This is a genomic window from Cryobacterium soli (assembly GCF_003611035.1).
GTDB classification, from domain to species: domain Bacteria; phylum Actinomycetota; class Actinomycetes; order Actinomycetales; family Microbacteriaceae; genus Cryobacterium; species Cryobacterium soli.
Genome location: NZ_CP030033.1, coordinates 3,986,090 through 4,042,288 on the forward strand (window position 1 = coordinate 3,986,090; position 56,199 = coordinate 4,042,288).

Genomic DNA, 56,199 nt, shown 5'->3' on the forward strand with positions numbered 1-56,199 from the left:
GAGACGGTCCTGGTGGACGGCACCCTGGGCCTCTACCTCGGCTGGGTGTGCGTGGCCACGGCCGCGAACATCACCGCGGTACTTGTGGCGGCCGGATTCACCGGGTTCGGCCTGTCGCCGGATGTCTGGGGCGTTGTGGTGATCGCCGTCGCCGGTCTGGTCGGCGTGCTGCTGGCCGTCGTCGGGCGGGGCCGGCTCACCCCCACCCTCGCCCTCTGCTGGGGCCTGGCCTGGGTGGCCGTGGCTCGATTGACCGGAGACCTGCTCTCCACCCCCACAGCCGTGGCCGCCATCGTCGCGGTGGTCGCCGTCGTGGCCGTCACCGTGGTGCTGCGGGTTCCCGCTCCCCGCCGCCTCAACGCAGCCGAGCCGGTGCGCGCATGACCGGCGCACGCCGTCGCTGGTTCGGCCTGGTCTTCATCAGCATCGCCGTTGCCCTGATCATCGTCGACTCCACCATCGTCAACGTCGCCATCCCGTCGATCGTCGATGACCTGGGCATCACCTCCACCCAGGTGCAGTGGGTGCAGGAGAGCTACACCCTGGTCTTCGCGGCGCTCCTGCTGGTCTTCGGGTCGCTGGCCGACCGTTACGGCCGTCGGCGCATCCTGCTCACCGGCGTGGTGATCTTCGCGGCCGCCTCGGTGCTCGCCGCCCTCGCCCAGACGGGCGACCTGCTCATCGCCTCCCGGCTCGTGCAGGGCGTCGGCGGGGCCATGGTGCTGCCGACCACCCTGTCGCTGATCAACGCCACCTTCCGAGGCCGCGACCGCGGCATCGCCTTCGCCATCTGGGGCTCCACCATCGGCGGCATGGTCGCTGTCGGCCCGCTCCTGGGCGGTTGGCTCACCACATACTTCTCCTGGCGCTGGGCGTTCGGCATCAATGTGCCGCTGGGGCTGGTCATCGTCGTCGGCGTGCTCATCTTCGTGACCGAGTCCAAGGACGCCGGCGAACCCCGCCGCATCGACGTGGTCGGTGCCGTGCTGTCGGTGGTCACGAGCGCGTCCCTGGTCTTCGGCCTCATCGAGGGCCGCACCTACGGCTGGTGGCTCACCAAGACCGCGCCCACCATCGGCGACTGGACCTGGCCGTTCGAGCTGTCCATCATCCCGATCGCCTTCCTGATCACCCTCGTGTCCGGCGTCCTGTTCGTCTGGTGGGGCATCCGCCGCCAGCGCTTGGGCAAGAGCACCCTGCTGGCCTTCTCGCTGTTCCGGATCGCCTCGTTCCGCAACGGCAACATCGCCGCCCTGATCGTGTCGCTCGGCGAGTTCGGCATCATCCTCTCGCTGCCGCTCTGGCTGCAGAACGTGCTCGGCTACGACGCCCTGCAGACCGGCTTCGTGCTGCTGGCCCTGGCGATCGGCTCGTTCGTAGCCAGCGGCCTGGCCGGAGCCTTCGGCAACAAGGTCACCCCGTTGACCATCGTGCGCGTGGGCATCATCGCCGAGATCATCGGCGTCGCGGGCCTGGGCACCGTCATCACGGCGGATGCGACGTGGCTCGTGATCGTGCCGTTCCTGTTCGTCTACGGACTGGGCGTGGGCCTGGCCACCGCGCAGCTCACCGGCGTGGTGCTCGGCGACGTGCCCGTTGAGCAGAGCGGGCAGGGTTCCGGCACCTCCAGCACGGCTAGGCAGATCGGTTCGGCCCTCGGCATCGCCGTTCTGGGCACCGTGCTGTTCACCTCGGTGGGCCTGTCGCTCGACGCCAAGCTGGCCGACCTCGATGTGCCCGCTGCCACGAGCACCCAGATCGTGGATGCCGTCGTCGATAGTGCCGGCGCGGCCATCCCGGCCCTGGAGGCCCAGAGTCCGGCCGTGGCCGAGGCCGCCAAGGAAGCCTTCAGCGAAGGTACCCGGTACTCCGCGTACGCGGCTGCCGGATTCCTGGTCATCGGCCTGGTCGCCACGCTGCGGCTCACGGCCCGGCGCCCGGAGGAGACCGAACAGCCCGCGGTGCCGGCTGCGTCGGGCAGCTAGGTCAACGCGGCTGCGACCGGCGGTCCGGCTGGGGCTTCTGCACCGAGAGTTCCCCGCCGAGCCGGCCGCCGTAGGGTCGGCCATGGTCGGCGTATTCCTCCCGGAAGAAGCCCATGCGCCAGCGCCCCATCTCGATGCGGGCGCCGGTGCGCAGGATCAGCCCCTTCTCCGGTCTCATCGTGCTCGAGCCACCGCCGACGCTGCCGTAGGCGTAGAGAACGTACTCGTCGTTCGCGTCGTGCCGGATCTCAGCGTGCTGGAGGTCGAGCCCGTCCAGGCGCAGGTCGGCGTTGGTACCACTGCCGATGCGGGTGACGCCGGGCAGCAGGTTGAACTCGCGGGGAGGACGGCCATCCCAATTCTCCGACCCCACGACGAAGATCAGGCGGGGGCGCCCGGCTCCCGGGGTGTAGTGGGTGGTCGTGACGCGTTTCCTGATCCGGCGGGAGACCGTGGGCACCAGTGGGAACGGCGTGGTCGGCGGCAGCTGCACCCGTTGCTCGGGTGCAGGAGGTTGACGCCAGTGCTTGAGCAGTGAGCTCACCGCCGCTGCGGTTCCCAGCATCAGATGCGGCGATCGGGTCACCATCCGCTGAGCGAGCGGGGCCTGCACGGCACCCATCCGTGCGATCACACCGTCGGGTCCTGACACCGACAGCACCAGGGACTTTTCGGCCAGGCCCGCCGCCACGGTGCGCAGATCGCTCAGCGACGTCAGATGGGTGTGCAGGAAGCGCTCGGGGTTGCTCAGGAACAGCCCGATCTCCAGGCCGGACGCGGTGACGGTGCCGACGAGCGGCTCGCGGTCGTCTCCCGGCTCGTCCAGCGAGAAGCGCAGATCGATGTCGAGGCGCGTTCTGGTGTCGGCCACGAGGCTAGTCAGTGCGGGAGGAGGAGGGGGCTGCGGCCCCGCCGGGAGCCTCGCTCGTGGTCACCCGTACCGTTCCGTTGAGTTTCCAGGTGGCCCGCGGCGCATCCGGGCCGATGTCCCGCGGAACCTCGACGGTCATGTCGATGAAGCTGTAGTCGATCACCGCGCTCTTGCCGGTGAGATAGGACCACATCTCCTTACCCAGATCGGTCCAGTCCTGGATACTGCGGGACGGCGGGCCTGAAAAGTCGGGTTCGGCGCTGGTCGGGGTGACATTGGAAATCTGGTCGGTCATGGTGTTCCTTACTCTCGCCATTGAGGGGTAGTCGTCACCCTAGCTGCGGGGAGAGCGTCATAACTGAAGATCACCTGAGGCTTGTGGAACTCGACGGGAGACACAGAACAGCTCGCCCGTGGATCACGGGCGAGCTGTTCGGTGTGGAGCGGGTGGCGCTGAGTCTATTCGGCGTCGAGGTCCGTCTCGAGGATCTTGACGAGGCCTTCGAGAGCCTCGTCCGCTCCATCACCCTCGGCGCGCAGCACGACGACCTGGCCGTTTGCGGCACCCAGGCTCATCAGGCTGAGGATGCTCGAGGCATCCATGGCGTCGTCGGCCGAGTCACCCTCCAGGGCGATGGTGACCTCCAGCGGCAGTGCGCCGACGGCCTCGGCGAAGATCGCCGCGGGGCGGGCGTGCAGGCCGACGCGGCTGGCGATGGTGGCGTTACGTTCTGACATGGTTCCTCCTGAAACGGTACGGATTACAACTGTATTGCCCGCCGGATGTGCTGTGGCCGTGAGCGGCAGCACATCCGGCAGTTCGGCTAGAGGCCGAGTTCGGCCAGGGCGGGCAGTTCCGCGCGCACGAGGTCGCGGGCCGCGGTGGCGGTGGGGGCGGCCAGGGCGATGCCGGCCAGGCGCTGGGCCTCGTCGACGGTGACGGTCTTGAGCACCGCGGCGACGGCCGACAGGGCCCGCGCGGTCATCGAGAGGGTGTTCACGCCCAGGCCCACGAGGACCACGGCGAGGGCCGGGTCGGCCGCGGCCTCGCCGCAGACGCCGACGGGCTTGTTGTTGCCCTCGGCGACGGACCCGGCGACGGTGAGCTGGATCAGCCGGAGCACGGCGGGCTGCCACGGTGTGTTCAGCGCCGCGAGCGGGCCGAGCTGTCGGTCGGCGGCCATGGCGTACTGGGTGAGGTCGTTGGTGCCCAGGCTGGCGAACTGCACCTGGCCCAGGATGGTCTCGGCCGTCAACGCGGCGGAGGGAACCTCCACCATCACCCCGGGGGTCTTCAGCCCGGCGTCGCCGCACATGCGGGCGAAGTCGCCGGCTTCTTCGGCGGTGGAGATCATCGGCGCCATCACCCAGACATCCGCTTCGGTGCCCTCGGCAGCGGTCGCGATCGCGGCCAGCTGACGCTTGAGCACGCCGGGGGAGGTGAAGTCGGTGCGGTAGCCGCGCACGCCGAGCGCCGGGTTGGGCTCGGATGCGTCGGTGAGGAACGGGAGGGGTTTGTCGGCGCCGGCGTCGAGGGTGCGCACGACGACCTTCTTGCCCGGGAACGCGTCGAACACACCGCGGTACGCGGTGACCTGCTCGTCCAGGGTGGGTTCTTCGTCGCGGTCGAGGAAGCAGAACTCGGTGCGGAGCAAGCCCACACCCTGCGCGCCGGCCGCGGCGGCCTTGACGGCATCCGCGGCGCCGCCCACGTTCGCCAGCAACGGCACGAGGTGGCCGTCGGCGGTGACGCCCTCGCCGGAGAACACGGCGAGGGTCGCCGCGGTCGTGGCCCACGCTTCGGCGGCGGCGACCTGGTCGGCGTCGGGGTCGACGGAGATGCTGCCGGCCGCGCCGTCCACGTACACGCTGGTGCCGTCGGCGATGGTTTCGACGCCGGCCGCGGCGACCACGGCGGGCAGGCCCAGCGCACGGGCGATGATCGCCGTGTGTGACTGCGGGCCGCCACCGGAGGTGACCAGCGCGAGCACCAGGGCCGGGTTCAACGTGGCCGTGTCGGCCGGGGCCAGGTCATCGGCCACGAGGATGAACGGGGTGTCCGACGCCGGGATGCCCGGGGCCGGCACGCCGCGCAGCTCGGCGACGATACGGGACCGCACGTCGAGCACATCCGTGGACCGCTCGGCCATGTAGCCGCCGAGGTTGTGCAGCATCTCGGCCACGGACGCCGCCGACTCCCAGATCGCACGTTCGGCGGAGGTGCCGTTGTTGGTCATCAGCTTCACGGCGCCCTTGATGAGCATCGGGTCAGCCGCCATCAGCGCAGTGGCCTCGAGGACCGACTTACCCGCGCCGGTGGCGCTGACCGAGCGCTCTTTGAGCTCGGCCTGCACCACCTTCGCGGCCGTGCGAAGCGTGACGGCGGCATCCTCTGCCGTCGTCGACGAGGCCAGCTTTTCTCCTGCTGGCGGCTCGCTCACGGCCTTGGGCATCTGCCGGACGGATCCTACGATCCTGCCGGGGCTGACCCCTACTCCTGTGAAACTCTGCACGGAACTTCCTCAATTCTTCGGCTTTTAGGCGTTAATGGTGCCCCCTAATATTAGGCGTTCACCAGGGTGTTGTTCTGCTGGATGGACTCCGCAGTCGGGGCCTTTCGGACGTAGCGCTTGAGCGCGATTACCGCTAGGGCGGAGATGATCGTGCCGATCACGATGGCCAGAATGAAGCCCAGAACGTTCTCGATGGCGAAGAACACGAAGATTCCTCCGTGCGGCGCCTTCGACGTGACGCCCCAGGCCATGGTCAGCGCACCGGTGGTGGCCGCGCCGAGCATGCTCGCCGGGATCACGCGCAGCGGGTCAGCCGCGGCGAACGGGATGGCGCCTTCGGAGATGAACGACGCTCCGAGCAGCCAGGCCGCCTTGCCGTTCTCGCGTTCGACCGGGGTGAACAGCTTGCGGTCGAGCACGGTGGCGAGGGCCATGGCGAGCGGCGGAACCATGCCGGCGGCCATGACCGCGGCCATGATCTGCCACGGCGCCTGGTTGGCAAGGGTGGCCGCTCCGAGGCCGGCGACGGCGAAGGAGTAGGCGACCTTGTTGACCGGACCACCGAGGTCGAACGCCATCATGAGACCGAGGATCAGGCCGAGGATGACCACGGACGCGCCGGTCATGCCGTTCAGCCAGTCGCTCAGTGCGACGGTGAGCCAGGCGATCGGTCCGCCGAGCACCAGGAACATCAGCCCGGAGGCGAAGATCGAGGCGAGGAGCGGGATGATCACGACGGGCATCAGGCTGCGCAGCCAGCGCGGCACGGTGAACGAGCCGATCCAGGCCGCGGCGACACCGGCGAGCAGGCCACCGACGATGCCGCCGAGGAAGCCGGCACCCATGAAGCCGGAAACCGCACCGGCGACGAAGCCGGGAGCGATGCCGGGGCGGTCGGCGATGCCGTAGGCGATGTAGCCCGCGAGCGCCGGAACCAGGAAGCCCATCGACAGGGCGCCGATCTTGAACAGTACTGCGCCCAGGTAGATGAGCATGCCACCCTCTGGCAGGTTCCAGAGGCTGTTCTGCAGCACGACGGTGTCGGCGACCTCGGTGATCTTGTAGCCACCGAGCAGGAAGCCCAGCGCGATCAGGAGGCCTCCACCGGCGACAAACGGGATCATGTAGCTGACACCGGTGAGCAGGGCCCGCTTGACCTTCTGGCCCAGGTGCTCGTTCTCGCTGACCGAGTCGGATGCCGCGGCGCCGGCACCGCTGACGCGGCGGGCGTTGGGGTTGTCGACGGCCGCGAGGGCCTCTTCGATCATCTTCTTCGGCTCGTCGATGCCGCGCTTGACGGGCGACTGGATGACGGGCTTGCCGGCGAACCGGGCCTTGTCGCGAACATCCACGTCGACAGCGAAGATCACGGCGTCGGCGGCGTCGATGACCGAGGCGGCCAGCGGGGTCGCTCCGGCGGAACCCTGGGTCTCGACCTGCAGGTCGATGCCCATGTCCTTGGCGGCCGCGACGAGCGCATCCGCTGCCATGTAGGTGTGCGCGATGCCGGTGGGGCAGGCGGTGACGGCCACGAGGCGGCGGGTGCCGGCGGTTGCGGCGCCGGTCGTGCCGGCTCCGGTCGGTGCCTGGGTGGGCACGGCTGCGGTGGCGCGCGGGGCTGCCGGGGCGGAGTGCGCTCCGGCTGCGGCCGCGGTGACCGGCGCGACGATGTCGGTGACCAGGGTGACGATCTCCTCGGGGCTCTTCGCGGCGCGCAGGGCGGCGGTGAAGTCCGACTTCATCAGCGAGCGGGCCAGCTTGGAGAGGATCTTGAGGTGGTCCTGGTCGGCGCCCTCGGGGGCGGCGATCATGAAGATCAGGTCGGCGGGACCGTCGGCGGAGCCGAAGTCGACCGGCTGCGACAGACGGGCGACGGCGAGCGTCGGCTCGGTGACCGCGGCGGACCGGCAGTGGGGGATCGCGAGACCACCGGGGATGCCGGTGGAGGTCTTCGCCTCGCGGGCGAGGGCGTCTGCGTACAGGCCCTCGATCTCGGTGGCCCGTCCTGCGCCGGCCACGAGCTCGGCAAGGTGCCGGATCACTGTGGCCGGTGCGTCACCGAGGTTCTTGTCCAAAGCGACGAGCTCTGGGGTAATCAGTGCACTCACTGGTCATCCTCCTTTGGATGTGTAGCAAATGCCGTCACGGTGACGGCTGTGGGGTCGGTCTGGTTGAGCGCCGGCACGGTTGAGCCGGGCAGGGATGCGGCGGCGGCGCCGTGGGCGGCGGCCTGTCGCAGGCAGTCCGGGGCGGATGCCCCGGCCAGATCGCTGAGCAGGAAACCTGCCAGCGAAGAATCTCCGGCGCCGACGGTGGAGACCGCGACGATCGGGGGACGGGTGGCAAGCCAGTAGCCCTTGGCGGTGACCAGCAGCGCGCCTTTGGCGCCGAGGGTGGCCAGAACGGCCCCGACTCCGGCGTCGATCAGGGTGTGCGCGGCACGGGCGGCCAGGTGCGGATCGGCCTCGAGGCTGTCCGGGTCGGAGATGCCGGTGAGCTCGGCGAGTTCGTCGGCGTTGGGCTTGAGCAGGTCGGGGCCGGCGGCGACGGCCGCGGCCAGGGGAGCGCCGGAGGAGTCGATGGCGACCTTGGGCGCGTTGGCGCCGAAGCGCGCCTTGAGCTCACGGGTGAGGTCGGCGTAGAACCCGTCGGGTACCCCGGGCGGCAGCGATCCGGCCAGGACCAGCCAGGAAGCGCCCTCGGCCTTCTCGAGGACCAGTTCGATCAGCGCTTTCTGCTGGTCGAGGGTGAGCGCAGGGCCCGGCTCGTTGACCTTGGTCGTGGTGCCGTCGGGTTCGGTGATGGCGATGTTGCTGCGCAGGGTGGCGCCGATCGGCAGGCCGATGTGGGGGATGCCCTGGGCAGCCAGCGCGAGCAGCACCGGGTCTTCGGGGTCGCCGGGCAGGATCGCCAGGCTGTCGATGCCGGAGGCCTCGAGGGCCCGGCAGATGTTGACGCCCTTTCCACCGGGTTCCTGGTGCGCGTCCACGGCCCGCTGCACATCGCCGCGGGCGAGGGGACCGGCAAGCTCGATGGTGCGATCCAGGCTGGGGTTGGGGGTGAGTGTGACGATCATGCGATTACGACCTCGACATCCGCCGCGGCCAGGGCTGCGGCAAGTTTGGGGGAAGGGGGAGCATCGGTGATGAGCGCGTCGATGTCGCTCAGAGCAGCGAACCTGACCAGGGTCTCCTGATCGAGTTTTGAGGAGTCGGCGAGGGCGACGACGCGGCGGGCGGAACGCACGATGGCCGTCTTCACGGCGGCCTCGACCGAGTCGGGGGTGCTGAAGCCGAAGTCGGCGGCCACACCGTTGGCGCCGACGAAGGCGATGTCGGGGCGCATAGCGTCGAGCTGCTGGGTGGTGCGGGTGCCCACTATGGCGCGGGTGAGGCCGCGCACCCGGCCGCCGAGGATCTGCAGCGAGATCGCCTCGTTGGCGGCGAGCTTGTAGGCGATGGGGAGGGCGTTGGTGATGACCAGGAGCTGGTCGCCGCCGTTGGCCGGCGTCCAGTCGAGCAGCCGGTCGGCCAGCAGCTCGGTCGTGGTGCCCGAGTCGAGGATGATCGACCCGGTGGTGCTCGCGGGGATCATGTCGAGGGCGGCGGCGGCGATGCGGGCCTTCTCGTCGTGGCGCTGGGTCTGGCGCTCTTCGAAGCTGGGCTCCGACATGCTCAGCCGGTCGATAGCGACGGCACCGCCGTGCACCCGGCGCAGGTGCCGGCTGAGCTCGAGCACCGAGAGGTCGCGGCGCACGGTCTCCGGCGTGATGTCGAAGCGGGCGGCGAGTTCGTTGACGGTGACCCGGCTCAAGTCGGACACCATCTCGGCGATCATCGACTGACGCTCTTCGGCGAACATCGGGCCTCCTCGACGGTGAGAACTCAGGTGAGCGTGGCCGGGGGGACGACGCCAAAAGTTGTTATGCCTGACTTTAGACCCGTTTGTTTTTGAAAGTCAACCAAAACACAGACAAACAAAGATCCCTGGATGCGGGTCGACAGTTTCCGGGGCCTTTCCTGCGCCATTTCGGTGCGCTTCAGCTCGCATCTGGCCCTGACTTCGGAACGACGGGTGACCGAACGCACACCACTCCCGAACGGCTGGGCGGACCGTGCCTTTCGGGTTGGTGACGCCCGCGAGGCCGGAGTGAGTCGTTCCCGATTGCGCAGCGGCGACCTCGACCGCCCCTTCTGGGGCATCCGTACCCCGGCGCTGCCCTCGCCGGACGAACCGGGCGGTCAGGTTGGCGGTGTCACGCAGTTGGAGAGGCTCTGCACGGCGCTCCTGGTGCGGATGCCTCCCGACGCTTTCTTCACCCACGGCACGGCCGCTCTCCTGCTCCGCCTGCCCGTGCCATCCCGGTTTGCGCGAGTGCGTCCGGTTCATGTCGGTGTCCCTGCCCCGGCTCCGGCCATGGACAGGCGCGATGTCGTCGGCCACAGTCTGCGCATCGATCCGGACGATCTCGTCGACCGCGGTCCACTGCGTCTCACCGGTCCGGCGCGCACCTGGCTGGATCTCGCGGCGCTGCTCACCCTGGCGGAACTGGTGGCCGTCGGTGACCACCTGTTGTACTGGGAGTCTCCGATTCTCACCCGGGGTGAGCTCGCCGATGCGCTGGCGCGTTACCCCGGCCGCAGGGGCCTGGCCCGGGCCCGGGCCGCCCTGCCGCTGCTGCGCACCCGCTCGGAGTCGCCGCGCGAGTCGGTGCTCCGCGTCATCATCGTGCTCGCCGGCCTGCCCGAACCCGAGTGCAACTACCGGGCGTTCGACCCCCAGGGCCGGTTCCTGGCCCGCGGCGACCTCGTCTACCCCGACTACAAGCTGTTCCTCGAGTACCAGGGCGACCACCACCGCACCGATCGGGCGCAGTGGCGCTCCGACATCCGCCGCATCGGCCGCCTCGAAGACAACGGCTGGCAGGTGCTGCAGTTCACCGACGACGACCTGCACGACCCGGCGGCCCTGGTGGCGCGCATCGCCCGTCGGTTGCGGGACCGCGGGTGGGCCCCATGACGGCTCTACTCGTGACGCTTCTACTCGTAGTGCGAGAGTCCGCTCAGCTCGCCACCGTCGGTGAGGAACTCGGCACCGGTGGAGAAGCTCGACTCGTCGCTGGCCAGGAACAGCACCAGGTTCGCCACCTCCACGGGCTCGCCCACCCGGTGCAGCGCCACATGCTTCTGCGGGAGGTCGAGTCCCTCGGTCATAGGCGTGGCGATGGCGCCAGGGTGCACCGAGTTCACCCGTACGTTGTACCTGCCCAGATCCAGCGCCACGGCCTTGGTCAGCCCGCGCACCCCGAACTTGGCCGCGACGTAGCCGGGCAGGGCCTCGTAGCCCTGCAGCCCGGCGGTCGACGAGACGTTGATGATCGACCCCGCCGACGAGCGGATGATCGCGGGAACGGCGGCCTTGATGCCGAGGAACACTCCGGTGAGGTTGACCGCGATGATGCTGTTCCAAGCCTCGAGGGTGTACTCCTCGATCGAGCCGAAGTTCACGATGCCGGCGTTGTTGACCAACACGTCGAGGCCGCCGAATTCGGACACGGCCGCCGCGACGGCGTTGTCCCAGTGCTGCGCGCGCGTGACGTCCAGGTGTACGAACCGGCAGGCGTCGCCGAGGTCGGCCACGAGGGCCGCGCCGTCCTCGTCGAGCACATCGCCCACAACCACCCGCGCGCCCTCCTCCACGAGGCGCCGGGTCATGGCGGCGCCGAGCCCCCGTGCTCCGCCACTGATGAGTGCGACCTTTCCGCTGACACGTGCCATGGCGCATCCTCCCTGTTCTCTCGGTACTGTTCTGTCGGTACCGTCCTGTTGCCGGGCAATGTACACGCGTCATGGGCCACCCCGCCGTGCCGGACGGGCCGTGTCGGTGGCCGACGGTAGCGTGGAAGACATGAAGATCCTGCACACGAGTGACTGGCACATCGGGCGCACCTTCCACACACACCAGACGCTCGACCACCTGCGCGTCGTGCTCGACGCCCTCGTCGACATCGTGCGCGACCGACACGTCGATGTGGTCGCGGTCGCCGGCGACATCTTCGACTCGGCGATGCCCTCGGCCGACAGCTACGCCCTGCTGGGCGGCACCCTGGCCAAGCTGCACGCCACCGGGGCCCGCGTCGTGATGACCAGCGGCAACCACGACTCCGCCACGCGCCTGGGCTTCCAGTCGGAGTGGACCGCGCTGGCCGGCATCCACGTGGTCACCCGTTTCGACCAATACCGCACACCCGTCAGCATCGACGACGAACACGGTCCGGTGCACTTCTACGGCATTCCGTTCCTCGAGCCGGCGCTGGTGCGCCACCACTACCCCGACGAACTCCTCAAGACCCACGAGCAGGTGCTGGGGCTGGCCATGCGGCAGGTTCGCGCCGACCTGGCCGAGCGGGGCGGCCGCTCCGTGGTGCTCTCGCACTGCTTCGCCGCCGGTGTGTCGGCGAGCGACGTGGAGCGCGACATCAGCGCCGGCGGCCTCGACCTGGTGCCGGCCGCGGTCTTCGACGGCCCCGACTATGTGGCTCTCGGCCACATCCATGGCCGCGCCCGCATCACCGACCGGGTGCGGTATTCGGGCGCCCCGCTGCACTACTCCTTCGCCGAGGCCGACAAGCCCCGCGGCGGCTGGCTCGTCGACCTCGACGAGACCGGCCTGGCCGAGGTGGAATGGGTGGACCTGCCGGTGCCCCGCCGCCTGACCGTGCTCACCGGCGACCTCGAGGACCTTGTCACCGACGACACCTTCGCAGCCGCCGAGCAGGACTGGGTCGCCGCGGTGCTCACCGACCGGGTGCGTCCCCTCGACGGCATGCGCACACTGCAGAAGCGGTTCCCCTACTGCGTCACGCTCGAGCACCGGCCCACGGTGCAGGTGGCGGCGGATGCGTCGAGCTACGCCGCGCGCGTGCACCGGAAGAGCGACCGGGACATCGTGGACGGGTTCCTGGAGTTCGTGCGGAACGGGGTGGGCCTGACCGAGTTCGAGCACGACCTCGTCGCCGACGTGCTGGCCGAGACCGCGCGCACCGAGACGGCGCGCGCGGACATGGCGTCCTCGTGAAGATCACCGGGCTGCGCCTGGCCGGGTTCGGCCCGTACAAGAACGAGCAACACGTGGACTTCACCACGTTCGACGCCGACGGCATCTTCCTCATCACCGGCAAGACCGGAGCGGGCAAGTCGAGCATCCTCGACGCCATCTGCTTCGCCCTCTACGGGTCGGTTCCCCGCTTCGACGGCAGCGAACTGCGCCTGCGCAGCGACCACTGCGACCCCGACGACCCCAGCTTCGTGGAGGTCGAGTTCACCCTCGGCGCCCAGACCTATCGGCTCTACCGCACCCCGGCCTACGACAAGCCCAAGAAGCGCGGCACGGGCACCACGCCGGCCAAACCAGAGGCCCGTCTCGAGCGGCTCGGCGCCGACGGCTGGGAGGGCCTGGCGGCCAAGCCCGTGGACGTCGCCCAGGAGCTCGACCTGATCCTGCCGCTTCGGAAGGATCAGTTCCTGCAGGTGATCCTGCTCGCGCAGAACCGGTTCCAGCGGTTCCTGCTGGCCAAGACCGACGACCGGCTGACGGTGCTCCGCACCCTGTTCGGCACGCTGCGGTTCCAACAGCTCGAGGCCGTGCTCATCTCGCGCCGCAAGGTGCTCGACGACGACCTGGCCGCCGTGAACCGCGACATCGCCGCCCTCGTGGAGTCCGCGCTGCGCCAGCTCCACCGGGCGGACGACGCTGAGGTTGACGCCGATGACGCCGATGACGCCGATGACGCCGCTGATCTGTCCGGCCCCGATCGGCCCGACCTGGACTGGTTCCTGGCCGGACTGCATTCTGTGGAGACCCGCCTCGCAGCGGCGACCCGGCGCGCCGAGACCGCCGCCGCCGCGCTGGCGACAGCCACGCTCGACTGCGCGGACGCCGAGGACCGCCGCCGCCGCCAGGACCGCCGGGACACGGCCGAGCGCACCCTGGCTGCCCTCGAGGAACGCGCCGGCGAGATCGCCGCCGTGCGCGAGACCCTGCGCCTGGCCGAGCGGGCCGCCCGCGTCTGGCCGCAGGTGCGCGCCCTGGCGGATACGCGGGAGCAGGTCACCGCGGCCGACGGTATCGAGGCCACAGCACGGGCGGCGTGGCGGCGACTGCTCGCGGAAGCTGATGGCGATGGCGATGGGGATGCCGATGCAGCAGCCCTGACTCTGGTGATCGACGACAGGCTCCGCCAGCTCGGCGGCCTGGCCGACGTACTCGCCGACGAGGTTCGGCTGCCGCAGCTCGAAGCGCAGATCAGCGCCCTCGAGCAGCAGGCGGCCGAGCAGTCCGAAGCCCTCGAGCAGGCCCGGTTGTCACTCCTGGCCCTGCCGGAACGCATCGTGGCCGCCACCGACGCCCTCGCCGTGGCCAGCCTCGGCGGCGCCCAGGCCGCCACCGCGGAGGCCGCCGTGGCGCGCGCGAAGGAGGCACTCGCCGCGGCCGAGGACATGCAAAGGCTCGACACCGAGCTCGTGGGCGTGCACCGGGCCGAGCGTGAAGCCGTGGCGGCGAACACGGCCGCCGCCCAGGCCTACCAGGACCTCGTCGACCGCCGGCTGGGCGGCTTCGCCGTCGAGCTGGCCGCCGGACTCGTCGACGGCGAACCGTGCACGGTCTGCGGATCGACGGAACACCCCGCGCCGAAGCCGCAAGAGACCGAGCCGGTCACCGAGGCCGACCTGGCCGCCGCCCGGCGCCTGATGACCCAGCGCCAGGCCGCCGTCGACGACGCCCGCACAGCCTCCCAGACCGTGGCGACCCTGCTCACCGAGGCGCAGACGCGCGCCGGAACCCGCGACTCCGACGACCTCGACGGTGCGCTCCGCACCGCGCAGGAGGCCTTGGCCACGGCCGCCGGCCACCGCGACCGTATCCGGGGACTCGAGGCCGAACTCGCCCGGCTCCGTGCCGACCAGGACGAGGCCCAGTCCGCCCTGGCCCCGCTGCAGCTGGCGCGGGACGAGACCACGGTGCACCTGGCCGGGCAGCGCAGCGAGCGGGACGGCCTGGCCGCCCGGGTGCGCCTGCACCGGGCCGGCTTCGACAGCGTCACCGACAGGTCCGATCGGCTGCAGGCCGAACTCGACGCCGCCCGGGCGCTGGCCGACGCCCTGGCCGCCGCCGCCACGGCCCGCGGCGCCGAACGAGCCGCCACCGACGCCCTGGGCCGCCAGCTCGGCGAGGAGGGCTTCACCGATGAGGCCGAGGCCCTGGCCGCGCGCCTGGCACCCGCAGCCATCGAGCGGCACGAGCGCAGCATCCGGGCCTACGACGACGAGCTCGCCGCCACCCGCGGTGTGCTCGCCGAACCCGATCTCGCCGGGCTGCCCGACGACCCCATCGACCTGGAGCCGTTGCGGAACGTCCGGGACGCAGCCGCCGTCGCGCGCGACGAGGCCCTGACCCGGCGCGAGTCGCTGCGGGAGCGCCGCACGGCGCTCACCGTTCTGGTGGCGGATGCGCGCGCCCGCCTAAAGAGGGCCGCCGACCTGCTGGCCACGCAGGCGCAGGTGCGCCAGCTCGCGGCCGTGGTGCACGGCGACGACCCCAACACCAAGCGCATGAAGCTCGAGACCTACGTGCTCGCGGCCCAGCTCGAAGAGATCATCGCGGCAGCCAATAACCGGCTACGCACCATGACCGGCGGCCGCTACGCCCTCGAGCACGACGACGCCCTGCAGTACCGCGGCAGCCAGGCCGGGCTGGGCCTGGCGATCCGCGACGAACACACCGGACGCGCGCGGGCCACGCACTCCCTGTCCGGCGGCGAGACCTTCCTGGCCTCGCTCGCCTTGGCCCTCGGACTGGCCGAGGTGGTCTCCAACCAGGCCGGCGGCATCACCCTGGACACCCTCTTCGTGGACGAAGGATTCGGCTCCCTCGACGCCGAAACGCTCGAGACGGCCATGAGCACCCTCGACAGCCTGCGGGCCGGCGGGCGCACGATCGGCCTGATCAGCCACGTCGAGTCGATGAAGGAGCAGATCCCGGCGAAGCTGCAGATCCGGGTGACACCCCAGGGCTACAGCGAGATCGACAGGACCTCCGTGGCTCTGTCATAGCTCCTCCATAGCTTCGACGGCTTGTCTGATTCCAGACGCGAACGGTTCCCGGTCGCCCCAGGAAAGGACACAGTCATGAGCGAGCCCGGCACGGCACCCGAGAACCACGCGGCAACCGAGACCCACCCGGCACCCGAGACCCACCACCGTCCGCGGTGGCGCACCGGCGACATCGTCGCCATGGGGCTGGCCGCGGCCCTCGTCGTGGGCGCCACGGGAACCGGCCTCTACTCTGCCGCGCGCGCGATCGAGCGCACCGCGGCCGCAGCCGAGACGACCACCCGGTCGGAGACCACCGCCACCACCCAGGACCCCACCGCTCAGGTCTACGGAGGCCAGGGGTACGGAGGTCAGGGTTACGAGGGCCAGGGCTACGGCGCCCCGTCGGGACGCTCCGGCGGGGGAGGATCCGCCACTCTCGACACCACCACGGCCACGGCCGCGCAGTCCGTGGGCGTCGTCGTCATCGACACGGTACTCGGCTACGAGAGCTCCGAGGCCGCCGGCACGGGGCTCATCCTCACCTCCGACGGCCGCATCCTCACCAACAACCACGTCGTGGAGGGCGCCACCAGCATCACCGTCACCGTGGTCTCCACGGGCACCGACTACACCGCGGAGGTGGTCGGCACCGACGCCACCGAAGACATCGCCGTGCTCGAACTCGTCGGCGCAAGCGGCCTCGCCACGGCCGACCTCGACACCACCGGCGAGGTCGCCGTCGGCGACGCGGTCACGGGAGTGGGCAACGCCGGCGGCACCGGATCCCTCACGGCCGCCGCGGGAACCGTGCTCAGCCTCGAACAGTCCATCACCGCACAGGACTCCGACGGCACCAACGCCGAAGACCTCACCGGCCTCATCGAGGTGGATGCCGACATCGAGTCGGGCGAATCCGGCGGGCCGCTCTACGACGCCGACGGCGAGGTGGTCGGCATCGACACCGCCGCCTCCTCGGGCAGCACCACCATCACCGGCTACGCCATCCCGATCGAGGACGCCCTCGAGATCGTTGACGCCATCGACGCCGCTGTGGCCAGCGGGGTCGACACCGACAGCATCACCGTCGGCTACCCGGCCTTCCTCGGCATCGGCCTGAGCTCGGCCACCTCCACCAGGACAACCACCGCCACCGCCACAGCAGGAGCAGGCGTCGCGGGCGTCATCGCCGACACCCCGGCCGCCACGATCGGCCTCGCCGCCGGCGACACCATCACGGCCGTCGACGGGACCGCCGTCGCCACGGCCACGGCACTGTCCGAGCTGCTCGCCGCCCACAGCCCGGGCGACACCGTGACCATCGATTGGGTGGATGCCTCGGGCACCACGCACAGCGCCGCCGCCACGCTCATCGCCGGCCCGGCGGCCTGACCCAGATCGCGGCACACTGGGTTCATGACCAGCCCACACACAGAACCCGCAGCCCAGCCCACAGCCCGACCAGCCAGCGCCGGCTGGACCACCCTCGTCTTCGTCTACCTGGCCCTGGCCGTCGTCGGGTTGATCGGCACCTGGACCTGGAACATCCAGGCCATCGTGCAGGCCAGCGACTTCATCGGCGACTGGACCATGAGCGGACCGGCCGTCTCGTCGCTCACCACGGATCTGCTGGTCACGGCCATCGCCGGCAGCATCCTGATCATCGTCGAGGCGCGTCGCCTGGGCATGCGGGCAGGCTGGGCCTACGTCCTGCTCGGCCTGGTGACGGCCTTCGCCTTCGTCTTCCCGCTGTTCCTCGCGCTGAGGGAGCGCCGGCTGGTGCTCAGCCGGTAGCCCTCAGCTCACGTCTCCCGCCGCGAAACCGGCGTCGTCGCCCGCGAAACGCTCGCGGAGGGCGAGGAAATGGGTCACCGTGAGCCCGTTCCGCAACAGGTAGGGCTCTACGCCGCCGAGTGCGGCGACATCGGCCAGGGCCTGGCGGAGCGCAGCCGGATGCGGTTCGGCGGTGAGCGCGGCCGCCACGGCCTCGTCTTCGGATACGCCGGCGGCCAGGAAGGCCAGGGCGAGCACCAGCCCGGTGTGGTGCTCGGCACCGGGGCCGTGCACCACGAGCGGCCCGTCGCCGGCGGCTATCACCGCGACGGCTCCGGCGAGCAGCTGGCCGTCGTGGGCGATGAGATCGGCGTATGCGCCGCCGGCGCCGATGCGGCCGGAGTCTGTGACTGGACTGGTCATGGTGCCCTCCCGAAGTTCACGAACGTGCGAATCGGGACAGTCTGCCCCATCGGGGTGAACGGGAGGTGAAGGCCGACCGGATCAGGCCGGGTCGGGGGCCCACCGGGTGCGCTCAGCTCGCCCCAGCCGGCTCAGGCCGATCGCGCCGGCCGAGATGCCGATGATGACGGCGGCGATCACCAGGATGTAGAGCAGCACCGACGGCCAGCCGCCGGGTTCGCCGGGGTTGAGGAACGGGTAGGTCCACCAGTCGGTGAACGTGCCGCGCAGCAGCGCGTAGGCCAGCCAGGTGAGCGGGTAGATGAGCGCGAACCAGATGCGCTTCCAGGCCAGGGCCGGGCGCCCGGGAGCCAACAGCCAGTCCAGCAGGATCAGGGCGGGCGCCCAGACGTGCAGCACCTCGTTGGGCCAGCTGATGCCCACGTAGCTGCCGTCCGACGGCAGGTTGCGCAGCAACAGGTTGTAGACGACGCCGGTGATCACGGCGTAGCTGAGCGTGGACATCCGCACCCGGGCCAGCAGCTCGGGCTCGGCGGCCAGGCGGAGGGCGAGGACGCCGCCGACCGCGAGGACGACCACGTTCATCAGGCTGGACTGGATGGTGAAGTAGCCGAAGTAGGCGGCCGGGTCGAAGGCGTCGTGCAGGAGCTCGTCGCTGATCTGCGTGACGATCGCCGCCAGCACCACCAGGGCCAGGAGGATCCGCAGGACTCCCACGGTGCGTCGTACGGGGGTGGGACGGTCCGTCTGGCGGGAGGTCAGGCTGTCGATCGGGGCCTCGGCGGGTGCTGCAGAACTCATCTGTTCAGGTTAGGGCACCACCCCTGACCCGCCCGGTTGGACAGGCTGGAGCGGACGGGGCTAGAACGGGAACAGCAGCCGGTGCAGGAACTGGCGGGTGCGTTCGTGCTGCGGGTGGCGCAGCATCTGGCGGGGGTCGCCGTGCTCGACGATGGTGCCGCCGTCGACGAAGGCGACCTCGCTGGCCACCTCCCGGGCGAATTCGAGTTCGTGTGTCACGATGACCATGGTCCAGCCCTCGGCGGCCAGCTCTTTGATCAGTCGCAGGACGTCGCCCACGAGCTCGGGGTCCAGGGCGCTGGTGGGTTCGTCGAAGAGCAGCAGGGCGGGGCGCAGCGCCAGGGCGCGCACGATGCCGACCCGCTGCTGCTGGCCACCGGAGAGCTCGAACGGGTAGCTGTCCTTCTTGTCGATCAGGCCGACCCGGGTGAGCAGCTGGAGGGCTTCGGCCTCGACCTCGGCGCGGGGGCGCCGCTGCACGATGACCGGACCCTCCATCACGTTCTCCAGCACGGTCTTGTGCGGGAACAGGTTGTAGTGCTGGAAGACCATGGCCGACTGGTCGCGCAGGGCGCCGAGGGCCTTCCGGGGCACGGGCTTGCCCGCGGCGGTCGCCGCGTCGAAGTCGATGGCCGTGGCCGTGGCATCCGCCCCGGCGATCTCGATGCGGCCGCCGTCGGCGACCTCGAGCCCGTTCAGGCACCGCAGCACGGTGGTCTTGCCCGACCCGGACGGCCCGATCAGGGCGAGCACCTGGCCCCTGGCCACCGTGAGGTCGATCGAGGTGAGCACCCGGTTGGCGCCGAAGCTCTTCTGCAGGCCGCGGACGGTCAGGAGATTCTGGTCAGTGGGCGACATAGCGGTCCAATCGCTTTTCGAGCACGCCCTGGCCGCTGGAGAGCACCAGGCAGATCACCCAGTAGAGCAGCGCGGCCTCCAGGTACAGGGCCATGAACTGCTGGCTGAACGCTGCCACCTGCTGCGCCTCACGGAACAGCTCGGTGACGAGGATCAGGGAGGCCAGGGAGGTGTCCTTGACGAGGCTGATGAAGGTGTTCGACAGGGGCGGCACCGACACCCGGGCGGCCTGCGGCAGGATGATCCGGGTGAGGGCGCGCTGGTGCGACATGCCGATCATGTACGCCGCTTCCCACTGCCCCTTGGGCACTGAGAGGATCGCGGCGCGGATGACCTCGGCCGCGTAGCCGCCCACGTTGATGGAGAAAGCCACGATGGCGCTGGGCCACGGGTCGATCACGATGCCGAGCGACGGCAAGCCGTAGAAGATCACGAACAGCTGTACGAGCAGCGGTGTGCCGCGCACCACCGAAATGTAAACGCGGGCGATCGAGGAGAGCCAGCGCCGCCGCGACAGGCGCATCAGCGCGAGCCCGAGGGCGAGCACCAGCCCGATCGCGAACGACGACAGCGCCAGCGGGATGGTTCCCGTGATGGCGCCGTGGAGCAACGGCCACAGCGAATCGAGCATCAACTGCCAGGTGGACTGGCTCACTTCGAGACGTCGGCCCCGAAGTAGGTGTCCGAGATCGTGGCCAGGGTGCCGTCGGCGCTCAGGGTGGCGAGAGCATCCGTCACGGCGTCGGCCAGGGCCGTGCCTCCCTGGGCGAAGGCGAAGGCGCTCTCCGACCGGTCGGTGGTCTCGGCGGCGATCTTCAGACCGGAAGCGCCGGTCTGCTTCTTGTAGTCGAGGTAGGTGAGCTTGTCGTTCACGGTGGCGTCCACACGGCCCTGCTCGACGAGGGCGACCGACTGGGCCCAGCCCTCCACGGACTGCACGGTGGCGCCGCTCTCGGTGGCCAGGGTGTACCAGTTGCTGGTGAGCGACTGGGCCGTGGTCTTTCCGCTCAGGCTGTCGAAGGAGGTGATCGAGGTGTTGTCGGACGGCACGACGATGACGCCGGTGGAGTAGGTGTACGGGGCGGAGAAGGCGTAGGCCGCCTCGCGCTCGGGGGTGATCGAGACCTGGTTGGCGATGGTGTCGAACCGGCCGGCCTCGAGGCCGGCGAAGATGGCGTCCCATTGGGTCTCTTCGAACTTCGCTGTGACGCCCAGCTGGTCGGCGACGGCCGTGGCCACCTCGACGTCGTAGCCGGTGAGGTCGCCGGAGCCGTCGGCGTGGTACGAGAACGGCCGGTAGGTGCCCTCGGTGCCGATCGTCAGCGTGCCGGACTCGAGAACCGAGCTCAGCGAGTCGTCCGTGCCTGTCGTGGAGCCGGCGGACGCGCCGGAGTCACCCGCGGAGGCGCTGCAGCCGGCCAGGGCCACCGCTGCGGCGAGGGTGAGGACGGTGGCGGAGACGAGGTGACGCTTCATGTGAATGTTCATCCAATTGCTGATCATGGGAGCTGGTGGCGGTGTTCGAAGGTGCAGCTTCGTCGTGGGAAGGCACACCCCGAGGTTAACAAGTCCGGCGGCCCCGGTGATATTCCGAGTCGCCGCATGACGGCGGTGGCCCCCGTTCGCGCGCAGCCGGGCACCTGTCGGGAGACCGATTTTCGGCATATGCTGCCGCGGTCGCACTCAACCCGAAGGAGTACGCGTGAAACTGTCGATTCAACAACACGATCGTTCCTCTGCTGTGCTGCTCGGCATGGCCTGCGGCGACGCCCTGGGTGCCGGGTACGACTTCGCCGGGCCGATGCCACCCACCGCAGCGGTGGGAATGCGCGGCGGCGGAGGCGCGCACTGGGCGCGTGGGGAGTGGACCGACTACACGGCTCTGGCCGTTCCCGTGGCCCGGGCCGCGGCCGACGGTCTCGACCTGCGTGACGAGTCCACCCTCGACCTCATCGTGGCCGAGTGGCTGGACTGGTCCACCACGGCGCCGTTCGCGGGCCTGCAGCTGGCGGCGGCGCTGTCCGGGCGCTCCACGAGCGAGTCTGCGGCGGAGGGGGTGCGCCGGGCCGCCAGGGAACAGCATGACCGCATCGGCCGCAGCGCCGGGAACGGGTGCCTGCTGCGCACCGCCCCGGTGGCTCTGGCCTACCTGCACGACGCTGACGCCCTCGCCGACGCCGCCCGCGGGCTGAGCGAACTCACTCACTGTGAGACGGACGCGGGGGACGCCTGCGTACTCTGGGGCCTCGCGATCCGCCACGCCGTGCTGGAAGGCGAGCTGGACCTGCGCGTGGGCCTCGGCACGCTGTCGCCGGGCCGGCGGGAACTCTGGTCGGCTCGGATCGGGCACGCGGAACGCCGCGAGCCGCGCGACTTCACCCGCAACGGCTGGGTGGTGCAGGCGCTGCAGGGCGCCTGGTCGGCCATCGTGCACACCGACGCCACGGATGCCGGCCAATACCGCCGGGGTGTCGAGGCCGCGGTGCGCGGCGGCGGAAACACCGACGCCGTGGCCGGCGTCGCCGGTGCGCTGCTGGCGGCCCGGTGGGGTCTCGCGGCGGTGCCGAGCGAATGGCGCCGCCTGGTGCAGGGCTGGCCGGGGCTGCGCGGGGCCGACCTGGTGCGGCTGTCGGTGCTCGCCGCGCACGGCCACGACACCAACGACGCGGGCGAACGGGAGAGCTTTCGGCTCCACGTCGTGAGGTGAAGAACCTTACGAGCGCAATGCCAGCGTGAACGGGAGCACGGCGGGTGCTCCGGCGCGTCGTAGCAGCCGCCCGGCCACCGTGAGGGTCCACCGGCTGTCGGCGAGGTCGTCGACCAGCAGCACCGGACCGGTGGCGTCGGCGAGGCCGGCCGCGAGCTCTGCGCCCACCTCGAAGCCGCCCCACACACTGGAGAGGCGGTAGGCGCTGTTGCCGCCCGAGTCGCCCGTCGGTCCCGTCCCGACCAGGTCGAGGGAGCCCAGGAAGGGCAGCCGGCCCACCCGGCTGAGTTCGGCGGCCACCGAGGCCACAAGCTGCGGATGCGACCGTGACGGCATGGCCACCACGCCCACGGGCCGCTCGGCCCAGCCCCATTCGGCGAGGACCCGTACGCAGGCGGCCGTGAGCGCCGCCGAGGCCGGCGCATCCGGGGTGCCCGGGGCGAACACCTCGCGCAGGGTGTTGCCCCAGCCCAGGTCGGTGAGCCGGGCGAGGGAGCGACCGCCGAGGATCCGGTCGCCGGGGTCGATGCGGCCCTTGGCGCTCACGCCCAGCCGGTCGGCGCCGGTGGGCCACTGGGCGCGCGGGTCGAGCGCCACGCCCACCCGGTCGAGGGCCGACCCGGCCGTGCTCGCGGCCGAGGCCGACACGTCGGTGGGGTACCAGGGTGCGGCGCAGTTGTCGCAGCGGCCGCAGGGCACCGCGGTGTCGTCGTCGAGGGCGCGCTGCAGGAACTCCATGCGGCACCCGGTGATGCGTTCGTAGTCGAGCATGGCGTTCTGCTCGGTGAGCCGGGCCGCGCCGATGCGCTCGTAGCGGTCGCGGTCGTAGACCCACGGTTGCCCGGTGGCCACCCAGCCGCCGCTGACCCGGCGCACGGCGCCGTCCACGTCGAGCACCTTGAGCAGCAGCTCCAGCGGGGAGCGGCGCAGGTCCACCCTGGCCTCGAGGGCCGGCGTCGACAGCGGGGCGCCGCCGTGGGCGTGCAGCGCGGACAGGACGGCCTCGGCCTTGTTCTGGCTCGGCATCGACGACGTCGCGAAGTACTGCCAGATGGCCTCGTCCTCCACACCGGGCAGCAACAGCACGTCGGCGTTCTCGGTGGCGCGGCCGGCGCGGCCCACCTGCTGGTAGTAGGCGACGGGGGAGCTGGGGGCGCCCAGGTGCAGCACGAAGCCCAGGTCGGGCTTGTCGAACCCCATGCCCAGGGCGCTCGTGGCCACGAGGGCCTTCACCTGGTTGGCCTTGAGCAGCCCCTCGGATTCCTCGCGTTCGGTGGTGTCGGTCTGGCCGGTGTAGGCCCGCACGGCGTGCCCGGCCTCCCGCAGCAGCCGGGCGGTGTCTTCGGCGGCGGAGACCGTGAGGGTGTAGATGATGCCGCTGCCGGGCAGCTCGGCCAGGTGGCTGAGCAGCCAGGCCAGCCGGGCCCGGGAGTCGGGCAGCCGCAGCACGCCCAGCCGCAGCGACGCGCGGGCGAGCGGGCCGCGGATGGTGACGACACCGTCGGTCGAGCCTGCGACCCCCATTGCAACCTGCTCCGCCACATCCGTCACCACCCGGCTGTTGGCCGTGGCCGTGGTCGCGAGCACCGGCACCCCGGCCGGCATGGCCGCGATCAGGTCGCGCAGCCGCCGGTAGTCGGGCCGGAAGTCGTGCCCCCAGTCGGAGATGCAGTGCGCCTCGTCGACCACGAGCAGGCCGGCCCGCTCGAGAAGGGCGGGCAGCTGCTCGTCGCGGAAGGACGGGTTGTTCAGCCTCTCGGGGGAGACCAGCAGTACGTCGACCTCGTCGGCGCGAAGAGCTGCGAGCACGTCGGTCCACTCGTGCGCGTTGGCGGAGTTGATCGACACGGCGCGCACGCCGGCCCGGGCGGCCGCGGCCACCTGGTCGCGCATGAGCGCCAACAGCGGTGACACCAGGATGGTGGGGCCGGCGCCCTGACGGCGGAGCAGCAGGGTGGCCACGAAGTAGACCGCCGATTTGCCCCACCCGGTGCGCTGCACCACGAGGGCGCGGCGGCGGCGGTCGACGAGAGTCTCGATGGCCTCGTACTGGCCCTCGTGGAAGTCGGCGTCCGGCCGGCCGACGAGGGTGCGCAGGATGTCGAGCGCTGCCTCGCGTGTGTCGGTCACAGCGCGTCGAGCCGCGCGGCCACGTCGGCCGGGAAGCCACCGGAGGAGACAGGGCTCCACCTGGTGGGGGTGATGCGGATGAGCGATTTGTTCTGCAGGGTCATGGCCGCCCGGTATTCGTCCCAGTTCGGGTGCTCGCCGGCGATGCAGCGGAAGTAGTCGACCAGGCCGTCGCCGGCTTCCGGCATGTGCAGGATCTCGGCCGTGCCGTCCACCTGTATCCACGCGCCGTCCCACTCGTCGGAGAGCACCAGCACCGAGGTCTGCGGGTCGCGTTCGGCGTTGCGGGTCTTGGCCCGCGACGGATACGAGGAGATCACGATGCGGCCCTCGTCGTCGACGCCGCCGGAGACCGGCGACATCTGCGGCCGGCCGTCACCCCGGGTGGTGGCCAGGAGCATCCGGTGCCGGGGTCGCACGAAGGCGAGCATCTCGGACAGGGGGACGGTGGTGGAGGTCGCGATGTTTCTGGCCATGCCCTCAGGCTAACGGTGGCCGCTGACAGCGCCGTCTGGTCCGCTGAGCAGGAAGTCGTGGGTCTGGCCCGGGTAGAGCTGCGCCTCCCGGCCCTCGACCCGCACCCGGATCGGCCGGGCCCCACCGCTGGGCAGCTGCAACCGCAGGTTGCCCGGAGTCACCTCCAGGCGGATCGGCTGCTCCCGATAGTTGATGCTGAAGGCGATCTTGTCCAGCTGGGTGGGCAGCACCGGGTGTAACCAGAGCATGTCGTCCCGGATCTCCAGGCCTGTGTAACAGCGCACGACCATGTCGACGGAGCCGGCCATGGCGCCCAGGTGGATGCCCTCGTGGGTGGTGCCGCCCTGGATATCGCCGATGTCGCTGTCCAGCGCCGCACAGAGCGAGGTCCAGGACCGTTCCCGGTCGGCGCGGGCATCGACCCAGGAGTGCACGACGTTGCTCAGCGTCGACCCGTGCGTGGACCGCTGGCGGTAGAAGTCCACGGTGCGCCGGATCAGTTCGGCCGAGAGCGAGTAGCCGAGCTCCTCGATCAGCTCCCGCAGCTCCTCGGCCGAGAACAGGTAGAGCAGCATGAGCACATCGGCCTGCTTGGCGACCCGGTAGTTATTGGTGCTGTCACCCTCTGCGTTGAGGATCAGGTCGAGCCGCCCGAGCGACCCGTCATGGGCGCCGTACTGGGCCCGGTAGCGTTCCCAGTCCAGTTCGGGGAGCCCCTCGTAGCCCTCGAACTGGCTGATCACCCCGTCGGCGTGGAAAGGCACCCGCAGCCGGCGGCCGATGGTCTCCCAGGTGTCCACCTCGTCCGGGCGCAGCCGCAGCCGGTTCCAGAGCGGCCGGCAGGAGCGGCCCTCGAGCAGGGCGACGGTGTCCACGGCCCGGCGCAACACCCACGCGGCGAAGATGTTCGTGTACGCGTTGTTCCGCAGGCCCTCGCCGGGGTGTCCGGGCAGTCCGTCGTGGAACTCGTCGGGTCCCATCGTGCCGCCGATGTCGTAGCGGTCGTCGGTCTCGTCGTACTCGGTGAGACTCGCGAAGAACCGGGCGATCTCCAGCAGCAGCTCTGCACCCTGCTCGATGAGGTAGTCCACGTCCCCTGTGGCCTGGTAGTACCCCCAGACGCTGTAGGCCAGTGCAAGGCCCACGTGGTGCTGCAGGCCGGAATGATCGGGCATCCACCGGTTGGTGCGCGGGTTGAACAGTTCGGTGGGGGTCACGTCGCGCCCGTCGATGCCGCTCTGCCAGGGGAAGCGGGCACCCTCGTGCCCGGCCGCGCGGGCGGCGGCCCTGGCCTCGCCGAGCCGCCGGTACCGGTAGCCCAGCAGCGCCCGGCTGAGGTCGGGCCGGCGCAGGGTGAGCACGGGGTAGACGAACACCTCGTCCCAGAAGACGTGCCCGCGGTAGCCCTCGCCGTGCAGGCCCCTGGCGGGCACACCGGCGTCGAGATCGGCATCCACCGCGGCCACGGTCTGCAACACGTGGAAGGTGTTCAGGTTGAGCGCGAGCGACTGATGTGCCCCGCTGTGCAGGTGCACCGCGAACTCGTCCCAGAGGATCTGCCACTCGCGCTCGTGCGCGGCCAGCAGGGTGGCCGGTTCGTCGACGCGCGCCAGCCAGGTGGCGACGGCCGTCGGCGCCGAGACCACGGCCCGGTCCCTGGAGGTGCTGACCACCACGATCTTCTCGACCCGCAGGGGAACCCCGCGCTCGAGGGCGAGGTCGAACTCGTGCGCGACCCAACGGCTGGAGTCGGTGAGGAACCGGCGGGCGGGCTCCAGGCGCACCTGGGCCGCGCCGGTGCCGGCGTAGGCCCGGGTGCGGGCGGCCATGGCGATGTGGATGCCCGACCGGGTCGTCTCCACCTCGAGGAGAACGGAGTCCTCGTTCAGCTCCCGGGCCGTGCGCGGCATCAGGTGCAGGTGGGCCAGCAGCCTGTCGGCGGCCACGTTGCGGTTGGCGACCCGCCCGTCGACGGCCGAGCGCACGGTGAGCGGCCCCGACCAGTCCTCCGCCGTGAAGGTGGTCTCGAGCACGGCGACGTGCGGGGAGGCCTGCGAGACGAAGCGGCGGCTCTGCACCCGGGTGACGTGGCCGCGGGTGTCCCGGTAGCGCAGCACCCGGGTGAGTAGGCCCCGGCGCAGGTCCAGCTCCTGGCGGTACTCGAGCAGTTCGGCGGTCTCCGGATGGAACCAGCCCGTGTCGGGGGCGGAGAAGTCGCCCACGCTGCTGCTGCCGGGGCCGCCGCCGGTGCGGAACCAGAGCGGGAGCCAGTTCGGCGCGTTCACCATGTGCTCGTCGTTGCGCACATGGGCGGCCCGCGCGCCCGCCGCCGCACCCTCGCCCGGGGGCTCGAACGGGGTGCGGATGCCCGGGTCGCCTGCCGCGCCGAGTGCGTCGCCGAGCACGTCGCCGACGGCCTCGCCCACGTGGACCTCGGTGCTCAGCGGGTTGTAGACCCCGGCGAGGTAGGTGCCGGGGTAGTGCACGGCGTCCGTGCGGGCCTCCGGCGCGGCACCCCTGGTTCCCCAGTAGCCGTTGCCCAGCGTGCAGAGGGCCTCGCGGTGCCCCTCTGCGGCGGGGTCGAACCCGTCGAAGCGCAGCACCCACGGGTCCGGTTCGTCCACGTCAGCCTCCTGTCACGCCCTCACGCTCCTGAGAGTTGCACCGCACGGGCACCTTGTCGAGGTGCGGCCGGCCAAGCTGCGAGAGGATGGAGGAATGACTTCGCTCTCGGCATACATCGACGACCTCGCGGGCTTCATCACGGCGTCGCCCTCGTCCTACCATGCGGCCGCCGAGGCGGCCCGCCGGCTCGACGCCGCCGGATTCGTGCGGCGCGACGAGGCCGACGACTGGTCTGAGGTGGACCCGGGCCGTGGCCCCGGCCGTGCCGGCCGGTACTACGTGGTGCGGGACGGCGCCATCGTCGCCTGGGTACAGCCCACCGGCGCGCAGCCCACCACGCCGTTCCGCATTCTCGGCGCGCACACCGACTCGCCCGGGTTCAAGCTCAAGCCCAAGCCCACCACCGGCTCCTACGGCTGGCTGCAGGCCGGCGTGGAGGTCTACGGGGGACCACTGGCCAACTCCTGGCTGGACCGGGAACTCGAACTCGCCGGCCGCCTGGTCACCACCGACGGGGTACAGCACCTGGTCCGCACCGGCCCGTTCCTGCGCATCCCGCAGCTGGCCGTGCACCTGGACCGCGCCGCCAACGAGGCGCTCAGCCTCGACCGGCAGCGGCACCTCAACCCGGTCTTCGGCGTGGGCGACCTGCGCCAGGCCGACCTGATCGGGCACCTCGCCGCGCTCGCCGGGGTGGACGGCGCGGACGTCGCCGGCTACGACATCCTCACCGCCGACACCAACCCGCCGGCCCGGTTCGGGCTTGACGACGAGCTGTTCGCCGCCGGCCGGATGGACAACCTCACCTCGGTGCACGCCGGACTCACCGCCCTGCTCGAGGTCTCAGAGAACGACGAGGCCATCAGCGTGCTCGCGGCCTTCGACCACGAGGAGCTCGGGTCGCAGTCCCGCTCCGGCGCGAGCGGACCGATGCTCGAGGACATCCTCAGCCGCATCGGCGACGACCTCGGCGCGACGGTGTCCGAGCGGCTGCGCGCCTTCGCGGAGTCCTGGTGCGTCTCTGCCGACGCCGGCCACTCTGTGCATCCCAACTACCCGGAGCGGCACGACCCGGCGAACCTGCCCCTGGCCGGGCGCGGCCCGTTGCTGAAGATCAACGGCAATCAGCGTTACGCCACGGATGCGGCGGGCGCGTCCCTCTGGGCCCGCTGCAGCGCCGCCGCCGGCGTGCCGTACCAGGAGTTCGTCTCGAACAACACGGTGCCCTGCGGCTCCACCATCGGGCCGCTCACCGCCACCCGGTTGGGCATCCGCACCGTGGACGTGGGTGTGCCGCTGCTGTCGATGCACTCGGCCAGGGAGCTGGCGCACGTGAACGACCCGTTCTCGCTCTCCGCGGCGATCACGGCCTTCTTCGCCGGGGCGTAGCTTTCTAGAGCTGCCCGGTGAGCCGGCAGTGCATGGCCCGGCTGCGCTCGTCGAGGCCGTGGAAGGTGACGGTGGCGCCGTGTTGGCGGTACTTGGTCTCCACCGAGTCGAGCACAGCCACGGTCGACGCGTCCCAGATCTGCGCCTGAGCGAGGTCGACGTCGACCACCGTGGGATCGACACCGTAGGAGAACTGCTCGACGAGGTCGTTGCTGCTGCCGAAGAACAGCGGGCCGCTCACCGCGTAGCGCACCGACAGGCCGTCGCCGGCCAGAACCCGCTCCACCTTCACCACGTGCGCCACCCGCCGGGCGAAGAGCACCATGGCCAGCACCACGCCCGCCACGATGCCGATGGCCAGGTTGTGGGTGGCCACGACGACGGCGACAGTGGTGAGCATGACGACGGTCTCGGGCACGGGCATCCGCCCCAGCGTCGCCGGGCGCACGCTGTGCCAGTTGACGGTGGTGATGGCCACGATCATCATCACGGCCGCAAGGGCCACCATGGGGATCTGCTCCATGAGGCCGCTGAGCGCGGTGACCAGCAGCAGCAGGAAGACCCCGGCGACGAAGGTGGAGATGCGGGTGCGGGCCCGGCCGAGCTTCACGTTCACGACGGTCTGGCCGATCATGGCGCAACCGGCGATCCCGCCGTAGAGGCCCGCGAGCATGTTCGCGATGCCGAGGGCCCAGGCCTCCCGGCCCTTGGCGGAGCGGGTGTCGGTGATATCGTCGACGAGTTTGGCGGTGAGCAGGGTCTCCACCAGGCCCACGAACGCCACGCTCAGGGCGGTGGGCCAGATGATCTGCAGGGTCTCCAGGTTCAGCGGCACGAGGAGCGGCGTGATGCCGGGCAGGCCGCCGGAGACGTCGCCCTGGTCGCCCACGGTGGGCACGGCGAGGTGGGCGAGCATGGCGATCGCGGTGACGACCACGATGGCCACGAGGGGCGCGGGCACGACCTTGGTGAACCGGGGGAGGCCGAGCACGATCAGCACCGTGAGGGCGAACAGCGGGTAGACCAGCCAGGGCACGTCCACGAGGTGCGGCACCTGGGCGACGAAGATCAGGATGCCCAGCGCGTTGACGAAGCCGATCATCACCGACCGGGGGATGAAGCGCATCAGCCGGGCCAGGCCCGTGACGCCGAAGAGGATCTGCACGAGTCCGGCCAGCAGCACCGCGGGCAGCAGGTACTCCACGCCGTGGTCCTTGACGAGCGGTGCGACCACGAGGGCGACGGCGCCGGCAGCGGCCGTGATCATGGCCGAGCGGCCACCGAGGAACGACATCGACACCGCCAGCACGACGGAGGCGATGAGGCTGACCTTGGGGTCGACTCCGGCGATGATCGAGAACGAGATCACCTCGGGGATGAGCGCCAGGGTGGTCACGACGCCGGCGAGCACTTCGACGCTGAGTGCCTTCGGGCTGCGCAGCGTGGCACGCACGGTGGGCGGGGTGGGGATGGACGCGGCGGCGGCGCTGGTGGCAGCGGTGGTGGCAGCGGTGGGGCGTTGGGGCACTGTGCAACTGTAATCGGCGGGACGGGATGCGCAGAGTCACCGATCCCAGGTATAGACAGTTGCACTATCGGATAGTTACACTATCCGTATGAGAATGGCTGAGCTGAGCGCCACGAGCGGGATTCCCGTGGCGACCATCAAGTACTACCTCCGCGAGGGGCTGCTGCCGGCGGGGGAGAGAAGCGGTCCGAACCAGTCGCTGTACGGGCCCGAGCACCTGCGCCGCCTGCGCGTGATCCGGGGGCTGCTGGAGGTGGGCGGCCTCAGTGTCGCCGCCGCCCACCAGGTGATCGATGCCATCGACTCCGACCTGGGCCTCGCGCACACCTTCGACATCGCCCAGCGCACGGTGTCGCCGCTGATCGACCCGGCCACCCTCTCGGCCGACGCCGTGGCCCAGGTCGACGAGGTGCTGAGCGGATGGCACGTGTCACCGGAGAACCCCGGCCGTCTGGCCGCGGCCCGGGTGCTGCAGACCTTCGCCGAGCTCGGCCAGCCCGACCTCAGCGGCTGGGTGCCCGGCTACGCGGCCGCGGCGCTCGCCGTGGCCGAGGCCGACCTCGACGAGATCGACGTCCGGGACGACCGTGAGTCGAAGACCGAGATGGTGGTCATCGGCACCGTGCTCGGCGACGCGCTCTTCGCCGGGCTGCGCCGGGCCGCCCAGGAGCACGTCACCTCGACGCGATACGCGCCAGGCCCGCGATGAGCACCGCTATGACCCCCGCGCCCCCGGCTATCCGCTGGCATCGCCCACTGCTCTGGCTGGCGGTGGCCATGGCCGGTCTCGCTGTCGTCGCTCTCCTCGGCCTCCTCATCGATCCACGCACCGTCACGGGCGCGCCGCTGTGGGCCAAGCCGCTCAAGTTCGCGCTCTCGGTGGGCATCTACGCGGTGTCCCTGTCCTGGCTGATCGGACTGCTGCCCGGCGGGGTGGCCGGCCACCGCCGGCTATCCGCCCATCGAGTGGCCTGGTGGGCCGGCACCGTCGCGGCGGTCTTCCTGGTCGTGGAGATGGTCATCATCGTCGGGGCGGCCGCGGCCGGCGTCACCAGCCACTTCAACGTGTCCGACGGCTTTCATGCCGCCCTCTGGGCGATCATGGCCGTGTCGATCGTGATCGTGTGGCTGGCCGCGGTTCCCATCGCCATCGTGCTGCTCCGCACCGCGCTGGGCGATCCGGCGCGCGCCCTCGCCATCCGCTCCGGCCTGCTCATCGCCCTCCTGGGCATGGGACTGGCGTTCCTGATGACCGGGCCCACCGCGGCCCAGCTCGACGACTACCAGGGCATCGTGGGCGCGCACACCGTGGGGGTCGCCGACGGCGGGCCCGGCCTGCCGGTGCTCGGCTGGAGCACCGTTGCCGGCGACCTGCGGATCCCGCACTTCGTGGGCATGCATGCCCTGCAGGTGCTGCCGCTGGCGGCCCTGCTGCTGGAAGTCCTGGGCAGACGGATCACCCTGCTGGCGCATCCGCTCGCCCGCCGCGGTGTGCTGCGCGTACTGGTGGGTCTCTACCTGGGGGTGTTGGCCCTGGTGACCGGGCAGGCCCTCGCCGGTGAGTCGATCGTGCGGCCGAGCGCGCTGGTCGTGTCTCTCGGGGCCGCCCTGGTGGTCGCCGCGGCCCTCGCCATAGCGGTCACGCTCCGGCCGAACCTGCAACCGAGCCGGCGGACTCCAGTCGGCTGATCCGGGCTCGGGCGGCGTCTTCGGAGGTCGACGAGGCGCCGAGAAGCACCCGCACCAGGCCGAGCACGGCGCCCGTGGCCCACACGACCGGAAACGGGCTGCGGCGCAGCCCCAGCATCCGCCGGTACTCCACCGGTATCGAGGCCACGGCGCCGGCGAACATGATGCGGTAGAACGGCAGCATCCCACGTCGGAGCGGCGGCTTGCGGATGAATCGCACGGCCTCGGCGACACGGTCGCCGCCCATCAGCACACCGGCGTCGGAAAAGGCCTTCAGCTGCGCGGCCAGCTCGGCGTCGGAGCGGGGCGCGCCCTGCACCCCCACGAGCTCGCCGGCCGTGGCCCACTCCCGCACGTAGGCGTCGGCGCCGCCGGGGATCGGGCCGCCCCAGAGCCGGTGGCTGGCCAGGAAGGCGTCGGTGAAGACCACGTGCACCCAGGACAGCAGCTCGGGGTCTCCGGCCGAGTACTCCCGTTCGACGCCGCGGGCGTCGACGTAACGGCCCGCGACCCTGGCGTGGAACTTCCCCACCCGCCCCGACTCCTGCTCGGCCTGGTCGGTGGCGGCGAAAGTCACGGTGACCAGCCACTGGATGGTGCCGCTGAGCCGGCCGAGCGGGTCCTCCCGGTAACGCGACCAGTCATGCACACCCGCCATGGCACCAGGGTGCAGGGTCTGCATGAGCAGTGCGCGGATGCCGGCGACCATGGTGGCCATGCCGCCGTGCACGGCCCAGGAGGCCGACCCCGGTCCGAAGAAGCCGGCGTCGTCGCCCTTCTCCATCGTTCCCACCCAGGCCGGCCGGCCCTCGTCATTGCCCGAGAGGGTGACCAGCAGGTGCGACCGCCAACTGTTCACGAAGCCCCGGGCCACCCTGCTCTGTGCAAAACGGCTCATTCTCCGAACCCTAATCGACGCATCCGGGCGGATGGCTGGGGATGCGCCCCCAAATTCGGTCTGGCTAGACTCCGCTCATGAGAATCGAGAACATCGAGCTGCGCCGCGTGAGTCTGCCGCTGGTGCGGCCGTTCCGCACCTCGTTCGGCACCATCACCGAACGCGAGATCACCCTGGTGCACGTGTCGACGGCCGATGCGGAGGGCTGGGCCGAGTGCGCAGCCGAGGTGCGGCCGCTCTACAGCTCCGAGTTCATCGACGCGAGCGACGTGGTCATTCGCGACCACCTGATACCCCGGCTGCAGGCCGCGGGCGACGCTCTCACGGCCGAGTTCGTCGGCCGCACCCTCGCCCCGGTGAAGGGCCACCAGATGTCCAAGGCCGTGCTCGAGGCGGCGATCCTGGATGCGCAACTGCGCACGGCCGGGCAGTCATTCGGCGGCTACCTCGGCGCCGTGCACGACAGGGTGCCTGCCGGCGTCTCGGTGGGCATCATGGACTCGCTCGACGAGCTGCTGGAGGCAGTGACCGGCTACCTCGCGCAGGGCTACCTGCGCATCAAGCTCAAGATCGAACCGGGTTGGGACCTCGCCCCCGTGCGCGCCGTGCGCGAGAGGTTCGGCCCCGAGCTGATGCTGCAGGTGGACGCCAACACCGCGTACACCCTCGCGGATGCCCGGCACCTCGCCAGGCTCGACCCGTTCGACCTGCTCCTGATCGAGCAGCCCCTGAGCGAACGCGACCTGCTCGGCCACGCTGCCCTGGCCCGGATCATCCAGACCCCGGTCTGCCTGGACGAATCGATCGAGTCGGCGGCGGATGCAGCGGCGGCCATCAGCCTCGGCGCCTGCAGCATCATCAACGTCAAGCCGTCGCGGGTGGGCGGCTACCTCGAGGCCCGGCGCATCCACGACGTCGCGGCCGCGCACGGCGTGCCGGTCTGGTGCGGCGGGATGCTCGAGACGGGCATCGGCCGCGCCGCGAATGTGGCGCTGGCGGGCCTGCCGAACTTCGCGCTGCCGGGCGACACCTCGGCGTCCGACCGGTACTACGCCCAGGACCTCACGGCCCCGTTCGTGCTCGAGGACGGCCACCTGCGGGTGCCGACCGGGCCGGGCACCGGGGTCGAGGTGTTGCCCGACGTTCTGGCGGCGGTGACCCGGTCGCGGCAGGACATCCGCTTCTGAACGGCCCTACGCTGGGCTGATGCCGTCGTATCGCGTGACCATGACCATCGGGGCCCTGCAGCCGGGGGTGCGGCCGGATGCCGTGCTGCCCGCGGCTGCCGCGGCCGCCGCGGAACTCACGACAGTGGAGGCCTCCGATTTGGCCGTGGTGGCCGGATCGGCCCGCGTCACCGTGCGGTTCACCGCCGACGACGGCGACCTGGCGTTGGCCATCGGGGAGCACGTCGTGGCGACGACCCGGCAGGTGGCCGTCCCGGCGACCTGGCTGGTCACCGAACGGGTGAAGGGGCGCTGGCTGCCGGTGCGCTGACACCTGCGGTGGCGGCCAGCGCGCTCGCCCGCTCCCGGTCCTCGCCGCGGCGCTGTTCCGGGCGGGCCGGCGCGATGATGGTGCCCCGGCGGCCGTCGACCACGAGCGGGTCGGCCGCGCCGAGCACCTGGCTGCGCGCCACACCGTGCCGGTGCCAGAGCGAGGCCGTCCACGCGCTCAGCAGGGCGTCGATGAGATCCTCGCGGTGCTTGTACGCCGCGTCCGTCAGCGGCGTCGGCTCGGTCACCAACCGGTCGGCGGCCTCGTGCGTGCTCAGGTCCAGCGGGGGAGTGGCGGTGCCGAGCCGCCACATCCGTTCGATGAGGTCGTCGCACACGACGGCCCTGGCAGCTCGGCGTTCGACGATCGGCAAGGACGACCCCATCCGCTTGTACCGCGGCCGCACGGCGTCGTAGCCGAACTCCGCGGCGCCCACCAGGGTCGTGTACGGATAGCACTCGAAAAAACTCGACGTGTGCGCGGCGACCGGGTCGAGCCCGTCGGTGTAGGTCCAGCCGAGCTTTTCGAGCCGGCCGCGCAGGGTGACGCCGCCCAGTCGCGGCAGCGCCTGGTTCGAGGCGTTGGCCGACACCTTCCAGCGGCCGTACCGGGAGCCGGTCTCCCTCTCGCAGTCCCGCATGCCGGTCGGGTTGTTCACCACCAACGGTGCGTCCACCGCCAGCACCGACCCGGGTTCGGCCACGGACTGCACCCAGTGAACGACCTCGTCGATACCGCGCGCCCACCCCGCGTCGAGCACCCGGCCCGTCTCGTCGATGCAGGCCAGCCCGCTCTCGTTCGCCGGTTTCGTCGCCGTGCCTTCCGCCCAAGCCAGATCCACCCCGAGGAATCGCGTCATGGCTCATAGATAGCATGCGGCGATGACCACGGGAAGAGCAGGCGTAGGCTCTTCAGGTTGCCCACAGGACAGCATCACCAGCGAACACGGGAGAATTGGCAATGAGCAAGACGACGAAACCGTCTGGAAACGGGCCGTCAACAGGTAATCAGTCCGGGGTTGCCCCCGGCACGAACCGGAAGGTCATCGCGCTGGCCATCGCCGGCGCGTTCGGCGGCTTCCTCTTCGGATTCGATTCCTCCGTGATCAACGGCGCGGTCGAAGCCATCAAGGGCCAGTTCGGCCTCACCGAGGCCATCACCGGTTTCGCCGTGGCCAGCGCCCTGCTCGGCGCCGCGACCGGCGCCTTCCTCGGCGGACGCCTGGCCGACAGGTTCGGGCGCATCCCCGTGATGCTCGTGGGCGCGATCGTATTCTTCGCCAGCTCGGTGGGCTCCGGGCTCGCCTTCGGCGTCGTCGACCTCATCGTCTGGCGGGTGCTCGGCGGTGTCGGCATCGGGCTGGCCTCTGTGGTCGCCCCGGCCTACATCGCCGAGATCTCGCCCCGGCAGATGCGCGGCCGCCTCGGCTCGCTGCAGCAGCTGGCGATCACCATCGGCATCTTCGCCGCCCTGCTCTCCGACGCCGTGTTCGCCACGACGGCCGGCGGGGCGAGCGAGATGTTCTGGTGGGGTCTGGAGGCGTGGCGCTGGATGTTCCTGGTCAGCGCCATCCCGGCGCTCATCTACGGCGTGATCGCGCTCCTGCTGCCGGAGTCGCCGCGTTACCTGGTGCTGCACGACAAGGAGCCGAAGGCTCGCGAGGTGCTCGCCAAGGTGTGGCCGAACGGCGACGTGGACCGGGAGATCCGCGACATGAAGAAGTCGATCGACGAGGACCTTAAGGCCAAGCGCACCGGCACGCTGCGCGGACCGGTCTTCGGCCTCAAGCCCATCGTCTGGATCGGCATCACCCTGTCGGTGTTCCAGCAGTTCGTGGGCATCAACGTGATCTTCTACTACTCCACCACCCTGTGGAGTGCCGTGGGCTTCGAGGAGTCCAGCTCGCTGGCCATCTCGGTGGCCACCTCGGTCACGAACATCCTGGTCACCCTGGTGGCCATCGCCCTGGTCGACCGGATCGGCCGCCGGCCCATCCTGCTCACCGGCTCCATCGGCATGACCGTGTCACTGGCCACCATGGCCATCGCGTTCAGCCAGTCGGTCATGACAGACGGCGAACTCGCCCTGCCCGGCGCCTGGGGCCCGATCGCCCTCGTCGCCGCGAACGTGTTCGTGATCTCCTTCGGCGCCTCCTGGGGCCCCGTCGTCTGGGTGCTGCTGGGCGAGATCTTCCCCAACACCATCCGTGCCAAGGCGCTCGGCCTGGCCGCTGCCGCACAGTGGATCGCGAACTTCCTGATCACGGTCACGTTCCCGCCCATGGCGGCGCTGTCCCTGCCGCTCACCTACGGCATGTACGCACTCTTTGCCGGTCTGTCGTTCCTCTTCGTGCTCACCAAGGTTCCCGAGACCAACGGCATGTCGCTCGACGAGGCCAACACCCTGCTGCCGCACAAGAACGCGGCCAAGAAGAAGGCGAAGCTGCGGCGCTAGTCAGATCAGGTCGCGGAGCAGTTCCTCGGGGCTGACGCCGCGGGTGCTCGCCCGGCGCGTGAGTCGGGCGAGCTCCTCGGCGCTCAGCGCCACCTGCACCGAGTGCGGCCGGTCGACCTCCAGGTCGAACAGGCCCAGATCGGCGGATGCGCGGGGCGCGGTGCTCGTCACGGGCGCGGCCTTCGTCGGCGCGGCCGTGACCGGGGCGGCCTTCGGTGCCGGCCCGCCGGCCACGAAGCCGGGCCCGGTGGGGATCGCGGAGCCCCGCTGGTACGCCTCCGACACCGCCCGGGCGCGGGAGTCCGCGGCCTCGTTGAGCGGGTGGTTGGCGTGGCCCTTGACCCATTCGAACCGGTACCGGCGGCCCACGAGGGCCTCGTCGATCTCCTGCAGCAGCTCGAGGTTCATCACGGCCTTGCCGTCGGCCTTGCGCCAGCCCTTGGCCTTCCAGCCGCGCATCCACTTGGTCACCGAGTTGATCACGTACTGGCTGTCGCAGAGCACGAGCAGGTCGTCGTCGACGTGTGCGGTGGCGCGGAACAGTTCGAGGACGGCCTTGAGCTCGCCCTGGTTGTTCGTGGCGTGCTTCCAACCGCCGGCAGCCCAGTTGTTGTCGTCGATGTACCAGGCCCACCCGGCCGGTCCGGGGTTTCCGAGGGCGGATCCGTCTGCGGCGGCGGTGATAGTCATGGATCCAGTCTGTCAGGCCGCGGCTGCTCTCACTCCCGCTCGGCGGCCGTCACCTGGGCCAGCGCGCGGGCAACGGCGTCGACGGAGACGGCCACGTCGGCGGCATCCGTCGTCCAATTGCTCACCGAGATGCGCAGCACCGCCCGACCGGACCAGGCCGATCCGCTCATCCACACGGTGCCGTCCTCGATGAGGGTCTGCGTCACCCGGCGGGTGCGGTCGTCGGTGCCGAACGCGACCGACACCTGGGTGAACACCACGTCGTTGAGCACCTCGACGCCGGGCAGCGCGGCCAGAGCGTCGGCGAGTGCCCTGGCGTTGTCGGCGAGGCCCTCGACGAGCGCCACGGTGCCGCTGCGGCCCAGCGACCGCAGGGCCGCCCAGACCGGAACACCGCGTGCGCGCCTGGACAGTTCGGGCACCAGCTCCATGGGGTCGGCGGCGCCGGCGTCATCCGTCACGAAGTAGCTGGTCTCTGCCCCGAACGCCGCCCGCAGGGCGTCCGGGTCTGCCACCACGGCGATGCCGCAGTCGTAGGGAACGTTGAGGGTTTTGTGCGCATCCGTCGCCCAGGAATCGGCGGTGTCCAGACCGTCGAGCGCCGCCGTCCAGCGGGGGCTCGCTGCCGCCCACAGCCCGAAGGCGCCGTCGACGTGCACCCAGGCTCCAGCGTCGTGGGCCAGGCGGATGCACTCGCGCATCGGGTCGAAGGCGCCCGAGTGCAGGTTGCCGGCCTGCAGCACGACCAGGCAGGGCCCGGTAACCGCCGACAGCGCCTCCGCCAGGGCGTCGGGACGGATGCGCCCCTGCGCGTCAGCGGAGACGAGGGTCGGTTCGCCCAGGCCCAGGTAGCGCAGGGCGAGGAGCACCGAGATGTGCACCTCGGCGCCCGCGAGCACCGACACCCGGGGCGCTCCCGTGAGGCCGTCCCGGTTGAGGTCCCACCCGGCCGCGTGCAGCACAGAGCCCCGTCCGGCGGCGAGTCCGACAAAATTGGCCATCGTGCCGCCGGTGGTGAAACCCACCGCGCCCGAGGCCGGCAGGTGCAGCAGGTCGAGGATCCAGGCGCCCGCCCGTTCCTCGATGGCAGCCGTGGCCGGTGTCGCGTAGCGCAGCCCGCCGTTCTGGTCCCATGCGCTCACCAGCCAGTCGGCGGACAGTGCGGCCGGCAGCGTGCCGCCCATCACCCAGCCGAAGAAGCGTCCGGAGCCGATGGCCATGAGGCCGGGTTCGGCCAGCGTGGCCAGTTCGGAGACCACCGCTGCAGGATCGGCGGGCCCGTCGGGCAGGGGCCGGTCGAAGGCGGCCGCCAGTTTCTCGACGGGCTGTGCGGGTTTCACGGGCCGGGTCGGCAGCGAGTCCAGCCACTCCTGTGCCGAACGGACCGCCTGCTCGAGGGGCGCCCGGTACTCGTCCGGCCGGAATGTCATGCGGTCACCATACCCCCGCCTGCGCGCTGCGCGCCCGACCGATTCAGCCCTGGATGCAGGCGCCGGAGCTCACCGCGGCGGACAGGCTCGCGGCCTGGTCGACCACCGGGGTCACCTCGTCCATCGCCAGGGCGTAGCCCACGTTGGCGGTGGTGGCGGCCTTGGCGAAGATCACGCCGGCCACCTGGCCGTTGACGCTGAGCAGCGGCCCGCCCGATTCGCCCTGCTGGACATCGGCGGCGAGGGTGTACACGGAGCGTTCGGTGGGGGACTGGCCGTAGATGTCGGCGACGAGCACCGAGGCCACCGACATCACCCGGGCCGGGTCGGAGTCGAACGGTCCGCCGAACGGGTAGCCGAGGCTGACGGCCTCGGCGTCCACCGGGAGGTTGCCCTGCAGGGTCAGCGGAGCGGCGGTGAGTCCCGGCACATTGATGAGTGCGAGGTCGTCCACCGGGTCGAAGTAGACGATCTCACCGGTGAGCGCACCCGATCCCGGTACCTCGACGACGGCGTCGGTGACACCGGCGACGACGTGAGCATTGGTGAGCACGCGCTCGGGCGCGACGACGAACCCGGAGCCGGACTGGCTCTGACCGCAGGCCACCGCGTTGCCCGTGATGCGCAGCACCGACTGGGCCGCCGTGTCGAGGGCGGCGTTGTCCAGCTGGGCGTCCGGCAGGGTGGGGCTCTGCCCGCCGAACGCATCCGTGATGCGGGGCAGACCGTCGTCGACGACGGTGGAACGCAGTTGCGCGAGGAAGCTCTTGACGGGATCCGGTGTGACCGAGTCGATGGTGCGCACCACGCCGGAGGAGGCGATGGCGGAGGTGAGCACCGGGATGCCGAGGGCGCCCACGCTGAACGCGACCATCGACATCACCGCGGCGGCCGCGGCGACGCCGATGACGGCGCCGAAGAGCCTGTCGACGCCGCGCAGCTTGCGGGGTGTTCGGCGGCGCAGGGCCAGTCCGATGGACTCGCCGACCGTGAGACCGACGATGACGAGGATCAGCGCGGCGGCGATGGACGCCGGTGTGCGCCACTCGGCGGCGGTCACCCACGTGGGCACGAGGGGCACCACGAAGTAGGCGGCCACGGCCCCGGCCACCAGGCCCAGGATGCCGCTGATGCTGCCGATGAGTCCGCTGCGGTACCCGGCCACCAGGCTGGAGACGAGCAGGATCACCAGGATCACGTCGAGGATGGCCGAACCCTGCATGCACGCTCCACTGTTGTCGGGTCTCGCGGGCGAGCTGCCGGGTGCGAGGATTGTGTCTCGAGCCTAAGCGCAGAATCTGCGCGTTCGCCGCTAGGGGCGCTCGAGCGTGAGGAAGCTCACGCCGCGGAGATCGAGCCGCACCTGGCCGTCGGACTCCACCAGCCGGAGCAGGATCTCGGTGCACCCCGGACAGCGCAACAGCAGACCGTGCGAGCCCGGGTAACACCGGGCCATGGCCATCGCCCCGGTGCGGCCGCAATGCGCGCACCGCCCGACGGCCGTGGTGATGTCGCCGACGAAGACCTCGCTCAGGGCGCCGGCGGCGGCGTTGCCGTCGAGATGCCCGTCGAGCTGCGCGTCGTCCGGGTTCGCGCCGACGACCTCGTCGCCGGTCACGGCGTGCCCCCGGTGCCGCCGTAGCGTTCGGTCTTGATCCGGTCGGCCGGGTAGCCGGCCTGCACGAGCCAGTCGGCCACGGTCTCGACGAAGGCGGTGGCTCCGCAGATGAAGAACGCCGGGTTGTCCGAGACCGGCAGGATCGCGTCGAGCAGGGTCGGCGCATCCAGCCGGCGGGGCGTCGTGCCGCTGCCGGCGGGAGCCTCGCGGGTGTAGACGTACGTCACGGTGAGCAGCGGCGACCGGGCGAGGTCGTCGAGTTCGGTGCCGTAGTAGGCCGAGGCGGGGCTCCGCACCGAGTAGAGCAGACGGAACGGTGCGGCGTACCCGTCTGCTGACCCGCCGACGCCGTGCGACCGGATCATGGCCATCAGCGGCACCACCCCTGAGCCGCCGGCGATGAGCTGCACCGGGGCGGGATCGGCGGGGTTCCAGACGAACCAGCCGCCCACGGGGCCGCGCACCTCGAGCTGGTCGCCGGCGGCCACCTGGTGCACGAGGTATGGCGAGACCTCGCCGTCAGCGAGTTCCTCCACGGTGAGCTCGAGCTCGTCGCCCGGCAACGCGGACGCCACCGAGTAGGAGCGCACTGCGGTGTAGCCATCCGGGGCGGTGAGGCGCACGTCCACGTGCTGGCCGGGCCGGTGGCCGGTGAGGCCGGGCAGCCGCAGCCGCAGCGTGCGCGCCGTGCCGGTCTCCTGCCTCACCTCGATCACCTCCGCGACATTCCAACCGGTTCTCACCAGTAGCGCTGTTCTTGCCAGGGGTCGCCGTACATGTGATACCCGTTGCTCTCCCAGAAACCGGGCTCGTCCTGGCGCAGCAGCTCCAGCCCGCGCACCCACTTGGCGCTCTTCCAGAAGTACAGGTGCGGCACCAACAGGCGGGCGGGGCCGCCGTGGGCGGGCTCAAGGGCCTCGCCGTCGAACTGGTGGGCGATCCAGGCCTTGCCGCCCAGCAGATCATCGAGGGGAACGTTGGTGGTGTACCCGCCGTAGGAATACGCCATGGTGAACTCGGCTTCGGATTCCACCGATTCGAAGAGCGTGTCTATCGAGACGCCCCGCCAGCTGGTGCCCAGCTTCGACCAACTCGTCACGCAGTGGATGTCGCGGGTCACGTCATCCTGTTTGAGGGCGAGGAACTCCTCCCAGTTCCACCGGTGCACCTGGCCTGTCTCGGTCGTGATGGTGAACTCCCACTCGGACGGTGCGATGCGCGGAGTGGGGCCGGCGGAGAGCACCGGGAAGCTTTCGGTGAGGTACTGGCCGGGCGGCAGCGCCGGATCGTCGCGGCGGCGGCGACCGAAGAAGCCGGGGGAGACGATTCCCATGGGGAGTCCTTTCGGGCCGTGGAAGTGGATGTCGGCAGCCTATTGGACGGGCGGCGTGTGGTCTACGGCAGGGCCGGTCGAGGTGTCATCGGCTTCGGCTTCGTAGGCCTGGTCCATCCACCACTCGGTGAATTCGCTCGCGCGGCCGTCCGGTGCGAAGCGGATCACCCAGAGATTGCTGTAGACCGGGCCGGTGGCGTAGCGAGTGGTGCCCTGGATCACGCTCACCTCGGGCGTGACGGCCACGGCCTCCCAGTCGAAGTCGAAGGTGCCGGGTCCATCGGCCAGGTGCAGCCAGCCGTCGATGATCTTCTCCGGACCGACCCAGGGCTCCGCGTAGGGTTCGGTGCGATACCGGGCGTCGTCGGAGAAGAGCGCCCGGATCTCATCGGGTTCGTTGGAGGCCCAGGCCGCGACGTAGGCGCTCATCCACTCGGCGAGGCGGGTGGTGGGCAGATCGGTCATGACACTGTCTTAGTCGCTTCGGCTGGTTTAGGCCAGCGCTGAGATCAGAAGGGCGGGGGTTGGCCGGTTTCAGGCTTCGCGGTCTCACCCCTGTCGCCCGCGGCCGGTTGCCCGGGCGGAGACGGTTTAGTCGCGGACGGGTTCAACGCGGCGCGGACGAGGTCGTGGGCGCGGGGGTTTGTGTAGGTCTTGCCGCCGGGGGTGGTCCAGGTGAGGGTGCCGTCGGGGGCTTGTCGGGTGCTGAAGATGCTTTGGTGTTTGAGGCGGTGGTCAGGTCGGCAGAGGCTGACGAGGTTGTCGGCGTTGGTGGGGCCGCCGGTGTTCCAGGCTTGGGTGTGGTCGATCTCGCTGTAGACGGCTTGCCGGTTGCAGCCGGGGGTTTGGCAGGTGTTGTCGCGGATCTGCACGTACCGGCGGAGATCCGCCGGCGGGTTGTGCGACTCCCGGTCGACGGAGAGGATGGTCCCGGTGTGCGGGTGGGTGAGGATGCGGGTGAAACTCGTCGCCGTACCGGTGAGCTTCCGGGCGGTCTCGAGGTCGATGGGTCCGTAGCCGTCGAGGATCGCCGGTTGGTCGCTGTGCCCGAGGAGGGTGAGCACCGGGACGGTGATGTGCACGGTGCCGCGGATGCCGCGGCCGAGTTTTCCGCCGGGGCCGATGCCGTCCAGCAGCAGGTCGCGGTAGGTGTCGGCGCGGCGCTGGTCGCGGGAGCGGCAGACGATCGCGTCGGGCCGCGGCGCGGTGAACGCAGCGCCGGGCGCGGCGCCGGTGGTCTCGCTGGTCGTGACGTCGGCTTCTGCGTCGTCGTTGAGGGTTTTCGCGATCTGGGTGAGGCGTTCGTAGATCGCCTGGGCTTCGTCGGCCTTCAGATAGGCGTTGAGCCAGGACATTCCGTTGATGTCTGGTCGAAGCACGACCCGGCGCTCGCGCATACCCGCGTTGACACGGTCCTGCAAGGGGATGGGGTGGAGGGATTCCAGGAGTTCCCGGGCGACCTTGGCGAACTTGCCGGGATTGAGCTTCTCGGCCGCGGTCAGCGTCATCTCTTCCAGTCGCGGCAGCACATGCTCGGGCAGGTCCACCGGAAGCGATGCCGTGACCTCCATCATCTTCATGACGTGACCCCAGCCGATCCGGCCCTCGGCCAGAGCCCGGTGGAACAGGGGGAGTTGCTCTGTGAAGCGGGCGGCGTCACAGATCATCATCGCCGCGGTTTGGAAGTTCATCCGCAGCGCGCAGCCGACCTCGGCCGCCATCGCCCGACGGGCGAGTTCCTCGTCGTCCCAGGCCGGGCCGTGTTTCTGGGTGTCGGGGTCGTTGCGGCCGGACTCGATCGGGTCACCGGCGAGGCCGGCGATGATCCACCGGTCGTGACCGAGCCGGTCCAGCTCGGCCAGCAAACGGGTGCGCTCGGCGTACGCGGCGGCGATGACCTTCGCGTTGGCGATCAGCGGGTCGATGACCGCGCTGATGGCTTCGGCGACAGGGTCGACGTAGTCGTCGGAGTACCCGTGGGGGGAGGGTTCCGGGGTGCTGTCTGGTGTGGCATTCGAGGTGGCCATAGGGACAGTGAAGCACCGGCCACCGACACCGTGCATCCCAATGAATCAGCGGTGGAGAACCCGAAAACTTCGTCGCCTGTGGAGGAGCGGTGGTGCTGGATCGCGGGTCTCCCGTGGCCGACGCCCACGAGGCGTCAGCCCTGTTCCCGGGCGCAGTCGATGCAGAGCTCGGCGGCCGGGCGGGCCTCCAGCCGTTCGCGGCCGATGGGTTCGCCCCGGCGCAGGCACAGACCGTAGCTGCCGTCGTCGATGCGGGCGAGGGCTGCGTCGATGGCGGCCAGGGCAACGGTCAGTTCGGCATGCACCCCCGCCCGCAACGACCACTCGTCCGAGAGGGTCGGACCCTCCGGATCGTGCTCGTCGTCGGCATCCGCCCCGCTGCGTGCGGCGCGCACATCGGCCAGGCTCGCGCCTTGCCGGGCCAGCTCCTCCTCCAGCTCGGCTCGGCGCTGCCGCAGCAGCCCGGCGAAGTGGACCCTATCGGGGGCGTTCATCGTCAGGACACCGAGACGCTGATCTGGTGCAGGCCGGTGGCGCCGTCCGGCACCACATCGGCGGTCTTGCTGGTCTGCACCTCGCCGTTGGCGTCGGTGGCGCGCACCCGCAGGGTGTGCGAACCCGCGGTGGCCGGCCAGTCCCAGCGCCACTGGCGCCAGGTGTCCACCGAGATCGCGTCGGCCAGCGTGGCCGCGTTCCAGTCGCCGTCGTCGACCTGCACGTCCACGGCCGAGATGCCCACGTGCTGGCTCCACGCCACCCCGGCGACCGTGACAGCGCCCGCGGAGACCGTCGCGTTGTCCCGGGGCACGTCGACGCGGGAGGACAGCTTCACCGGACCCTTCTCCGACCAGCCGCGGCCGGTCCAGTACGCCGTCTCCGTGTCGAATCGGGTGACCACGAGCTCGGTGACCCACTTGGTGGCCGACACGTACCCGTAGAGACCGGGCACGACCATCCGCACCGGGTAGCCGTGCTCGAGCGGAAGCGGGTCGCCGTTCATGCCCACCGCGAGGATGGCGTTGCGGTCGTCGGTGAGGGCCTCGATCGGGGTGCTCGCCGTCCAGCCGTCCTGGCTGCGGGAGAGCACCATGTCGGCCTCGGCGAGCGGCACGGCCCGTGCGAGCAGCTCACGGATCGGGTAGCCGAGCCAGACCGCGTTGCCGATCAGGTCGCCGCCCACGTAGTTCGACACGCAGGTGAGCGTGGTCGTGCTCTCCTCCAGCGGCAGGGCCAGCAGCTGGGCGAAGTCGATCTGCACCTCGTTCTCCACCAGGCCGCTGATCTTCAGCGTCCAGGTGGACGGGTCGATGCGCGGCACGGCCAGGGCGGTGTCGATGCGGTAGAAGTCGGCGTTGGGGGTGATGATCGGCGACAGGCCGTCGATGTCGAACGACGCCCCGGCCGGAACGGGAGTGCCGGGCACGGCCGCCGCCGGCAGGGTGAACAGCGCCCGCGCGGCATCCGCGGCCCGGGTGCCCGCGGTCATCAGCTGCCCGGCGATCGCCGAGATCACGCCGATCCCGGCACCCGCACCGGTGTAGGCCAGAAACCGCCGCCGGTCCATCGCCGCACGCGACGCCGCCGCCGGGGTGACGGATGCGGGGCGGCCGGTTACTGCCGCTGCCGCCGCCGCCGCCGCCGCCGCGGCAGCGGCGGGCGCCTCGCTCGCGTGCAGACGGGTGGTGAGCATGGTCAGCAGCGTGGCGGCGACACCCGCGGCCACCACCGGCGGCACGGCATCGAGCGGTGCGGCTCCGGCACGGGTGAGGGCGGCGGCCAGTGCCACCAGGCCCACGGCGATCACCAGGAACCGGCCCAGCGGTGGCCGGCGGTATTCGAGCAGCCCGGCGAAAGCGGCCAGCACCGCCGCGACCACGGCGATGCAGACGATCAGGACAACCTTGTCCGCCGTGCCGAACAGGCTGATGACCAGCTCTTTGAGCCAAGCCGGTGCGAGGTCGATGAGAAGCGAGCCCACCACGATCACCGGGCTGGCGCCGGGGGCGAGCAGCGCGGCGGCGAACTCCGCCAGGCCGAAGCCGGCGATGACGGCCGCGAGCCCGGCAACGGCAGGCAACCACCGGGCTCCCGGGCGCACCGCAGACGCCCCGGTGGAGGGCGGCACAGGGGCGGGCACGTGCGGGTCGGACATGGGGTCAGCTTAGATTCACAGGCTGTGAGCCGGGCGGGGTCGCGCTTACGAATCTCTTACGAAAATGCCCGGCCATCCAGCCGATACCCGCCGTGCCGGTGGTCGGACGCTGCAGAGGCGCAGTCCAGCACGCCTCCGGATAGGGGAGTATTGGGGATCATGGCAACCCTCACCGCCCTTCCGCACGTCACCGATCCGGACCTGCTCTTCGAGGCCTTCGAACTCTGGGCGGCGGACGCGGGCCTGCGGCTCTATCCGGCGCAGGAGGAGGCGGTCATCGAGATCGTCTCAGGCGCCAACCTGATCCTCTCCACGCCCACCGGCACAGGGAAGTCGCTCGTGGCCGTCGGTGCGCACTTCATGGCGCTCTCGGCCGGGAAACGCAGCTTCTACACGGCCCCGATCAAGGCGCTGGTGAGCGAGAAGTTCTTCGCGCTGGTGGAGATCTTCGGCGCCGAGAACGTGGGCATGATGACGGGCGACTCGTCGGTCAACTCCGACGCCCCGATCATCTGCTGCACCGCCGAGATCCTCGCCAACCTGGCCCTCCGCAACGGCGAGGACACCCCGGTCGACCAGGTCGTCATGGACGAGTTCCACTTCTATTCAGACCCCGACCGCGGCTGGGCCTGGCAGGTGCCGCTGTTGCTGCTGCCGCGCGTGCAGTTCATCCTCATGTCGGCCACCCTGGGTGACGTCACCGACATCGCGGCCGACCTGTCCCGCCGCACCAACCGCGACACGGCCGTCGTCACCGGAGTCGAACGGCCCGTGCCGCTGCACTACTTCTACGAGACCACGCCCGTGCACGAGACCGTGGAGGACCTGATCAAGACCGGCCAGGCTCCCGTGTACATCGTGCACTTCGCGCAGGCCGCCGCCCTCGAGCGCGCGCAGGCGCTCTCCAGCGTCAAGGTGGTCACCAAGGAGCAGAAGGAGGCCATCGCCGACCTCATCGGCGAGTTCCGCTTCACGACCAGCTTCGGCAAGACCCTGTCCCGGCTGATCCGGATGGGCATCGGCGTGCACCACGCCGGCATGCTGCCCAAATACCGCCGGCTGGTGGAGCAGCTCGCCCAGCGCGGCCTGCTGCGCGTGATCTGCGGCACCGACACCCTCGGCGTGGGCATCAACGTGCCCATCCGCACCGTGCTGTTCACGGCCCTGACCAAGTACGACGGCGTCAAGATGCGCCAGCTCAACGCCCGGGAGTTCCACCAGATCGCCGGCCGCGCGGGCCGCGCCGGCTACGACACCGCGGGCACCGTGATGGTGCAGGCGCCAGACCACGAGACCGAGAACCTCAAGGCCATCGAGAAGGCCGGCGACGACCCCAAGAAGAAGCGCAAGATCGTGCGCAAGCGCGCGCCGGAGGGTTTCGTCTCCTGGGGCGAACCGTCGTTCCGGCGCCTCGTCGACGCCGAACCGGAGACCCTCACCTCGAGCATGCAGATGACCAGTGCCATGCTCATCAACGTCATCGCCCGCGGCGGCGACGCGTTCGCGAATGTCTACTCGCTGGTGTTCGACAACCACGAGCCCTGGAAGCGCCAGCTCGCCCACGCCCGCCGAGCCCTGGGCATCTACAAGACCCTGCGCGCGGCCGGGATCGTGGAGCAGCGTGTCGACGAGAGCACCGGCCGAATAGACATCCGTCTCACCGTGGACCTGCAGGCCAACTTCGCGCTCAACCAGCCGCTGTCGCCGTTCGCGCTGGCCGCGTTCGACCTGCTCGATATCGAGGCTCCTACCTACGCCCTCGACATGATCTCGATCCTCGAGTCCACTCTCGACGACCCCCGCCCGGTGCTGATGGGCCAGCAGTTCGCGGCCCGCGGCGAGGCCGTGAACGCGATGAAGAGCGAGGGCATCGAGTACGACCAGCGCATGGAGCTGCTCGAGGAGATCACCTGGCCCAAGCCGCTGGACGAGCTGCTCAGCTACGCGTTCGAGACCTACAAGCAGTCCCAGCCGTGGATCGCGGACTTTCCGCTGCGGCCCAAGACCGTGGTGCGCGACATGTACGAGCGGGCCATGTCGTTCGGCGAGTTCGTGGCGTACTACAAACTCGCCCGCAGCGAGGGCGTGGTGCTGCGCTACCTCTCGGATGCCTACAGGGCCGCCCGGCAGACCATCCCCGACGAAGCCAAGACCGAAGACCTGCTCGACCTGATCGAGTGGCTCGGCGAACTGGTGCGCCAGGTGGACTCCAGCCTGCTCGACGAGTGGGAGGAACTCATCCACCCCGACCTGGCCGCGCACGAGTCCACCGCGCACGCCGTCGTGCCGCCCGCACCGCACCGGCTCACCACCAACACCCGGGCGTTCCGCATCCTGGTGCGCAACGAGCTCTTCCGCCGGGTGCAGCTGGCCGCGCTGGAGAACTACGACGCGCTCGGCGACCTCGACCGCGAGCACGGCTTCGGGGCGGATGCCTGGGCCGACGCCATGGACGGCTACTACGCCGAGCACGACGAGCTGCTGGCCGGCGCGAACGCCCGCGGCGCCGGGCTCCTGATCCTCGACGAGGGCGCCTCGGTGTGGACCGCCCGGCAGATCTTCGACGACCCGGCCGGCGACCACGACTGGGGAATCAGCGCAGAGATCGACCTGGCCGAGTCCGACGAGCTGGGCGTGCCGGCCCTGAAAGTCACCGGAATCAACCGGCTCTGACTCCGCGAGAACAGGAACCCGTATGGATGCACCGAAGAAGCGCCTGGCCGTGTCCACCGACACCCTCGACGCCGTCGACCTGGGCCTGCTCGGGCTGCTGCGCTCCAATGCCCGGCTGTCGAACGCCGCCCTGGCCGCCTCGGTGGGCATCGCGGCGTCCACCTGCCTCGAACGCGTGCGGTCGCTGGTGAGCCGCGGGGTGATCCGCCGCTTCACGGTGGATGTCAACCCTGCCGCGCTCGGCCTGGGCGTGCAGGCGCTGATCAGCATCAACATCCACTCCGGGGCGAGGTCGCAGATCACCCCGTTCGCCACGCGCATCCGGGAACTGCCCGAGGTCGTGCAGTTCTTCTTCGTCGGCGGCAACGAGGATTTCCTCGTGCACGTGGCCGTGCGCGACACCGACGGGTTGCGCCGGTTCGTCGTCGACAACCTCTCGGCCGATCCGGTGGTGGCGGCCACCCGCACAAGCATCATCTTCGACCACGTGTCGCCGCCGCTCTAGCCGGAAGGGCGTAACCTCGGGCCATGGCCTCTTCAGACATCCAGCCGGAATCCCCGATCAACCCGCCGAAGCCCGCCCCAAGGCCTGGACCGCGACCCGGACCTGGGCCTCAGCAGGGCACGACGCCGGGCACCGCGCCCGCCCCCGTCACCCGGGCGGCGTTGACCGGGCCGATCCGCGCGGCGGTCATCGGCTACGGCCTGTCCGGCCGGGTCTTCCATGCGCCGTTCCTCGCGGCGAACCCCGACTTCACCCTCGCCGCGATCGTGACCGGTGATGCGGAGCGCGCCGAGCGCGCCAGCCAGAGCTACCCGGGCGTGCGCATCGTGCCAAGCAGTGAGGCACTGTTCGCCCAAGCCGCCGACCTCGATCTTGTGGTCATCGGCACCCCGCCGGAGACCCACGTGGCCTTGGCGAACGCCGCCCTCGACGCCGGCCTCGCCGTCGTCATCGACAAGCCGTTCTCGGTCGACTCCGAACAGGGCTGGGCCCTGGTCAACCGGGCCGACAGCCTGGGCCTGCCACTCACCGTGTTCCAGAACCGCCGTTGGGACGGCGACTTCCTCACCCTCCGCGCCCTGCTGGGCACCGGGGCGCTCGGCGACGTCTACACGTTCGAGTCGCGCTTCGAGTTCTTCAAGCCCGGCCCGCCCCGCAGCTGGAAGGCCGCCGCCACCCCGTCGGCCGGCGGCGGCGTGTTGTTCGACCTCGGAGCGCACCTGATCGACCAGGCGGTTCAGCTGTTCGGACCGGTCGACGACGTCACCGCCGAGCTGAACATCCGTCGTCCCGACGGCGTCGCCGACGACGACACCTTCGTGTCGTTGCATCACGGCTCCGGGGTGCGATCGCACCTGTGGATGAGCTCCTTCACGGCTCAGGCAGGCCCGCGCTACCGGGTGCTCGGTTCCGCTGCAGCGTATGTGAAATGGGGGCTCGACGGCCAGGAGGCGGCCATCCAGGCCGGCAACCTGCCCGGCGACCCCGGCTTCGGGATCGAACCAGAGAGCACCTGGGGACGGCTCGGAGCCGATGGCGCGACCCAGGCCGTACCCGCGCTGCCGGGCCAGTACGTCGCGTTCTACGCGGCACTGGCGGACGCTCTGCTCCGGGGTGGACCGTTGCCGGTCGAGCCGGGCGACGCCGTGCGCACGATCGAGCTCATCGAACGCATCCACAACGCGGCTCGTTGAACGCGGCGGGGCACATCAGCCCGTCGTCGTCCAGTCCAGGTTGATCACCTGGCGCAGGCGGATGTTCTCGCCGAGGCCAGAGACCGAGGGGTTCATCCGGAGGAGCTGTTGCATCGGCAGGTCGAAGCGCTGGGCGATGTCGAAGAACGTGTCGCCCTCGATGACCGTGTAACTCACCAGGTTGCCGGCGTCGTCCCGCACCGGGGCGGCCTCGGCGCCGGGAACGGCGCCGTTGTCGTATGCGGGGCCCTCCGGCAGCGGCACGTCGGGCACGTCGGCGTTGGGCACCAGCGGGTCAGGTTCCGGTTCCGCGACGGGCGGTGTGGTGGGCGTCGGCGTGGCGGTGGGCGTCGGAGTGGGAGTCGGCGTCGGCGTGATGACGATCGTCTGGGTCACCACGGGAGCCGGCGCGGTGGCGCAGCCGCTCAGGACCAACGCGGCCACGGCGAACACGGCGACAGTGAACGCACGTCGTGCGGTGAACATCGAATCGGTCATGGTGTACCCCCGAGAACACAGCTTAGGTCAGGGAATACGTTCACGGGACCGCGAAAGGTGCCCACTTCGGGTGCGGGCTCAGCACTCGATGACGTTGACGGCGAGGCCGCCCTCGCTGGTCTCCTTGTACTTGGTCATCATGTCCAAGCCGGTCTGCCGCATGGTCTCGATCACGGTGTCCAGCGACACCAGGTGGGTGCCGTCGCCGTGCAGGGCCAGCCGGGCCGCCGAGACCGCGGTGGAAGCGGCGATGGCGTTGCGTTCGATGCAGGGCACCTGCACGAGCCCGCCGACGGGATCGCAGGTGAGTCCGAGGTGGTGCTCCATGGCGATCTCCGCCGCGTTCTCCACCTGGCGCGGGGTGCCGCCCAGCACCGCGCAGAGCGCCCCGGCGGCCATCGCGCAGGCCGAGCCCACCTCGGCCTGGCAGCCGCCCTCCGCGCCGGAGATCGACGCGTTCGCCTTGACGAGCGAGCCGATGGCCACGGCGGTGAGCAGGAACCGACGGATCCCGTCGGTCGAGGCCCCTGGCACAAAACGGAGGTAGTAGTGCGCGACGGCGGGGATGATGCCCGCGGCGCCGTTGGTGGGCGCCGTCACGACCCGGCCGCCCGAGGCGTTCTCCTCGTTCACCGCGAGGGCGAAGGCGTGCAGCCACTCGGTCGAGGTGTCCCGTTCCCGCAGCGGCAGCCCGTCATATTCTTCCAGTTGCATACGTATGGCGGAGGCGCGGCGCTTGACGCCGAGTCCGCCGGGAAGGGTGCCGTCGACGTGCAGGCCGGCCTCGACGCAGGCGTGCATGGCTGCCCAGATGGCGTCCAACCCGGCATCGAGGCGGTCAGCACCGTGCACGGCCTCCTCATTGGCCCTGGCCACATCGCAGATACCGATTCCATGGCTGTCGCAGAGCTCGAGCAGAGCTGCGCTCGACGTGTACGGCATCGGCTGCTCCACGGTGGCGCCCGGGCGAACGGGGTCGCCGTCGCGGCGGATGAAGCCGCCGCCGATCGAGTAGTAGGTCTCCTCGAGAACGGCCGTCGCCGAGTCGTCGGAGCCGTAGGCCGTGAGCGTCATCGCGTTCGGGTGCCCGGGGAGCCGGGTGCGCGGTTCGAACACCACATCGCTCTTCCGCACGGGTACCGGATGGCTGCCGTTCAGCAGCAACGTCGCACCGTCGGGGAGGTGCGCCCAGAGGTTCCGCACCTCATCGGGGTCGCACAGCTCGGGGCGGAGGCCGGCGAGACCGGCCAGCACGGCATCCGGGGTGCCGTGGCCGAGGCCGGTGGACCCGAGCGAGCCGAAGAGCGAGCACGTGATGCGTGCCACGTCGCCGATGCGCCCGCTCGCGGCCAGATTCTCGGCGAAAGCACGGGCGGCCCGCATCGGGCCGACGGTGTGGGAACTGGATGGACCGATTCCGATGGAGAAGAGGTCGAGAGCCGATACGTACGCAGTCACCCGCTCCATCGTACGCGGGCGGCGTCGCCGGGCGGCTACCGGATGGTCTTGCGGGCCGTGATCTGCCCGGTGTCGAAGCCGAGCAGGTGCAGGCCGCCGTGGAAGCGGGCGTGCTCGATCTTGATGCAGCGGTCCATCACGATGGTGAGGCCCTTCGACTCGCCGTACTCGGCGGCCTCCTGGTTCCAGATGCCCAGCTGCACCCAGACGGTCTTCGCGCCGACCGCGAGGGCGTCGTCCACGACCTGGGGAATGTCGGAGGCCTTGCGGAACACGTCGACGATGTCGGGCACCTCCGGCAGCGAGGCCAGGTCGGGGTAGGCTTTCTGGCCGAGGATGGTGTCGGCGCGCGGGTTGACGAAGTAGACCCGGTAGTCGCTCGACTGCTGCAGGTAGGTGCCGACGAAGTAGCTCGAGCGGGCCGGGTTGGGGGAGGCGCCCACGATGGCGACCGATTTCGCCGAGCGCAGGATGCCCAGGCGCGCCTTGGCGTCCGGTCCCTCCCAGGTGCGCTGAGTGCGCAGCAGCTTGGCCAAGGGGGAGTTCGTGGGCACGCTGCAGCTGAGCCCATTGGTCAGCTGCACCTGCTCGGTCTCGGCGCTCATGCGGCGCCTCCCGTGGCACTGGCGAGGGTCAGGGCCTGGTCGAGGTCGTAGATGATGTCATCGACATCCTCGATGCCCACGCTGATGCGCACCAGCCCGGCGAGCACGCCGGCGTCGACGAGCTGCTGCTCGCTGAGCTGCGCATGCGTGGTGGAAGCCGGGTGGATCACCAGGGTCTTGGCGTCGCCGATGTTGGCCAGGTGGCTGGCCAGGTCGACGGACTCGATGAAGGTGCGGCCGGCGTCTCGGCCCCCCTTGACGCCGAAGCTGAAGACCGAGCCCGGCCCCTTGGGCAGGTATTTGAGACCGCGCTCGTAGTGCGGGTGGCTGGGCAGGCCGGCCCAGTTGACGAAGTCGACGCGGGGGTCGGCATCCAGCCATTCGGCCACCGTTCGGGCGTTGTTCACGTGCGCCTGCAGCCGGTAGGGCAGGGTCTCGACGCCCTGGGCGAGCAGGAACGCGGAGTGCGGTGCGAGCACCGGACCGATGTCGCGCAGCTGTTCGGCGCGCAGCCGGGTCAGGAACGCGTACTCGCCGAAGTTGCCCGACCATTCCAGGCCGCCGTAGCTGGGCACGGGCTCGGTGAACAGCGGGAACTTCTCGCTGTTCCAGTTGAACCGGCCGCTCTCCACCACGACGCCGCCGAGGGTGGTGCCGTGGCCGCCGAGGAACTTGGTGGCCGAGTGGATCACGATGTCGGCACCCCATTCGATGGGCCGGCAGAGATACGGCGTGGCGATGGTGGAGTCGATGATGAGGGGGATTCCGGCGGCGTGGGCGACGGCGGCGAGGCCTTCGATATCGGCGACCTCTCCGGACGGGTTGGCCACAGTCTCGGCGAAGATCAGCTTGGTCTTCGGGGTGATCGCCGCGGCGTAGTCCGCCGGGTCGGCGGATTGAACGAAGGTGGTCTCCACGCCGAACCGGCGCAGGGTCACGTCGAGCTGGGTGATCGAGCCGCCGTAGAGGTTGGCGCTGGAGACTATGTGATCGCCGGCACCGGCGAGGCTGGCGAAGGTGATGTACTGCGCGGCCAGGCCCGAGGCGGTGGCGACGGCGCCCAGGCCGCCCTCGAGGCTGGCGATGCGCTCTTCGAACGCGGCCACGGTGGGGTTGGCCAGCCGGGAGTACACATTGCCGTACTTCTGCAGGGCGAAGCGAGCGGCGGCATCCGCGGTGTCGTCGAAGACGAACGCACTGGTCTGGTAGATCGGCAGCGCCCGTGCCCCGGTGACGGCGTCGGGGATGTTGCCGGCGTGGATTGCCCTGGTGCTGAAGCCGTACTCGCGATCTGCCATGGAGGGTACGCTACCGGGCCGGTGCCGGCTGGCGCGGTCCCGGGCGTAACACAGTGCAACCCGGCTCAGCTGATCAGCACGGCGCCCAGCGCGAGGACTGCGATGAGCAGCCAGGAGGCCAGGCCCACGCCCAGGGCCCGCCCGCCCGTGCGCAGCAGCGAGCCGAGGCGCACGGCGGTACCCAGCCCGAACAGGGCCATGGCCAACAGCACGGTCTGGGCGAGGTCGGCGGCACCAAGCACAGCCGGTGGCAGCGGAACGAGCGTGCGCACGAGCACCAGGGCCAGGAACCCGGCCACGAACAGCGGCAGCACCGGGGGACGCCCGGCGGCGGTCGTGGTGGCGGCGGCGGTGCCGTCGGACTGCGGCAGGCCGGTCCCGGCCGGGGACACCGCGACGGCCTGGCGGCGGCGTTCGTAGACCGCGACGCTCGCCACGATGGGGGCCAGCATGAGCACCCGGGTGAGCTTGACCACCACGGCTACGGCGAGGGCTGCCGTGCCGGCGATCTGCGCGGTGGCCACGACCTGGCCCACATCGTGCACGCCGGCGCCCACCCAGTGGCCGAATTGCAGGTCGGTCAGACCCAGCGGATGCCAGAGCAGCGGCAGCACGCCGATCGCCAGGGTTCCGCACAGGGTGACGAGCGCCACCGGGGTCGCGGTCTCCTCGTCCTTGGCCTTGACCACGCCGCTCATGGCGCCGATGGCGGAGGCGCCGCAGATGGCGAAGCCCGTGGCGATCAGCAGCGGCTGGTGCCCGGGCAGGCCCATCCTGCGGCCGAGCCAGAGGGTGCCGAAGAAGGTGAGGATGACGATGAGCACGGTGGTCGTGATGGTGAGCCAGCCCAGACCGGCGATGTCGACGAGGCTGAGTTTGAGCCCGAGCAACACCACGCCGAGCCGCATCAGGCGCTTGGCCGCCACGGAGAGTCCGGGCTTGAGCACGCCGGTGACGGCAGGGCGCAGCACGGGCAGCTGCCCCACGACGATCCCGAGGACCACGGCGACGGTGAGGAGGGGCACGGCGGGCACGATGCTGTGCACGGCCCACGCCACCAGCGTGGCCCCGGCGGCCGCCGCAATTCCCCAGATCCACACCCGCTCAACCATACCCATCCGGCCGCGACCCACGAGAACAGCCCCAAGAATCCGGCGGGGATTCTTGGGGCTGTGTTCGCGAGCCGGTTCTGCGCTAGCGGTGGTGGAAGCGCTGCACCATGGGGCAGTCGAACGGGTCGCGCGCGGCCAGGCCCACCTTGTTGAGGTAGGCGATCACGATGCCATACGACTCGAACAGGCCCGTCTCGGTGTAGAGGATCTTGTTCGACTCGCAGTATTCCTTGGTGATCTCCTGCGCCTTGCGCAGGTGCGGTCGGGCCATGTTCGGGAACAGGTGGTGCTCGACCTGGTAGTTCAGGCCGCCCATGAAGGTGTCCATGACGGTACCGCCGCGGATGTTGCGGGAGGTGAGCACCTGACGGCGCAGGAAGTCGACCTTGCTCTCGTGCGGCAGCTGCGGCATGCCCTTGTGGTTGGGCGCGAAGGACGCCCCCATGTACACGCCGAAGACGGCCATCTGCACGCCGATGAACGCGAACGCCATGCCCAGCGGCAGGAAGTAGAAGATGACGGCGAAGTACAGCACGATGCGGCTGGTGAGCATGGTGATCTCGAGCCAGCGCTTGTCGACCTTGCCCTTGCCGAAGACGGTCTTGAACCCCTGGATGTGCAGGTTGATGCCCTCGAGGGTGAGCAGCGGGAAGAACAGGTAGCCCTGCTTGCGGGTCAGGAAGGAGGTGATCCAGTTGACCTTCGCGGCGTCTTCCTCGCGGAACACGATGAAGTCGGGGTCGATGTCGGGGTCCTTGCCGACCACGTTCGGGTTGGCGTGGTGACGGCTGTGCTTGGTCATCCACCAGGCGTAGCTGATGCCGACGAAGAGGTTGGCGAGGATGCGGCCGGCCCGGTCGTTGGCCGGGCCGGACTCGAACACCTGGCGGTGCGAGGC

The 56,199-nt window shown here is 70.5% G+C and carries 52 protein-coding genes (2 of these 52 only partly in view); 17 read left to right on the forward strand and 35 right to left on the reverse strand.

All coding sequences use genetic code 11. The features are described 5' to 3' along the window. A protein-coding gene (locus tag DOE79_RS18525; RefSeq protein WP_120339765.1) for a tryptophan-rich sensory protein crosses the window boundary here: on the forward strand, nt 1–384 show its end. The gene continues 426 nt to the left of window position 1, outside the view; 384 of the gene's 810 nt are visible here — the last part of the coding sequence; its start codon lies beyond the left edge, outside the window; its stop codon occupies nt 382–384. Continuing rightward, complete coding sequence (locus tag DOE79_RS18530; protein ID WP_120339766.1) at nt 381–1,985, forward strand: DHA2 family efflux MFS transporter permease subunit; 1,605 nt, start codon at nt 381–383, stop codon at nt 1,983–1,985. The genes DOE79_RS18525 and DOE79_RS18530 overlap by 4 nt, the downstream gene beginning before the upstream one ends. Nucleotide 1,986: 1 nt before the next feature. On the opposite strand, the gene DOE79_RS18535 is transcribed toward DOE79_RS18530, so the two are convergent. From DOE79_RS18535 to DOE79_RS18565, 7 genes are all read right to left on the reverse strand, one after another. Next, the gene (locus tag DOE79_RS18535) at nt 1,987–2,856 is read right to left on the reverse strand and encodes an FHA domain-containing protein (RefSeq protein WP_120339767.1); all 870 of its coding nucleotides are present in this window, start codon (nt 2,854–2,856) and stop codon (nt 1,987–1,989) included. Between the two features lie 4 nt (nt 2,857–2,860). Then, nucleotides 2,861–3,151 carry a hypothetical protein gene (locus DOE79_RS18540; RefSeq protein WP_245977010.1) on the reverse strand — a complete coding sequence of 97 codons (291 nt, stop codon included), beginning with the start codon at nt 3,149–3,151 and terminating at the stop codon, nt 2,861–2,863. Between the two features lie 164 nt (nt 3,152–3,315). Continuing rightward, a complete protein-coding gene (locus tag DOE79_RS18545; protein WP_120339768.1) occupies nt 3,316–3,594 on the reverse strand; it encodes an HPr family phosphocarrier protein in 279 nt (92 codons plus the stop codon). Between the two features lie 86 nt (nt 3,595–3,680). After that, entirely contained in the window at nt 3,681–5,369 is a 1,689-nt protein-coding gene (gene ptsP / locus DOE79_RS18550) for a phosphoenolpyruvate--protein phosphotransferase (protein ID WP_120339769.1), read from the reverse strand. Nucleotides 5,370–5,419: 50 nt separating this feature from the next. Further along, nucleotides 5,420–7,477 carry a PTS fructose transporter subunit IIABC gene (locus DOE79_RS18555; protein WP_120339770.1) on the reverse strand — a complete coding sequence of 686 codons (2,058 nt, stop codon included), beginning with the start codon at nt 7,475–7,477 and terminating at the stop codon, nt 5,420–5,422. After that, complete coding sequence (locus DOE79_RS18560; protein ID WP_120339771.1) at nt 7,474–8,445, reverse strand: 1-phosphofructokinase family hexose kinase; 972 nt, start codon at nt 8,443–8,445, stop codon at nt 7,474–7,476. The genes DOE79_RS18555 and DOE79_RS18560 overlap by 4 nt, the downstream gene beginning before the upstream one ends. After that, a complete protein-coding gene (locus DOE79_RS18565) occupies nt 8,442–9,230 on the reverse strand; it encodes a DeoR/GlpR family DNA-binding transcription regulator (RefSeq protein ID WP_120339772.1) in 789 nt (262 codons plus the stop codon). Before DOE79_RS18565 ends, DOE79_RS18560 begins: the two co-directional genes overlap by 4 nt. Before the next feature lie 288 nt (nt 9,231–9,518). Here DOE79_RS18565 and DOE79_RS18570 point away from each other — a divergent pair, with 288 nt between their 5' ends. Continuing rightward, nucleotides 9,519–10,388 (forward strand): endonuclease domain-containing protein, encoded by an 870-nt coding sequence (locus DOE79_RS18570; protein ID WP_162942849.1) that lies wholly within the window; start codon nt 9,519–9,521, stop codon nt 10,386–10,388. A gap of 20 nt (nt 10,389–10,408) precedes the next feature. Here the strand turns inward: DOE79_RS18570 and DOE79_RS18575 are convergent, their stop codons facing one another. Beyond that, nucleotides 10,409–11,146 (reverse strand): SDR family oxidoreductase, encoded by a 738-nt coding sequence (locus DOE79_RS18575; protein WP_120339774.1) that lies wholly within the window; start codon nt 11,144–11,146, stop codon nt 10,409–10,411. 130 nt (nt 11,147–11,276) lie between these two features. On the opposite strand from DOE79_RS18575, the gene DOE79_RS18580 reads away from it, so the two are divergent. From DOE79_RS18580 to DOE79_RS18595, 4 genes are all read left to right on the forward strand, one after another. Next, nucleotides 11,277–12,446 carry an exonuclease SbcCD subunit D gene (locus tag DOE79_RS18580; RefSeq protein ID WP_120339775.1) on the forward strand — a complete coding sequence of 390 codons (1,170 nt, stop codon included), beginning with the start codon at nt 11,277–11,279 and terminating at the stop codon, nt 12,444–12,446. Continuing rightward, nucleotides 12,443–15,481 (forward strand): AAA family ATPase, encoded by a 3,039-nt coding sequence (locus DOE79_RS18585; protein WP_120339776.1) that lies wholly within the window; start codon nt 12,443–12,445, stop codon nt 15,479–15,481. Before DOE79_RS18580 ends, DOE79_RS18585 begins: the two co-directional genes overlap by 4 nt. A gap of 75 nt (nt 15,482–15,556) precedes the next feature. Beyond that, entirely contained in the window at nt 15,557–16,852 is a 1,296-nt protein-coding gene (locus DOE79_RS18590) for a S1C family serine protease (RefSeq protein WP_120339777.1), read from the forward strand. Between the two features lie 24 nt (nt 16,853–16,876). Next, on the forward strand, nt 16,877–17,254 hold the full coding sequence (locus DOE79_RS18595) for a DUF2834 domain-containing protein (RefSeq protein ID WP_120339778.1): 378 nt from the start codon (nt 16,877–16,879) through the stop codon (nt 17,252–17,254). Between the two features lie 3 nt (nt 17,255–17,257). Here DOE79_RS18595 and DOE79_RS18600 read toward each other — a convergent pair whose 3' ends face one another. The 5 genes from DOE79_RS18600 to DOE79_RS18620 all read right to left on the reverse strand — a co-directional run bounded on the left by DOE79_RS18600 (nt 17,258) and on the right by DOE79_RS18620 (nt 20,791). Beyond that, on the reverse strand, nt 17,258–17,656 hold the full coding sequence (locus DOE79_RS18600; protein WP_120339779.1) for a hypothetical protein: 399 nt from the start codon (nt 17,654–17,656) through the stop codon (nt 17,258–17,260). A gap of 81 nt (nt 17,657–17,737) precedes the next feature. Further along, nucleotides 17,738–18,457 carry a Pr6Pr family membrane protein gene (locus DOE79_RS18605; protein WP_120339780.1) on the reverse strand — a complete coding sequence of 240 codons (720 nt, stop codon included), beginning with the start codon at nt 18,455–18,457 and terminating at the stop codon, nt 17,738–17,740. A gap of 60 nt (nt 18,458–18,517) precedes the next feature. Continuing rightward, the gene (locus DOE79_RS18610) at nt 18,518–19,315 is read right to left on the reverse strand and encodes an amino acid ABC transporter ATP-binding protein (protein ID WP_120339781.1); all 798 of its coding nucleotides are present in this window, start codon (nt 19,313–19,315) and stop codon (nt 18,518–18,520) included. Beyond that, on the reverse strand, nt 19,302–19,946 hold the full coding sequence (locus DOE79_RS18615) for an amino acid ABC transporter permease (RefSeq protein WP_120340428.1): 645 nt from the start codon (nt 19,944–19,946) through the stop codon (nt 19,302–19,304). The genes DOE79_RS18610 and DOE79_RS18615 overlap by 14 nt, the downstream gene beginning before the upstream one ends. A gap of 20 nt (nt 19,947–19,966) precedes the next feature. Continuing rightward, complete coding sequence (locus DOE79_RS18620) at nt 19,967–20,791, reverse strand: amino acid ABC transporter substrate-binding protein (RefSeq protein WP_120340429.1); 825 nt, start codon at nt 20,789–20,791, stop codon at nt 19,967–19,969. 226 nt (nt 20,792–21,017) lie between these two features. Here DOE79_RS18620 and DOE79_RS18625 point away from each other — a divergent pair, with 226 nt between their 5' ends. Continuing rightward, nucleotides 21,018–22,022 carry an ADP-ribosylglycohydrolase family protein gene (locus tag DOE79_RS18625; RefSeq protein WP_120339782.1) on the forward strand — a complete coding sequence of 335 codons (1,005 nt, stop codon included), beginning with the start codon at nt 21,018–21,020 and terminating at the stop codon, nt 22,020–22,022. 6 nt (nt 22,023–22,028) lie between these two features. Here the strand turns inward: DOE79_RS18625 and DOE79_RS18630 are convergent, their stop codons facing one another. Genes DOE79_RS18630 through DOE79_RS18640 form a run of 3 tightly spaced genes read right to left on the reverse strand, consistent with a single transcriptional unit; the run spans nt 22,029 to nt 27,253 of the window. Beyond that, nucleotides 22,029–24,152, reverse strand: a complete 2,124-nt coding sequence (locus DOE79_RS18630) for a RecQ family ATP-dependent DNA helicase (RefSeq protein WP_120339783.1) — start codon at nt 24,150–24,152, stop codon at nt 22,029–22,031. Continuing rightward, entirely contained in the window at nt 24,149–24,628 is a 480-nt protein-coding gene (locus DOE79_RS18635) for a PPOX class F420-dependent oxidoreductase (RefSeq protein WP_120339784.1), read from the reverse strand. The genes DOE79_RS18630 and DOE79_RS18635 overlap by 4 nt, the downstream gene beginning before the upstream one ends. A 9-nt stretch (nt 24,629–24,637) precedes the next feature. Beyond that, the gene (locus DOE79_RS18640; protein ID WP_245977011.1) at nt 24,638–27,253 is read right to left on the reverse strand and encodes a glycoside hydrolase family 65 protein; all 2,616 of its coding nucleotides are present in this window, start codon (nt 27,251–27,253) and stop codon (nt 24,638–24,640) included. Nucleotides 27,254–27,347: 94 nt separating this feature from the next. Between DOE79_RS18640 and DOE79_RS18645 the strand changes: the two genes are divergently transcribed. Next, nucleotides 27,348–28,643, forward strand: coding sequence for a M18 family aminopeptidase (locus DOE79_RS18645; protein ID WP_120339785.1), 1,296 nt, complete (start codon nt 27,348–27,350; stop codon nt 28,641–28,643). Between the two features lie 4 nt (nt 28,644–28,647). On the opposite strand, the gene DOE79_RS18650 is transcribed toward DOE79_RS18645, so the two are convergent. After that, entirely contained in the window at nt 28,648–30,114 is a 1,467-nt protein-coding gene (locus DOE79_RS18650; protein ID WP_120340430.1) for a SulP family inorganic anion transporter, read from the reverse strand. Between the two features lie 145 nt (nt 30,115–30,259). Between DOE79_RS18650 and DOE79_RS18655 the strand changes: the two genes are divergently transcribed. Both DOE79_RS18655 and DOE79_RS18660 read left to right on the forward strand, forming a co-directional pair. Further along, a complete protein-coding gene (locus DOE79_RS18655; RefSeq protein ID WP_120339786.1) occupies nt 30,260–30,880 on the forward strand; it encodes a MerR family transcriptional regulator in 621 nt (206 codons plus the stop codon). Nucleotides 30,881–30,888: 8 nt separating this feature from the next. Then, nucleotides 30,889–31,860 carry a hypothetical protein gene (locus DOE79_RS18660; protein ID WP_120339787.1) on the forward strand — a complete coding sequence of 324 codons (972 nt, stop codon included), beginning with the start codon at nt 30,889–30,891 and terminating at the stop codon, nt 31,858–31,860. On the opposite strand, the gene DOE79_RS18665 is transcribed toward DOE79_RS18660, so the two are convergent. Then, a complete protein-coding gene (locus DOE79_RS18665; protein WP_120339788.1) occupies nt 31,811–32,758 on the reverse strand; it encodes an oxygenase MpaB family protein in 948 nt (315 codons plus the stop codon). The genes DOE79_RS18660 and DOE79_RS18665 overlap by 50 nt on opposite strands. Nucleotides 32,759–32,835: 77 nt before the next feature. On the opposite strand from DOE79_RS18665, the gene menC reads away from it, so the two are divergent. Together menC and DOE79_RS18675 are read left to right on the forward strand one after the other, a co-directional pair. Further along, a complete protein-coding gene (gene menC, locus DOE79_RS18670; RefSeq protein WP_120339789.1) occupies nt 32,836–33,945 on the forward strand; it encodes an o-succinylbenzoate synthase in 1,110 nt (369 codons plus the stop codon). 19 nt (nt 33,946–33,964) lie between these two features. Continuing rightward, complete coding sequence (locus tag DOE79_RS18675; RefSeq protein WP_120339790.1) at nt 33,965–34,255, forward strand: hypothetical protein; 291 nt, start codon at nt 33,965–33,967, stop codon at nt 34,253–34,255. On the opposite strand, the gene DOE79_RS18680 is transcribed toward DOE79_RS18675, so the two are convergent. Further along, nucleotides 34,215–35,114: a DUF429 domain-containing protein gene (locus DOE79_RS18680; RefSeq protein WP_120339791.1), complete on the reverse strand. Its 900-nt coding sequence runs from the start codon at nt 35,112–35,114 to the stop codon at nt 34,215–34,217. The two genes, DOE79_RS18675 and DOE79_RS18680, sit on opposite strands and share 41 nt — an antisense overlap. Before the next feature lie 101 nt (nt 35,115–35,215). Between DOE79_RS18680 and DOE79_RS18685 the strand changes: the two genes are divergently transcribed. Next, a complete protein-coding gene (locus DOE79_RS18685; protein WP_120339792.1) occupies nt 35,216–36,709 on the forward strand; it encodes a sugar porter family MFS transporter in 1,494 nt (497 codons plus the stop codon). On the opposite strand, the gene DOE79_RS18690 is transcribed toward DOE79_RS18685, so the two are convergent. From DOE79_RS18690 to DOE79_RS18735, 10 genes are all read right to left on the reverse strand, one after another. Further along, nucleotides 36,710–37,399, reverse strand: coding sequence for an RNase H family protein (locus DOE79_RS18690; protein ID WP_120339793.1), 690 nt, complete (start codon nt 37,397–37,399; stop codon nt 36,710–36,712). 29 nt (nt 37,400–37,428) lie between these two features. Next, nucleotides 37,429–38,829 (reverse strand): pyridoxal phosphate-dependent decarboxylase family protein, encoded by a 1,401-nt coding sequence (locus DOE79_RS18695; protein WP_120339794.1) that lies wholly within the window; start codon nt 38,827–38,829, stop codon nt 37,429–37,431. A gap of 43 nt (nt 38,830–38,872) precedes the next feature. After that, a complete protein-coding gene (locus DOE79_RS18700) occupies nt 38,873–40,051 on the reverse strand; it encodes a MarP family serine protease (RefSeq protein ID WP_120339795.1) in 1,179 nt (392 codons plus the stop codon). 90 nt (nt 40,052–40,141) lie between these two features. Beyond that, nucleotides 40,142–40,447 (reverse strand): DUF6510 family protein, encoded by a 306-nt coding sequence (locus tag DOE79_RS18705; RefSeq protein WP_120339796.1) that lies wholly within the window; start codon nt 40,445–40,447, stop codon nt 40,142–40,144. Then, nucleotides 40,444–41,154 (reverse strand): ferredoxin reductase, encoded by a 711-nt coding sequence (locus tag DOE79_RS18710; protein ID WP_245977012.1) that lies wholly within the window; start codon nt 41,152–41,154, stop codon nt 40,444–40,446. Before DOE79_RS18710 ends, DOE79_RS18705 begins: the two co-directional genes overlap by 4 nt. A gap of 32 nt (nt 41,155–41,186) precedes the next feature. Beyond that, nucleotides 41,187–41,780: a sulfite oxidase-like oxidoreductase gene (locus DOE79_RS18715; RefSeq protein WP_120339797.1), complete on the reverse strand. Its 594-nt coding sequence runs from the start codon at nt 41,778–41,780 to the stop codon at nt 41,187–41,189. A 39-nt stretch (nt 41,781–41,819) separates the two neighbouring features. Continuing rightward, complete coding sequence (locus DOE79_RS18720; protein WP_120339798.1) at nt 41,820–42,245, reverse strand: nuclear transport factor 2 family protein; 426 nt, start codon at nt 42,243–42,245, stop codon at nt 41,820–41,822. A 44-nt stretch (nt 42,246–42,289) separates the two neighbouring features. Continuing rightward, a complete protein-coding gene (locus DOE79_RS21085) occupies nt 42,290–43,807 on the reverse strand; it encodes an HNH endonuclease signature motif containing protein (protein WP_162942850.1) in 1,518 nt (505 codons plus the stop codon). Between the two features lie 134 nt (nt 43,808–43,941). Continuing rightward, nucleotides 43,942–44,301 (reverse strand): TraR/DksA family transcriptional regulator, encoded by a 360-nt coding sequence (locus DOE79_RS18730; protein WP_120339800.1) that lies wholly within the window; start codon nt 44,299–44,301, stop codon nt 43,942–43,944. Between the two features lie 2 nt (nt 44,302–44,303). After that, on the reverse strand, nt 44,304–45,959 hold the full coding sequence (locus DOE79_RS18735; protein WP_120339801.1) for a molybdopterin-dependent oxidoreductase: 1,656 nt from the start codon (nt 45,957–45,959) through the stop codon (nt 44,304–44,306). Between the two features lie 159 nt (nt 45,960–46,118). Between DOE79_RS18735 and DOE79_RS18740 the strand changes: the two genes are divergently transcribed. The 3 genes from DOE79_RS18740 to DOE79_RS18750 are packed head-to-tail and all read left to right on the forward strand — an operon-like array spanning nt 46,119 to nt 50,330. Further along, nucleotides 46,119–48,632, forward strand: a complete 2,514-nt coding sequence (locus DOE79_RS18740) for a DEAD/DEAH box helicase (RefSeq protein ID WP_120339802.1) — start codon at nt 46,119–46,121, stop codon at nt 48,630–48,632. 22 nt (nt 48,633–48,654) lie between these two features. Beyond that, nucleotides 48,655–49,137: an Lrp/AsnC family transcriptional regulator gene (locus DOE79_RS18745; RefSeq protein ID WP_120339803.1), complete on the forward strand. Its 483-nt coding sequence runs from the start codon at nt 48,655–48,657 to the stop codon at nt 49,135–49,137. 23 nt (nt 49,138–49,160) lie between these two features. After that, nucleotides 49,161–50,330, forward strand: coding sequence for a Gfo/Idh/MocA family protein (locus tag DOE79_RS18750; protein WP_120339804.1), 1,170 nt, complete (start codon nt 49,161–49,163; stop codon nt 50,328–50,330). A gap of 15 nt (nt 50,331–50,345) precedes the next feature. On the opposite strand, the gene DOE79_RS20760 is transcribed toward DOE79_RS18750, so the two are convergent. From DOE79_RS20760 to DOE79_RS18780, 6 genes are all read right to left on the reverse strand, one after another. Continuing rightward, the gene (locus tag DOE79_RS20760) at nt 50,346–50,828 is read right to left on the reverse strand and encodes a LysM peptidoglycan-binding domain-containing protein (protein ID WP_181445835.1); all 483 of its coding nucleotides are present in this window, start codon (nt 50,826–50,828) and stop codon (nt 50,346–50,348) included. A gap of 78 nt (nt 50,829–50,906) precedes the next feature. Beyond that, nucleotides 50,907–52,286: an L-serine ammonia-lyase gene (locus tag DOE79_RS18760; protein ID WP_120339806.1), complete on the reverse strand. Its 1,380-nt coding sequence runs from the start codon at nt 52,284–52,286 to the stop codon at nt 50,907–50,909. Between the two features lie 35 nt (nt 52,287–52,321). Beyond that, nucleotides 52,322–52,891 (reverse strand): CoA-binding protein, encoded by a 570-nt coding sequence (locus DOE79_RS18765; protein WP_120339807.1) that lies wholly within the window; start codon nt 52,889–52,891, stop codon nt 52,322–52,324. Continuing rightward, entirely contained in the window at nt 52,888–54,189 is a 1,302-nt protein-coding gene (locus DOE79_RS18770) for an O-acetylhomoserine aminocarboxypropyltransferase/cysteine synthase family protein (protein ID WP_120339808.1), read from the reverse strand. Before DOE79_RS18770 ends, DOE79_RS18765 begins: the two co-directional genes overlap by 4 nt. 65 nt (nt 54,190–54,254) lie before the next feature. Then, nucleotides 54,255–55,307 carry a YeiH family protein gene (locus DOE79_RS18775; RefSeq protein ID WP_120339809.1) on the reverse strand — a complete coding sequence of 351 codons (1,053 nt, stop codon included), beginning with the start codon at nt 55,305–55,307 and terminating at the stop codon, nt 54,255–54,257. Between the two features lie 76 nt (nt 55,308–55,383). Next, on the reverse strand, nt 55,384–56,199 hold the 3' portion of the coding sequence (locus DOE79_RS18780; RefSeq protein ID WP_120339810.1) for a fatty acid desaturase family protein. It continues 285 nt past the right edge of the window; only the last 816 of its 1,101 coding nucleotides appear in the window; its start codon lies beyond the right edge, outside the window; it ends in the stop codon at nt 55,384–55,386.

Excerpts from the sequence above, each read along its gene's own strand:
- DOE79_RS18575 (WP_120339774.1), bottom strand. The coding sequence starts at position 11,146 with ATGGCACGTGTCAGCGGAAAGGTCGCACTCATCAGTGGCGGAGCACGG.
- DOE79_RS18745 (WP_120339803.1), top strand. The coding sequence starts at position 48,655 with ATGGATGCACCGAAGAAGCGCCTGGCCGTGTCCACCGACACCCTCGAC.
- DOE79_RS18730 (WP_120339800.1), bottom strand. The coding sequence starts at position 44,301 with ATGAACGCCCCCGATAGGGTCCACTTCGCCGGGCTGCTGCGGCAGCGC.
- DOE79_RS18765 (WP_120339807.1), bottom strand. The coding sequence starts at position 52,891 with ATGAGCGCCGAGACCGAGCAGGTGCAGCTGACCAATGGGCTCAGCTGC.
- DOE79_RS18645 (WP_120339785.1), top strand. The coding sequence starts at position 27,348 with ATGACTTCGCTCTCGGCATACATCGACGACCTCGCGGGCTTCATCACG.
- DOE79_RS18740 (WP_120339802.1), top strand. The coding sequence starts at position 46,119 with ATGGCAACCCTCACCGCCCTTCCGCACGTCACCGATCCGGACCTGCTC.
- DOE79_RS18770 (WP_120339808.1), bottom strand. The coding sequence starts at position 54,189 with ATGGCAGATCGCGAGTACGGCTTCAGCACCAGGGCAATCCACGCCGGC.
- DOE79_RS18560 (WP_120339771.1), bottom strand. The coding sequence starts at position 8,445 with ATGATCGTCACACTCACCCCCAACCCCAGCCTGGATCGCACCATCGAG.
- DOE79_RS21085 (WP_162942850.1), bottom strand. The coding sequence starts at position 43,807 with ATGGCCACCTCGAATGCCACACCAGACAGCACCCCGGAACCCTCCCCC.
- DOE79_RS18675 (WP_120339790.1), top strand. The coding sequence starts at position 33,965 with ATGCCGTCGTATCGCGTGACCATGACCATCGGGGCCCTGCAGCCGGGG.
- DOE79_RS18685 (WP_120339792.1), top strand. The coding sequence starts at position 35,216 with ATGAGCAAGACGACGAAACCGTCTGGAAACGGGCCGTCAACAGGTAAT.
- DOE79_RS18720 (WP_120339798.1), bottom strand. The coding sequence starts at position 42,245 with ATGACCGATCTGCCCACCACCCGCCTCGCCGAGTGGATGAGCGCCTAC.
- menC (WP_120339789.1), top strand. The coding sequence starts at position 32,836 with ATGAGAATCGAGAACATCGAGCTGCGCCGCGTGAGTCTGCCGCTGGTG.
- DOE79_RS18565 (WP_120339772.1), bottom strand. The coding sequence starts at position 9,230 with ATGTTCGCCGAAGAGCGTCAGTCGATGATCGCCGAGATGGTGTCCGAC.
- DOE79_RS18595 (WP_120339778.1), top strand. The coding sequence starts at position 16,877 with ATGACCAGCCCACACACAGAACCCGCAGCCCAGCCCACAGCCCGACCA.
- DOE79_RS18545 (WP_120339768.1), bottom strand. The coding sequence starts at position 3,594 with ATGTCAGAACGTAACGCCACCATCGCCAGCCGCGTCGGCCTGCACGCC.
- DOE79_RS18775 (WP_120339809.1), bottom strand. The coding sequence starts at position 55,307 with ATGGGTATGGTTGAGCGGGTGTGGATCTGGGGAATTGCGGCGGCCGCC.
- DOE79_RS18635 (WP_120339784.1), bottom strand. The coding sequence starts at position 24,628 with ATGGCCAGAAACATCGCGACCTCCACCACCGTCCCCCTGTCCGAGATG.
- DOE79_RS18695 (WP_120339794.1), bottom strand. The coding sequence starts at position 38,829 with ATGACATTCCGGCCGGACGAGTACCGGGCGCCCCTCGAGCAGGCGGTC.
- DOE79_RS18605 (WP_120339780.1), bottom strand. The coding sequence starts at position 18,457 with ATGAGTTCTGCAGCACCCGCCGAGGCCCCGATCGACAGCCTGACCTCC.
- DOE79_RS18715 (WP_120339797.1), bottom strand. The coding sequence starts at position 41,780 with ATGGGAATCGTCTCCCCCGGCTTCTTCGGTCGCCGCCGCCGCGACGAT.
- DOE79_RS18540 (WP_245977010.1), bottom strand. The coding sequence starts at position 3,151 with ATGACCGACCAGATTTCCAATGTCACCCCGACCAGCGCCGAACCCGAC.
- DOE79_RS18700 (WP_120339795.1), bottom strand. The coding sequence starts at position 40,051 with ATGCAGGGTTCGGCCATCCTCGACGTGATCCTGGTGATCCTGCTCGTC.
- DOE79_RS18665 (WP_120339788.1), bottom strand. The coding sequence starts at position 32,758 with ATGAGCCGTTTTGCACAGAGCAGGGTGGCCCGGGGCTTCGTGAACAGT.
- DOE79_RS18590 (WP_120339777.1), top strand. The coding sequence starts at position 15,557 with ATGAGCGAGCCCGGCACGGCACCCGAGAACCACGCGGCAACCGAGACC.
- DOE79_RS18615 (WP_120340428.1), bottom strand. The coding sequence starts at position 19,946 with ATGCTCGATTCGCTGTGGCCGTTGCTCCACGGCGCCATCACGGGAACC.
- DOE79_RS18530 (WP_120339766.1), top strand. The coding sequence starts at position 381 with ATGACCGGCGCACGCCGTCGCTGGTTCGGCCTGGTCTTCATCAGCATC.
- DOE79_RS18610 (WP_120339781.1), bottom strand. The coding sequence starts at position 19,315 with ATGTCGCCCACTGACCAGAATCTCCTGACCGTCCGCGGCCTGCAGAAG.
- DOE79_RS18690 (WP_120339793.1), bottom strand. The coding sequence starts at position 37,399 with ATGACTATCACCGCCGCCGCAGACGGATCCGCCCTCGGAAACCCCGGA.
- DOE79_RS18600 (WP_120339779.1), bottom strand. The coding sequence starts at position 17,656 with ATGACCAGTCCAGTCACAGACTCCGGCCGCATCGGCGCCGGCGGCGCA.
- DOE79_RS20760 (WP_181445835.1), bottom strand. The coding sequence starts at position 50,828 with ATGACCGATTCGATGTTCACCGCACGACGTGCGTTCACTGTCGCCGTG.
- DOE79_RS18655 (WP_120339786.1), top strand. The coding sequence starts at position 30,260 with ATGAGAATGGCTGAGCTGAGCGCCACGAGCGGGATTCCCGTGGCGACC.
- DOE79_RS18680 (WP_120339791.1), bottom strand. The coding sequence starts at position 35,114 with ATGACGCGATTCCTCGGGGTGGATCTGGCTTGGGCGGAAGGCACGGCG.
- DOE79_RS18750 (WP_120339804.1), top strand. The coding sequence starts at position 49,161 with ATGGCCTCTTCAGACATCCAGCCGGAATCCCCGATCAACCCGCCGAAG.
- DOE79_RS18735 (WP_120339801.1), bottom strand. The coding sequence starts at position 45,959 with ATGTCCGACCCGCACGTGCCCGCCCCTGTGCCGCCCTCCACCGGGGCG.
- DOE79_RS18580 (WP_120339775.1), top strand. The coding sequence starts at position 11,277 with ATGAAGATCCTGCACACGAGTGACTGGCACATCGGGCGCACCTTCCAC.
- DOE79_RS18620 (WP_120340429.1), bottom strand. The coding sequence starts at position 20,791 with ATGAAGCGTCACCTCGTCTCCGCCACCGTCCTCACCCTCGCCGCAGCG.
- DOE79_RS18660 (WP_120339787.1), top strand. The coding sequence starts at position 30,889 with ATGACCCCCGCGCCCCCGGCTATCCGCTGGCATCGCCCACTGCTCTGG.